This is a genomic window from Nocardioides sp. CF8 (genome assembly GCF_000389985.1).
GTDB classification, from domain to species: domain Bacteria; phylum Actinomycetota; class Actinomycetes; order Propionibacteriales; family Nocardioidaceae; genus Nocardioides; species Nocardioides allogilvus.
In genome coordinates, this window is record NZ_CM001852.1 from 2426507 (window position 1) to 2484177 (window position 57671).

The window sequence follows — 57671 nt, forward strand, 5'->3', positions numbered from 1 at the left end:
AGGCGGCCGTCACCGGCAGCTTGTGGCGGGTGCCCCAGGTGCGGGCGAGTCGGGCGACAGCCTGGTTGGCGAGGGGGTCCGACGAGCCGGCGGCGGCGAGCACGAGAGCGTCGAGCTCACGCACCCGGGCCTCCTTGAGCGCCTCACGCAGGCGGACGTCGAGCACCTCGAGGAACGCAGCCTCCATGCCCAGCACGCGGGTCGCGCGGATCTTGAGCCCCTCGTGGCGCGAGGTGGCGGCAGCGATCGCGCCCGGGACGTCGACCTTGGCGTGGAACGCCTCGGTCAGGAGCAGCGGCACCACGACGATCTCGTCGAACCCTGCTTTCACCAGTCGGTCGACCACCGTGTCGAAGGACGGCTTGGACAGGTCGAGAAACGCCGTCTCGATGCGCAGGTCGGGGCGCATCGTCTTGACCTCGGCCACGAGGGCCTTGATCGTTGCGGCGGAGCGAGGGTCGCGGCTTCCGTGAGCCAGGGCAACCAATGCAGGAGCGGCCATCAGCTGGGCCTCCCATCTCGGGTGGTGGTGTGCGAATCGACGCCTTTGTCGTTGGGGGTGGAGCTCATGAGTGGATCCCGCACTCGGTCTTGTTCGTGCCCGCCCAGCGCCCGCTGCGCGGATCGTCGCCGGGAGCGACGCGCCGGGTGCACGGCCAGCAACCGATGCTGGGGTAGTTGTCGTAGACCAGCGGGTTGACCAGCACGCCGTTGTCGGCGATGTAGGTCTCGATCTGCTCGTCGCTCCAGCGCGCGAGCGGGGAGACCTTGACCTTGCCCTTGCGGGCGTCCCAGCCGATCACCGGTGCGATGACGCGGTTGTGGGTCTCCGCGCGGCGCAGGCCGGTCGCCCACGCGTCGTAGCCGGCGAGCGAGTCCGCCAGCGGCTGGACCTTGCGCAGCTTGCAGCACAGGTCGGGATCGGTCTTGTAGAGGTCCTTGCCGTACGTCGCGTCCTGCTCGGCGACGCTCAGCTCGGGTCGGATGGTGATCAGGTTGACCGGCAGCGTGGCCTCGACGGCGTCGCGCGTGCCGATGGTCTCGACGAAGTGGTAGCCGGTGTCGAGGAAGACCACGTCCAGGCCGGGGGCGACCTTGGCCGCGAGGTGCGCGAGCACCGCGTCACCCATCGACGAGGTCACGCAGAAGCGGTCGCCGAAGGTCGCGACGGCCCACTCGATGATGTTCTCGGCGGGCGCGAGCTCGAGCTCGGCGCCGACGTGCGAGACGAGCTCGCGGAGCTCCTCCGGCGTGCGGCCGGCCGTGTGTGTGCCCTTGAAGTCGCGGGCAGCCTGGGTGGACAGACTCATCGTTCGCCACCTCCTCTGGGGATCATGCCGAGATACGTGACGGCAAAGGCACGCAGGCAGGAGCGGCACTCCCACCCGTCCTCGCGCGGCCACAACGTCGTCTCCCCGCAGTAGGGGCAGTGCTGGGCAGCCGCTCGCTCGCTCATGTCAGACGACTTCCACGACGGACTCGCCGCGCAGGTGCACTTCGTCGGCCCGTGCGACCCAGTCGGCGAACAGCTCGTCCGGGGTGCGATCGGCGAGGTAGGCCTGCACGACGTTGGTGATGTAGTCGTCGAGGCCGGCGCTGGTGATCTTGTGGGCACGCAGCTTGCGGCCGAAGGTGGAGCTGAGTCCGAGGGCGCCACCGAGGTGCACCTGGAAGCCTTCGACCTGGTTGCCGTCCTGGTCGAGCACCAGCATGCCCTTGAGGCCGATGTCGGCGACCTGGGTGCGGGCGCAGGCGTTGGGGCAGCCGTTGACGTTGACCGAGATCGGCGTGTCCAGCTCGGGGAACCGCTTCTCCAGCTCCGTGACCAGGGCGCGCGAACGCTCCTTGGTGTCCACGATGGCCAGCTTGCAGAACTCGATGCCGGTGCACGCCATCGTGCGGCGGCGCCAGTTGCTCGGGCGAGCGGTCAGACCGATCTTCTCCAGGCCCTCAGCGAAGGCCTCGGTGTCAGCACCGTCGACGCCGATCACGACGAGCTTCTGGTACGCCGTGAGGCGGGCGCCGCGGGCGCCGTACTGCTCGACCAGGTCGCCGAGAGCGGTGAGCGTGGTGCCGTCGATGCGGCCCACGACCGGGGTCGCGCCGATGAAGAACTTGCCGTCCTTCTGCTCGTGGATCCCGACGTGGTCGCCCTGGTGCACGGGCGCAGCCGGGGAGGTGCAGTCGATCAGCTTGCGGTGGAGGTACTCGTTCTCGAGCACCTCACGGAACTTCTCGACGCCCCAGTCGGCCAGCAGGAACTTCAGGCGGGCCTTCGAGCGCAGGCGGCGGTAGCCGTAGTCGCGGAAGATGCCGGCCACGCCCTCCCATGCGTCGGCGACCTCGTCCAGCGGGATCCAGACGCCGAGCTTGTGCGCGAGCATCGGGTTGGTCGAGAGACCACCGCCGGCCCAGAGGTCGAAACCGGGGCCGTGCTCGGGGTGGACGGTCGCGACGAACGACACGTCGTTGATCTCGGGCGCGACGTCGTGGCTGGGGTGCCCGGTCAGCGCGGTCTTGAACTTGCGCGGCAGGTTGGAGAACGCCGGGTTGTCCAGTGCACGCCGCTTGATCTCGGCGAGCGCCTCGGAGCCGTCGATGATCTCGTCCTTGGCGATCCCGGCCACCGGCGAGCCCAGGAAGGGGCGGGGGCCGTCGCCGCAGGCCTCGACCGTGGTGAGGCCGGCCGCCTCCAGGCGCTCCCAGATCGCGGGCACGTCGACGATGTCGATCCAGTGGTACTGGATGTTGTTGCGGTCGGTGATGTCCGCGGTGTTGCGGGCGTAGGCCGTCGAGGCCTCACCGAGTGCGCGCAGGGCCTCGGCATCGAGGATCTGCCCGTCGGTGCGCACGCGCATCATGAAGAAGCGGTCGTCGAGCTCCTCCTCCTCCAGCTGCGCGGTCTTGCCGCCGTCGAAGCCGGGGGCGCGCTGGGTGTAGAGCCCCATCCAGCGGAAGCGACCACGCAGGTCGGCCGGATCGATGGAGTCGAAGCCGCGCTTGGAATAGGTGTAGAGGATCCGGTTGCGAACGTTGAGCGGGTCGTCGTCCTTCTTGGACTGCTCGTTCTTGTTCAGCGGCTCGGTGTAGCCCAGCGCCCACTGACCCTCGGCGCGCTTGGGGCGCGGGATCTCGGTGTGCTGGGCAGGCTCTGGCTTGAAGCGGAGGTCAGGCATGAGGGGGGTGATCCTGTTCGCTGAGGGCCGCGCGCGACGGTGAGCGCGGTGACGTGCGGGTGACTGGGCGGCGAATCAGCGATGCCAACACATCGAGCTGCGAGTACGACCGAAGTCCACGTGGCGTCGAACCACGAGGAACTTGGAAGTCACAGCAAGAGTCATGTCAAGGAGTCTCAACGCTCGGACACTCTCCCGACAAGGCGAAATCTCATGATGAGAGACGTGGCGCCACATAGTGAGATGGGCATGTGGAGTTCATGCGGGTTTTGCCGTCCGTGTGCGGCGCACGTCACACCGACTGCCGAGCAGGCTCGATGTCCATCCTGCCCGTCCGGGCCTCTAGGCTGAGGGCATGACGGATGCCTCCATCTCCCAGCTCACTTCCGGTGCCTACGAGCAGGCCCTCAAGGTCATCGAGTCGGTCGAGCCGCGAATCGCGGCCGCCACGCGACAGGAGCTGGCCGACCAGCGAGGTTCGCTCAAGCTGATCGCCTCGGAGAACTACGCGTCCCCGGCCGTGCTGCTGACCATGGGCACCTGGTTCAGCGACAAGTACGCCGAGGGCACCGTCGGGCACCGCTTCTACGCCGCCTGCCAGAACGTCGACACCGTCGAGTCGCTGGCCGCCGAGCACGCCCGTGAGCTGTTCGGGGCGCCGTACGCCTATGTGCAGCCGCACTCGGGCATCGACGCCAACCTCGTCGCCTTCTGGTCGATCCTGGCCAACCGCATCGAGACGCCGGCCCTCAAGCGCCTGGGCGCCAAGAACGTCAACGAGCTGTCCGAGGCCGACTGGGAGTCGCTGCGCCACGAGTTCGGCAACCAGCGCCTGCTCGGCATGTCGCTCGACTCGGGCGGCCACCTGACCCACGGCTTCCGCCCCAACATCAGCGGCAAGATGTTCCACCAGCAGCAGTACGGCACCGATCCCGAGACCGGCCTGCTCGACTACGACGTGGTGCGCGCCAAGGCCAAGGAGTTCAAGCCGCTCGTGCTGGTGGCCGGCTACTCGGCGTACCCGCGACGCGTGAACTTCGCGAAGATGCGCGAGATCGCCGACGAGGTCGGCGCCGTGCTGATGGTCGACATGGCCCACTTCGCCGGTCTGGTCGCGGGCAAGGTCTTCACCGGTGACGAGAACCCGGTGCCCTTCGCCCACGTCACCACGACCACGACCCACAAGTCCCTGCGCGGCCCGCGCGGCGGCATGGTGCTGGCGCAGGAGGAGTTCGCGGCCGATGTCGACCGCGGCTGCCCGATGGTGCTCGGTGGCCCGCTGTCGCACGTGATGGCGGCCAAGGCCGTGGCGCTGGCCGAGGCACGCCAGCCCGAGTTCCAGACCTACGCCCAGAACATCGCCGACAACGCGAAGTCGCTGGCCGAGGGCTTCTTGACCCGTGACGCCAAGCTCGTCACCGGTGGCACCGACAACCACATCGTGCTGCTCGACGTCACGAAGTACGGCCTCACCGGTCGGCAGGCCGAGTCGGCGCTGCTCGACGCCGGCGTCGTCACCAACCGCAACTCGGTGCCCAGCGATCCCAACGGCGCCTGGTACACCTCCGGCATCCGCCTCGGCACCCCGGCGCTCACGACCCGCGGCTTCGGCCACGACGAGTTCGACCGGGTCGCCGAGCTGATCGTCGAGGTGCTCACCAACACCCAGCCCGGCACCACCAAGGCGGGCGACCCCAGCAAGGCGTCCTATGCCCTGGCCGACGGGGTCGCCGACCGCGTGCAGGCCGGTGCCGACGAGCTGCTCGAGAAGCACCCGCTCTACCCGGGTCTCGAGCTCAGCTGACCGCTCGCTCGGTCCGCGCGTAGACGCGCGGACATTGGTCGTGGGCTGGCGCGGTGTCAGGCGGCGAAGGGCCACGCCGTGCGGGCCAATGTCCGCGCGTCTGCGCCGACGGTGCGGACGAGCACGTCTCGAACCCACTCGGGGCGGAACATCACGTCCTCCCAGATGAACCGGAGGACCGTCCAGCCCTCCGCGACGAGCAGCGTGTAGCGCCGTACGTCCTTGCGGAAGCCCTCTCGCACTGCGTGCCACTCGAACGAGTCGCACTCGACGACGAGCCTGCGCTCCTGGTCGACCAGGTCCGGGCGGGCCCAGCACGTCGGGGTGGAGATCACCACCTGCGGCTCGACGTGCAACCCCGGCACCGTGTTGCAGATGGCGCGGGTCGCGGACTCGAAGGCATTGGCCGCTTCGCCACGCGCGCCCTCCCCGATGCGCTGGGCCTTCGCCTGCCCACGTCCGCGGACAGAGGCGACGGCTCGTCGAAGGGTGGCCACCTCACCGTGACGCAGCGCGGAGTCCGCGATCACCAGGGCCTCGTCGTCGGGCAGGAGGCGCAGGCACTGCGTCAGCGTGAGCTCGCGGCTGGTGGCGCCATCGGTGATGTCGTCGATCATCAGGTCGCCTCGGTGGATGGTCACCTTCTCCCGCCACTTCGCGGGGATGTTGCGATGGCGCGGGAAGGTGACGTGTGGCTTGTCGGGCGCCAGCTTGACCTCCCAACCGTGGTGGAGGGCGGCGCTGGTCAGGCTGAGCACACCGTTCGCGCCGTGCGCGATCCGGGCTGCCTCACCCACGCTCGGCAGTGCGTAGCGACCGTGGCCGGCGCGGAAGATCTTGCCGTCGCGGACCGCCCGGTCGACATCGAGCCGTGCGGTCGCCGCGATGAGAGCGGCCCGGGAGGAGAGACCTCCCGAGCGCTCGATCACGGAGACGACGTCCATGTGGCTGAGCATGCTCGAATCGCGTGTCCGGCGCAGGCGTCATCCACAGGCCCGCAGACGCGCGGACATTGGTCCCGACGCCAGCCGCGGGTCACGCTCGGTGGAGCCGACGCGGGCGCGCAATGTCCGCGCGTCTACGCGGCGGCTCAGAGCAACGAGCGGTAGAGCGCCAGGGTCCGCTCCGCGATGGCGTCCCAGCTGAACGACTCGATCGCGCGCTGGCGGCCGGCGACGCCGAACGCGCGGGCCCGGTCGGGGTCGGAGACGGCGTCGACGAGGGCGGCGCCCAGGTCCGCGACGTACTGCTCGGGGTCGAGCGGGGTGCCGGTGCCGTCGCTCGCCTGCTCGATGGGGACCAGCCACCCGGTCGACCCGTCGACCACGACCTCGGGGATGCCACCGGTCGCGGTGGCGACGACCGCCGTCTCGCAGGCCATCGCCTCGAGGTTGACGATGCCGAGCGGCTCGTAGATCGACGGGCAGGCGAAGACGGTCGCAGCGGTCAGCAGCGCGACGACGTCGGGGCGGGGGAGCATCTCCTCGATCCAGACGACACCGTCGCGGGTGGCCGCGAGCCCCTCGACGAGCCCACGCACCTCGGCGGCGATCTCCGGGGTGTCGGGGGCGCCGGCACACAGGATCAGCTGCACGTCGGGCGGCAGCGACTCCACCGCCCGCAGGAACAGCGGCAGCCCCTTCTGCCGGGTGATCCGGCCGACGAAGATGACGCTGCGACGGTCGGGATCCAGCCCGAGCGATCGCACCCGGTCGGGGTTGGGCGTGGGCGACCACTGCGAGGTGTCGATGCCGTTGTGGATCACGCTCACCTTCGCCGGATCGACGGCCGGATAGCTGCGCAGCACGTCGTCGCGCATGGCTGCGCTGACCGCGACGACCCCGGCGGCGCCTTCGTAGGCGGTCTTCTCCACCCAGCTCGAGAGGGCATAGCCGCCGCCCAGCTGCTCGGCCTTCCAGGGCCGCATCGGCTCCAGGGAGTGCGCGGAGAGCACGTGCGGGACGTCGTGCATCAGGCCCGCGAGGTGGCCGGCCATGTTGGCGTACCACGTGTGCGAGTGCACCAGGTCCGCCCCGGCGCAGTCGTCGACCATCGCGAGGTCCACGCCGAGGGTCCGCAGCGCCGGGTTGGCGCCGGAGAGCGAGTCGGGTTCGCCGTACGCCGTCGTGCCCTGCTCGGAGCGAGGCGCCCCGAAGCACCGCACGCGGGCGTCGACGCCGGACCGTGCGCGCAGGGCCCGGACGAGCTCGGCGACGTGCACGCCGGCGCCTCCGTAGACCTCGGGCGGGTATTCCTTGCTGAGGACGTCGACGCGCATGGTCGTGAACCTACTCGTGCGCAAGGGTGGTCGCCCGGAGCCTGCGCCACTAGTTTCGGGACATGAGCGCCCACGGTCGCAAGAAGATCCTCGCCATCGTCCTGGCCGGCGGTGAGGGCAAGCGGCTGATGCCGCTCACTGCGGACCGGGCCAAGCCGGCAGTGCCGTTCGGCGGGATCTACCGCCTCATCGACTTCGCACTGTCCAACGTCGTCAACTCGGGCTACCTCAAGGTCGTCGTGCTGACGCAGTACAAGTCGCACAGCCTCGACCGGCACGTCACCACGACCTGGCGGATGTCGACGCTGCTCGGCAACTACGTCACCCCGGTGCCGGCCCAGCAGCGCGTCGGCAAGCGGTGGTACCTCGGCAGCGCCGACGCGATCTTCCAGTCGCAGAACCTCCTCGTCGACGAGCAGCCCGACATCGTGGTCGTCGTGGGCGCCGACCACGTCTACCGGATGGACTTCGCGCAGATGGTGGAGGCGCACATCGAGTCCGGCGCCGGCTGCACCGTCGCCGCGATCCGCCAGCCGATCTCGCTGGCCGACCAGTTCGGCGTGATCGACGTCGACCCGGCGAGCCCGGAGCGGATCCGCGCCTTCCTGGAGAAGCCGACCGACCCGGTGGGCCTGCCCGACGCTCCCGACCAGGTGCTCGCCTCCATGGGCAACTACGTCTTCGACGCCGATGCGCTGGTCGATGCGGTCACGCGCGACGCCGAGCTCGAGCGCTCCAAGCACGACATGGGCGGCGACATCGTGCCGTGGTTCGTCGACCGCACCGAGTCGGCCGTCTACGACTACAAGGACAACGACGTGCCCGGCTCGACCGACCGCGACCGCGGCTACTGGCGCGACGTCGGGACGATGCGCTCCTACTACGACGCCCACATGGACCTCGTGTCGCCGCTGCCGGTCTTCAACCTCTACAACAAGGACTGGCCGATCTTCACCAGCCACGGTCCCCACCCGCCGGCCAAGCTCGTCGAGGGCCACGCCGGTGGCGCGGTCACGACGTTCAACTCGATCCTGTCGCCGGGCGTCGTGGTGAGCGGGGCGTCGGTGAGCCAGTCGGTGCTCTCACCGGGGGTCTATGTGCAGGAGGGTGCCGAGGTCTCCGACTCCGTGCTGATGGACGGGGTCCGCATCGGCGAGGGCGCCGTCGTGCGCAACTGCATCCTCGACAAGGGCGTCGTCGTCCCGGCCGGGGTACAGATCGGCGTCGACCCCGAGGCCGACCGCGCGCGCGGTTTCGCGATCGAGGACGGGCTCACCGTCCTGGCCAAGCAGCAGGACGTGCCTGCGAGCTGATCAGAGCGCGTCGCGCTGCGACTCCAGGTGTGCCCGCTCTACCTCGTTGCGGCAGGCGGCGATCGCCTGGTCGTAGGCCGCCCGTGCCGCGTCGACGTCACCGGCGCGGCTCAGGAGCTCGGCTCGTACGGCGGCGACCCGGTGCGACGTCGGGATGTCGATGCCCTCCAGCGCCGCCAGGCCGGCGGCCGGGCCACGTGCCTCGGCCACCGCCACGGACCGGGCCAGGCGCGCGCCCGGTGTCGGCGCGATGTCCAGCAGGACGTCGTACCACCCGACGATCCGCTCCCACCGGGTGTCCTGCGCCGACGCGGCCAGCGCGTGCTCGGACGCGATCCTCGCCTGCAGGGTGTACGCCGCTGCCTGCACCGTCATCGGAGCGAGGAGCGTGTCGGAGTCGAGCAGTCGTCGGGCCTCGGCGATGTCGTCGTGCTGCCACCGGGTGCGGTCCTGGTCGGCCAGCAGCACGAGCCGCCCGTCGTGGACCCGGGCGTGGCGGCGTGAGTGCTGGCAGAGCATCAGCGCGAGCAGCGCCACCAGCACCGGCTCGTCGGGTCGCAGCGCGAGCACGACCCGCACCAGGCCGATCGCCTGTCCCGCGAGCTCGGCCCGCAGCAGGTCGGCGCCGGTGCCGGGGGAGTAGCCGGCCGTGAACGCGAGGTAGGCCGTCTGGGCGACGGAGTCGAGCCGGTCGGGCAGCACGCTCGCGTCGGGGACGGCGAACGGGATCCCCGCGCCGACGATCTTCTTCTTGGCCCGGGTGATCCGCGCGGCCATCGTCGGCTCGGGCACGAGGAACAACCGGGCGATGTCGGGTGTCGGCACGCCCAGGACGAGCCGGAGGGCCAGGGCGCTCGCCGCCTCGGGCGCCAGCGCGGGGTGGGTGCACATCAGCACGAGGCGCAGCAGGTCGTCCTCGACGAGCGTGCCGGGATCGGCCATCACCCGGTCTCCTGCGAGGCGGGAGCCCTCGATGACGAGCAGCGGTTCGGCACGGTGCGCCGCGGCCTCGGTGCGCAGGCGGTCGATGACGCGGCGGCTGGCCGCGGTGTGCAGCCACGCCGCCGGCCGGTCGGGCACGCCGTCCGTCGGCCAGGTGCGAGCGGCTGCCTCGACGGCGTCGCCCAGGGCGTCCTCGACCAGGTCGAGGCGGCGGTAGCGCGCGAGGAGCAGGGCCGTCAGCCGGCCCCACTCCTCGCGCACGGTGGACGCCAGGGCGTCGGCCGGATCGCTCATCCGGTTCCTCTAGACAGCCATGCGACGGAACTCGATGTGCTCGCCCCGGGCAGCGAAGCGTTCGCACGCGGCGCGCAGGTCGTCCTCGTCCTCGCTGTCGAGGAGGTAGAAGCCGACGACCTGCTCGGTGGTCTCGCTGAACGGGCCTTCGGTCACCACCGCTCCGCCGTCGTCGCCGGGTCGCATCGACGTGGCCAGGACCGACGGCTCCAGCGGTCCGACGGCGACGACCTGGTGACCGCCCTGGCGCAGGTCCTGCTGGAACTGGCCGTGCGAGCGCATCCCCTTCTCGTGCTCGGAGGCGGGCAGGGCCGCCCACTCCGCCTCAGGGGCGGGCAGCAGGATCAGGTAGCGGCTCATCGAAGAACTCCTCGTGGCTGTCGTCCGGGGTCGCGGTTTGCGACCTCGACACTGTGACGGATGGCGTGGGGGGAAATCGACAGGCGGTCGCGAGTCCTTCTCGACGTGCGCACCCCCGCGACGACAGGATGGCGCCATGGCTCCGGACTCCCGCGCAGGAACACTCGCCCAACCGTCCGACCTCGTCGACGTCGCCCACCTCGTGACGGCCTACTACACGCAGCAGCCCGACCCCGAGGACGTCGACCAGCAGGTCGCCTTCGGCACCAGCGGGCACCGCGGCTCGAGCCTCAAGACGTCGTTCAACGACACCCACATCGCCGCCACCACGCAGGCGATCTGCGACTACCGGCGCGACCAGGGCTACGACGGCCCGCTCTTCATGGGTCGTGACACCCACGCGCTCTCGGAGCCGGCGTGGACAACGGCGCTCGAGGTGCTGGTCGCCAACGACGTCACGGTGCTCGTCGACGACCGCGACGGCTACACGCCCACCCCGGCGGTCTCGCACGCGATCATCCGAGCCAACGGCGGCCGCACGACCGGCCCCGGCCTCGCCGACGGCATCGTCGTCACGCCGTCGCACAACCCGCCCGCCGATGGCGGCTTCAAGTACAACCCGCCGCACGGCGGCCCGGCCGACACCGACGCCACCAGCGTGATCGCCGCGCGCGCCAACGAGCTGATCTCCGCCGGGCTCGACGGCGTGCGCCGCATCCCCTTCACCCGTGCCCGCGCGGCCGCCGGCGCCTACGACTTCCTCGGTTCGTACGTCGACGACCTCCCGTCCGTCGTCGACCTCGCCGCCATCAGGGCGGCCGGGGTGCGGATCGGCGCCGACCCGCTGGGCGGGGCGAGCGTCGCCTACTGGGGCGAGATCGCCGAGCGCCACGGCCTCGACCTGACCGTGGTCAACCCGCTGGTCGACCCGACCTGGCGCTTCATGACCCTCGACTGGGACGAGAAGATCCGGATGGACTGCTCCAGCCCGTCCGCGATGGCGTCGTTGATCGGCCGCAAGGACGACTACGACATCGCCACCGGCAACGACGCCGACGCCGACCGGCACGGGATCGTCACGCCCGACGGTGGCCTGATGAACCCCAACCACTTCCTCGCGGTCGCGATCGGACACCTCTTCGGCGGCGCCCGCCCCGACTGGCCCGCGACGGCGCGGATCGGCAAGACGCTGGTGTCGAGCTCGATGATCGACCGGGTCGCGGCCTCGCTCGGCAAGCCGATGGTGGAGGTGCCGGTCGGCTTCAAGTGGTTCGTGCCGGGGCTGATGGACGGGTCCTTCGGCTTCGGCGGCGAGGAGTCGGCCGGGGCCTCCTTCCTGCGGACGGACGGCTCGACCTGGACGACGGACAAGGACGGGCTGGTCCTGGCGCTGCTGGCCAGCGAGATCCTCGCGACCACGGGCTCGACCCCCAGCCAGCACTACGCCTCCCTCGTCGCCGAGCACGGCGAGCCCGCCTACGCCCGCGTGGACGCTCCCGCCGACCGGGCGCAGAAGGCCAAGCTGGCGGCGCTGTCACCCGACGACGTCACCGCGACCTCCCTGGCGGGGGAGGAGATCACCGGGCGCCTGACCGAGGCCCCGGGCAACGGCGCGAAGATCGGTGGCCTCAAGGTCACCACCGAGTCGGCGTGGTTCGCCGCCCGGCCCAGCGGCACCGAGGACGTCTACAAGATCTACGCCGAGTCCTTCCGGGGACCCGACCACCTCGCCCAGGTGCAGGCCGAGGCGCGCGAGGTCGTGTCCGCGGCCCTGGCCTGACATCAGCGCGTCCGCCAGCGGTACTCCACCTCGGGGCGGCCCGACCCGCCGTACCGCGGCGTCCGGGTCACGAGGTCGGAGTCGGCGAGGTGCTCGAGGTAGCGGCGAGCGGTCACCCGCGAGGACCCGACGGCGGCCGCGACCTCGGTGGCCGACAGGGCGACCGGGGAGTCGCGCAGGACCGCGGTCACCTGGCGCAGCGACTCCGCACTCATGCCCTTGGGCAGCGGCGCGGTCGCGGCGGACGGACGCAGGGCGCCGAGGAGCCGGTCCACCTCGTCCTGCACCACGTCGTCGGCGGCACCGGCGAGGCCGGTGCGGTAGTCGGCGTACTGCTCGAGCTTGGCGCGGAACGTCGCGAACGAGAACGGCTTGAGCAGGTAGAGCACCACCCCCTGCGCGACTGCGTGCCGGACGACGTCGGCATCGCGCGCGGACGTCACGGCGATCACGTCGCACAGGTGACCGGCGGCGCGCATCCGCTGCAGCAGGCCGAGGCCGTGCCCGTCCGGGAGGTGCATGTCGAGCAGGACCAGGTCGATGGTCGGGTCCGCGGTGAGGAGCCGCATCGCCGCGGCGGCCGAGCGCGCCACTCCCGCGACCTCGAAGCCGTCGATCCGGCCGACGTAGGCGCTGTGGGCCTCCGCGGCGATCGCCTCGTCCTCGACGACGAGCACCCGGACGCTCATGCGGGCTCTCCCACGGTGACCTCGACCTCGGCGCCGCCGAGGGGCGAGCGGCCGATGCGGACGGTTCCACCGTTGCGGCGGGCCGCCTGGCTGACCAGCGCCAGCCCGACGCCGCGACCCACGCCGTCGCCCGCCTTCGTCGACCAGCCGTGCTCGAGGACGTGCTCGTGGTCGTCCTCGGGGATCCCGGGTCCGTTGTCGCCCACGCGGAGGCAGAGGTGGGTCTCGTCCCAGGTGACGGTGACCTGGACGCGCGGACCCTCGGTGCCGGAGGCGGCGTCGAGCGCGTTGTCGACGAGGTTGCCGGCCAGGGTCACGACGTCACGGGGCTCGATGCGCAGGCGCGAGGTGCTGACCTGGCCGTCGATGGTGAGGGTGATGCCACGCTCGGATGCCTGGGCGGTCTTGCCGAGCAGCAGGGCGGCCAGGACCGGGTCCTCCACCGCGGCGACGACCCGGTCGGTCAGCAGCTGGGCGACCTGGAGCTCCTCGGTGGCGAACTCCACCGCCTCCTGCGACCGGCCCATCTCGATCAGCGACACCACCGTGTGGAGACGGTTCGCGGACTCGTGGTTGGCCGCGCGCAGGGCGTCGGTGAGACCGCGCACCACGTCGAGCTCGCCGGTGACGGCCTGCAGCTCCGTGCGGTCGCGCAGGGTGACGACGGCGCCGACCTCGCGGCCCTTCCAGAGCGCGGGCGCGGAGCTCACGACCAGCACGTGGTCCCCGGCGACGTAGACGTCGTCGGCCTCCGCGGTCTCGCCGACGGCCGCCTGCACGAGCGCCGGGGGAAGCCCGAGGTCGCCCACGTCGCGGCCGATGACGTCGGCAGGCAGGTCGAGCAGCCGGCGCGCCTCGTCGTTCACGAGCTGCACGCGGTCCTGGTCGTCGAGGAGCAGCAGGCCCTCGCGGACGGCGTGGAGCACGGCGCGGTGGTACTCGTACATCCGGCCGAGCTCCTGCTCCCCGAGACCGTGGGTCTGGCGGCGCAGCCGACGGCTGATCAGCCAGGCGCCCAGCAGGCCGCCGGCGAGCACGGCCAGGGCGGCGATCGCGACACGCAGGAGCGCCGCGGGCAGCGCCTTGTCGATCGTCTCGATCGTGATGCCGACCGAGACGAGGGCAACCACGGTGCCGTCGACCGTGACCGGCACGACCGAGCGCATCGAGGGCCCGAGCGTTCCGGCGTACTCCTGGGTGAAGACCCGCCCCGCTGGCGCGCCGCCGAGGTCGCCGATGAACTTCTTCCCGATCTGCTCGGGGTCCGGGTGCGTGTAGCGGGTCCGGTCGAGGGCCATCACCACGACGAAGTCGACGTCGGTGTCGGTGCGCACGTTCTCGGCGAAGGGCTGCAGGGGCGCCGACGGGTCGGCATCGTCGAGGGCGTCGTGGACGGCGGGGGAGTCGGCCACGGTCTGGGCCACCGAGACCGACCGGTCGACCGCGCTGTCCCGCGCGTCCTGGCGTGCGTCATAGACCGCCAGTGCGACGCCGACGACCACGACGAGCAGCACCACGAGCACCTGGAGCAGCAGCACCTGGCGGGCGACCGAGCCCTCGCGTGACCTGCCCATGCGCGCATTGTGCCTGCTGTGAACTCAACGAACACAACGGTGACCTGGATCACAGCCGGGCCCAGTCTGGTGGCCATGGCACTGGGCGCCCGCCCCGGCCGCTTCTGGAGGAATCATGAGCACCACGACTGACACGGCCCCAGGCGCCGTACGACGCAAGGACAGGACGCACTACCTCTACCTCGCGGTGATCGCCGCCGTCGCGCTGGGCATCGCCGTCGGCCTGGTGGCACCTGCGTTCGCCGTCGAGCTCAAGCCGATCGGCCAGGCCTTCGTGGCGCTGATCAAGATGATGATCCAGCCGGTCATCTTCTGCACCATCGTGCTCGGCGTCGGCTCGGTGCGCAGCGCCGCCAAGGTCGGCAAGGTCGGCGGCCTCGCACTCGGCTACTTCATCGCGATGTCGACCGTCGCCCTGGCCATCGGCCTGCTCGTCGGCAATGTGCTGCAGCCCGGTGCGGGCCTGCACCTCACGGACGAGACCGCGTCCGCCGGCGCCGAGCAGGCAGCGGGCGCGCACGCCAGCACGACCGACCTCCTCCTCGGGATCATCCCCGACTCGATGCTGTCCGCCCTGACCTCGGGCGAGGTGCTGCAGACCCTGCTCGTGGCGCTGCTGGTGGGCTTCGCCCTGCAGGCCATGGGCCGCTCCGGTGAGCCGATCCTGCGCGGCGTGGGCCACGCCCAACGGCTGGTCTTCAAGGTGCTGACCATGGTCATGTGGGTCGCTCCGGTGGGCGCGTTCGGTGCCATGGCCGGCGTCGTCGGCGAGACCGGCATCGACGCGCTCAAGAGCCTGGCCGTGCTGATGCTCGGGTTCTACGCCACCTGCGCGGTCTTCGTGTTCGTCGTCCTCGGGGTCCTCCTCAAGGTGACGACGGGCATCAGCATCTTCGCGCTGCTGAAGTACCTCGCCCGGGAGTTCCTGCTCATCGTCTCGACCTCGTCGTCGGAGTCGGCCCTGCCACGGCTGATCGCGAAGATGGAGCACGCCGGGGTCGACAAGTCCACCGTCGGCGTCGTCGTCCCGACGGGCTACTCCTTCAACCTCGACGGCACCGCGATCTACCTGACGATGGCGTCGCTGTTCATCGCCTCGGCCATGGGTGACCCGCTGTCGATCGGCGAGCAGCTCTCGCTGCTGGCCTTCATGATGATCGCCTCGAAGGGTGCGGCCGGTGTCACGGGCGCCGGCATGGCCACCCTCGCCGGCGGGCTCAGCTCGCACCGGCCCGACCTGCTCGACGGCGTCGGCCTGATCGTGGGGATCGACCGCTTCATGTCGGAGTGCCGCGCGGTCACCAACTTCGCCGGCAACGCCGTCGCGACCGTGCTGATCGGCACCTGGACCGGCGGCCTCGACCGCGAGCAGCTCGATCGCGTGCTGGCCGGTGGTGACCCGTTCGACGAGACGACGATGCTCGACGAGGACGAGGCTTACGGCGACCCGGTTGCGGAGCCGCGGAGCGAGGAGCGCGAGCCAGCACTGGTCTGAGCCATCGAGACGTCGGCGCCCGGGTCCTCCCGGGCGCCGATGGGCATGTCAGCGGCGTACGGCGTCGATCTCGAGTCGCACGTAGTCGATGACGGGCTCCGTCATCGCGAGTCGCACGCGGCGTACGAAGTCGCGCTGCTCGGCGATCGGCAGGTCGACGAGGTGGGAGCCGAGGTTGACCGTCGCCAGGTAGTTCTCCATCAGCTCGGGGTCCTCCAGGCGCAGCGGGTCGGGGCGCAGCCGGACGTCCTCGACGTCGAAGCCCGCGTGCGTCAGCGACGCACGGGTCTCGTCGATGCCCTTGAACGACGTGCCGAACTTCCCGTCGCCGGTGACCGCCACGAGCGCGGCGGTCATGATCGCGAGCTGGCCCTGTCCGCCGCAGTCGGACGTCAGCCGGGCCCCCGGGCGCATCACGGCCGCGAGGTTGGCGAAGAGCAGGTCGTGGTCCTCGATCCAGTGGAAGGCGGCCACGCTCATCACCGCGTCGACCGGCTCGTCGAGGGGGAGGGGCTGCGTCAGGTCGGCGACGTGCAGCTCGACCGCGTCCCCGAGCTTGCGGCGGGCCTGCTCGATCATCTTGGCCGAGCCGTCGATGCCGACGAGGCGCACGTCGGGCCAGCGCTCCAGCAGCGCGGCACCGTCGCGGCCGGTGCCGCAGCCGGCGTCGAGCACGCGCTCGTCACCGCCCAGCCGCATCCGGTCCAGCACCCGCGCGCCCCACGCGACGTGCGGCAGCGGCAGCGCGTCGTAGGCCGTGGCGTCCCACTCGCGGGTGGCCATCACAGCACCGGCGTGGTGCGCTCGACGATGGCGCGCAGGTCGCCGCCGGTCAGCGTGCCGAACGTGCCGTTGAACGACGTCCCGAGCCGCGAGGCGCAGAACGCGTCGGCCACCTCGGGTGGGCCGAACCGGACGAGCAGCGAGCCCTGCAGGCACGCGGCCATCTGGCCGGCGAGGCGCCGGGCCCCGACCTCGAGGGTGGCCGTGTCGCCGAGCAGGGCGAGGGTGTCCTCGACGGCCCGGTCGAGCCGGGGGTCCGCCCCGTGGGCGGCACCGACCTCGTTGAGCCAGGCCTCCAGGACCTCGGGCTCGCGGCTCAGCGCGCGCAGGACGTCGAGAGCGTTGACGTTGCCCGAGCCCTCCCAGATGGAGTTGAGCGGGGACTCGCGGAAGAGCAGGGGCAGGCCCGACTCCTCGACGTAGCCGTTGCCCCCGAGGCACTCGAGCGCCTCGGCGACCATGAAGGGCGTGCGCTTGCAGACCCAGAACTTCGCCAGCGGCAGCGCGATCCGCCGCAGTGCCGCCTCGTGGGCATCGCCGGGTCGGTCGACCGCGGCGGCGAGCCGGAGCGCGAGCGCGGTGGCGGCCTCGGACTCGACGGCGAGGTCGGCGATGACGTTCTGCATGAGCGGCTTGTCGACGAGCCGGCCGCCGAAGGCGGAACGGTGGGTCACGTGCCACGACGCCTCGGCCAGCGCGCGCCGCATCAGCGACGCGGAGCCGAGGACGCAGTCGAGCCGGGTCGCGGCCACCATCTCGATGATGGTGCGTACGCCGCGGCCCTCGTCGCCGAGGCGCTGCGCGACGGTCCCGTCGAACTCGAGCTCCGAGCTCGCGTTGGACCGGTTGCCGAGCTTGTCCTTGAGCCGCACCACGTCGAGCTGGTTGCGCGTGCCGTCGGCCAGCACGCGGGGGACCACGAAGCAGGTCACGCCGCCCTCGGTCTGGGCGAGCACGAGGAACAGGTCGTTCATCGGAGCGCTGGTGAACCACTTGTGCCCGTGCAGCGTGTAGAAGCCGTCCTCCGACGTGGTTCGGGCCTGCGTCACGTTGGCGCGGACGTCCGAGCCGCCCTGCTTCTCGGTCATCCCCATCCCCGCGAGTGCGCCGACCTTGTCGGTGCGGGCGCGCACGCCCGGGTCGTAGCGGCGCGACGCCAGCAGCGGCGTCCACTCCTTGGCGATCGCGTCATCGGCTCGCAGCGCCGGCACGGCGGCGTACGTCATCGAGATCGGGCAGCCGTGGCCGGGCTCGGTCTGCGACCAGGCGAAGAAGCCCGCGGCGCGGCGCAGGTGTGCGTCGGGCGCGTCGGACTCCCAGGGAGCGGCGGCGAGGCCGTGGCCGATGCCGCGCTCCATCAGCCAGTGCCAGGAGGGGTGGAAGGCGACCTCGTCGATGCGGTTGCCGTGACGGTCGTAGGGCGTCAGCTCGGGGTGGTGCCGGTTGGCGAGCATCCCGTGCTCACGGGCCTCGGCGGTGCCCGCCTCGACCCCCAGCAGCGTCAGGTCCTCGACCAGCTCCGCGGATCCGTGGCGAGTGATCGCCTCGGTCAGCGCGACGTCGGAGGTGACGACATTGTGACCAACAAGTGGGGGAGTCTGGTTGGCGGTTGCCCTGATCGACGCGTCCATGTGGCTACCGTAGGCCCATGGCCGAGGCGAGTTCGCAGCATTCCGTGCTGCGCTCCCTCCAGGCGAGGTGGGTCGTCGTCCGCGCCCAGGTGTGGCGGCTCGTCGTCGCGACCGTCGGCTCCTGCATGCGCTACCGCGTCACCGGCCTGGCTGCCGAGGCAGCCTTCTTCGCCGTCCTCTCCGTGCCACCGCTGATCTTCGCCCTCGCAGGTGCGGTGGGCTACGTCACCGAGCAGTTCTCCCCGGCCGACATCGCCGAGGTCCAGGGGGCGATCATCGACCTGGCGTCGCGAGGACTGACCGAGCAGGCCGTCGAGGACGTCATCACGCCGACGCTGGACTCCGTGCTGCGGGGTGGCCGCTTCGACGTGGTCTCCGTGGGTTTCGTGCTGGCGCTCTGGTCGGGCTCGCGGGCGCTCAACGTCTTCGTCGACACCATCACGATCATGCACGGACTCGGCGGGCACCGGGGGATCGTCAAGACGCGAGCGCTCTCCTTCGCCCTCTACATCCTGGCGATGCTGACGGGGATGATCTCGCTGCCGCTCGTCGTCGCCGGGCCGTCGCTGATCCGGGACTGGCTGCCACCCCGCTTCGACTTCGTGATGTCGTTCTACTGGCCGATCGTGATCGTGCTGTGCATCTGCTTCCTCGCGACGCTCTACCACGTGTCCGTGCCCGTGCGGACGAACTGGGCGTTCAACCTGCCCGGCGCGACGTTCTCGCTGATCGCGTGGATCGCCGGCTCCTATGCCCTGCGCTGGGTCCTCACCGTCACTGCCGCGGAGTCAAGGTCGATCTACGGGCCGCTGGCCGCGCCCATCGCCGTACTCCTGTGGCTCTATCTCCTGGCCATCGCCGTCCTGATCGGGGCAGCGGTCAACGCGGCCTTCGACACCGTCTTCCCGCAGGGCACCACGACCAAGGCGCGACAGGAAATCGTGCAGCGGCTGCGGCAGGCGATCACGTCCCGGGACGCGGCGTGAAAGACTCCGGCCGTGCATGACCAACCCGCGACGACGGCGGCCCCCCACGGCGCCCGCATCGCGTTGCCCGACCCGGTCCGCTCGCCGTGGTGGGAGCTCGGCCGAAGGCTCCTGACTGCGCTGGGGATCCTCGTCGGCACCGTGCTGCTGGTCTACCTCGACCGCGACGGCTACACCGACGGCAACGACCCGACCGGAAAGATCGACCTGATCGACTCGATCTACTACACCACCGTCACGCTCAGCACGACCGGCTACGGCGATATCGCGCCCGTGTCAGAGCGCGCTCGGCTGATCAACGCTTTCATCATCACCCCCGCCCGCATCGCCTTCCTGGTGCTGCTGATCGGGACCACCCTGGAGGTCCTTGCCTCCCAGGGCCGCGAGATGTTCCGGGTCGCCCGGTGGAGGAAGAACATGGGAGAGCACGTCGTCGTCGTCGGCTACGGCACCAAGGGGCGCAGCGCGATCGAGACGCTCGTCAACAACGGCCACGACCGTGAGGCGATCATCGTGGTCGACCCGAGCATCGTCGCCAAGGAGGAGGCGCACCGCGACGGCCTCGCCGTCATCACCGGTGACGCGACCCGGCGCGAGGTGCTCCGCAGCGCCCGCGTCGAGCTCGCCACCCACGTCATCATCACGACCGACAGCGACGCGTCCAACGTCTTGTCCACCCTCACCGTGCGCCAGCTCAACCCCGACGCGTGGATCGTGGCCGCGGTCCGCGAGCAGGAGAACGTCCCGCTCATGCGCCAGTCGGGCGCCGACTCCGTCATCACCTCCTCCGACGCCGTCGGCCGCCTCCTCGGCCTCTCCTCCATGTCGCCGATGCTCGGGTCCGTGATGGAGGACCTCCTGACCTACGGCGAGGGCCTCGAGGTCGCCGAGCGCGACCTGCTCGTGGGCGAGGTCGGCAAGCCCCCGCAGTCGTTGCCCGACCAGGTCATCGCCGTCGTGCGGGACGAGAAGGTCTACCGCTACTTCGACCCCGTCGTCACGCTGCTGGCCCGCGGCGACCGGCTCATCGTCGTACGCCCGGCCAAGGAGCTGCCGTGGGCGCCGCGCCCCGGCACGCACGGGGAAGACACGGCCGAGGGCTGATCGCGCGGCGTTACCCGGGCGAACCTACGAGCTCGCCTATCCGGTGCAGCCCACCTCCATGGTCGGCATCGTCCACTGCGGGCAGCCGTTCTCGCCCGGCGGCGGCGACGGCATGACCAGGGCGGGGTCGAGGCCGATCGTGGCCAGGTCGTCGGCGGGCACGACGAGGCGCTCGCGCGCCGTCGCCAGGTCCGGTGCCTGCACGACCTCGCTGACATAGGTCACGAACGTCTCGGACTTGACCACCTTCACCTGCTGGGAGAACCACAGCCGGTCGGGTCGGACCGTGTCGAGGTCGTCGGCGGTGACCGCCATGAAGTCGTCGGTCCACGCCTGCAGGCCTGATGCGCCGCGCATCGGCCGCATCGCCATGAGCTTGGTGATGACGACCTCACCGGTCTCGGTGCGCTCGACGGCGCACTCCAGGTCATAGCCGGCCTCGAGGCCCTCGGCGCAGTAGCGCTCCGGATCGCCCTCGGCCGAGCCGCGCGAGTGATTGACGGTGACGGTGATCCGGTGGGGGGAGTCGACGCCATAGCGCGTGACGAGGCCACTTGCCATCTCCCAGTAGTGCTCCGGCAGCTCCTGCATCTGGTCGTCGAAGGCCACGAAGTCCGCCGGCCCGAGGTCGGGCACGGCCCCGACCAGGATCGACCGCGCGTGGTCATCCATGGTGCGCGGCATCGTGGTGACGTCGTAGGCCTCGATCGAGGCGGCGATGGCCGGGTCGATGAAACGTTCGGGCCCGGCCTGGTCGCCCAGCAGCGGGGGAAGGCCCAGCGCCGCACCGACGGCCAGCACGGCGATCCCGGTGGAGGCCACTGCCACGCGTGTGCGGCGTACCTTGCGACGCCCTCCAGCAAGGACCTCGGCGGACCCGTGGGCGTACGGCGGTCCGTCGGCCACGTGGTCGCGGATCAGGGTGGCGAGGTCGTGCTCGGTCATCAGATCTCCTCGGTCAGGACGAGCTGGGGCAGGTGGGTGCGGAGGGTGGCCAGCGCCTTCGACGACTGGCTCTTGACGGTGCCCTCGGACACGGAGAGGGCGTGCGCGACGTCGAGCACCGAGAGGTCGTCGAGGAAGCGCAGGGCGACGATCGCCCGCTGCCGTGGTGCGAGCAGGTCGAGAGCTGCGCTGACGTCGAGGACGGACGCTTCCTGCGAGTGTGTGGCCCGGTCGGGCAAGCGTTCGACCGGGACGTCGCGGCGCCGGCGAAGATGGCTCAGGCACTCGTTGACCACGACCTTGCGGGCGTAGGCATCAGCGGTGTCGTCACGCACGCGCGGCCACGCGGCGTACAGCTTGATCATCGCCTGCTGGGTGAGATCCTCAGCCGTGTGCCAGTCGCGGACGATGACGTAGGCCGTCCGGCGCAGCGCCTCTCGCCGAGCGAGGTAGAACTCCGTGAAGTCCGCCTCGCGTTGCTGTCGCCGCATCGGGTGTGCTCCTCGTCGTCGGATGGCGTGTCACCAGTCCTACGCCACGAGCGGGCGGCGGAGTTGCCTGGCGTCGGCTAGACATCGATAGGCGGACGACAACGAAAGAGCCCCTGACCAGTGGTCAGGGGCTCGATCCGTGTGGTGGGCGATACTGGGTTTGAACCAGTGACCTCTTCCGTGTCAGGGAAGCGCGCTACCGCTGCGCCAATCGCCCGAGGTCGTGCTCTTCACTTGTGGAGCGTGGAGGTGGGTACGGGATTTGAACCCGTGTACACGGATTTGCAGTCCGTTGCCTCGCCTCTCGGCCAACCCACCACGGAGGCCTTCCCAGGAAGCAAGAAGGCACGGGGAGAGACCTCTCCGAGCGGACAACGAGACTCGAACTCGCGACCTCAACCTTGGCAAGGTTGCGCTCTACCAACTGAGCTATGTCCGCACGCATTTTCACCCGGCGAACCGGCTTCAAGTGCGAGCAGAACAGTAGCCGATGGGTAGACGGCTGCCAAAATCGGGTGGGTGATCGCGTGTCCCGGGGCCGGTTCCCGGGGGTTTGCATGCCTACAGTGGCGGCATGCGCGCCTGGCTCAACGGACAGCTCCTCGACGACCCGATGGGGGCAACTCTGAGCGTCACCGACCACGGCTTCACCGTCGGAGACGGGGTCTTCGAGTCGATCAAGACCCTCGACGGCGAACCCTTCGCCCTGACCCGCCACCTCACCCGGCTGGCCAGGTCCGCGACGGGCCTGGGGCTCGAGTCGCCCGACGAGACGGACGTACGCCGCGGTGTGGCCGCGGTCCTCGACGGCACCGACGACCCGCTCGGCCGGCTGCGCATCACCTACTCCGCCGGGCCGGCGCCCATGGGCTCCGGTCGGGGCGACGGGCCGGCCACCCTGGTCGTCGCCTACTCGGCCATCGAGCCGATGGGGGCCAGTACCGCGGTCAGCACCGTGCCCTGGCCCCGCAACGAGCGGGGGGCGACCGCCGGCCTGAAGACCACGTCGTACGCCGAGAACGTCATCGCCCTCGCGCACGCGGCCGAGCAGGGTGCGACGGAGGCGATCTTCGCCAACACCGTCGGCAACCTCTGCGAGGGCACCGGCTCCAACGTCTTCTACGTCGTGGACGGCGAGCTGCGCACCCCGACGCTCGCCAGCGGCTGCCTCGCCGGCGTGACCCGGGCGCTGGTGCTCGAGTGGTGCGGGGGAGTGGAGATCGACGAGCCCATGGCCGAGGTGGCCGAGCGGATGAGCGAGGCCTTCCTCGTGTCCACCACGCGCGACGTCCAGGCGATCAGTCGCTGGGACGACCGCGAGCTGCCCACACCGGGCCCGGTGACCGAGGAGTGCGTGCGCACGTGGGCGCGACGCGAGGCCGAGCACCTCGACCCCTGATACTGGACGGGTGACCGCTCTCGATCCCGCCATCGCCGCACGCCTCAAGCGCACCCCCGACGGGCTGGTGCCGGCGATCGCGCAGCAGTTCGACTCCGGTGAGGTGCTGATGCTCGGCTGGATGGACGACGAGGCGCTCGCGCGCACCCTGAGCACCGGCCGGGCGACGTACTGGAGCCGCTCGCGCCAGGAGTACTGGGTCAAGGGAGACACCAGCGGCCACGTCCAGCACGTCCACGAGGTCCGCCTCGACTGTGACGGCGACACGATCCTGGTCAAGGTCGACCAGGTCGGCGCGGCCTGCCACACCGGCGACCGCACCTGCTTCGACGCGGACCGGCTCGATGGCTGAGAGGACCGAGCAGCGCAGGACCTTCGGCCCCGTCGTCCTGCTCGGTCTCGCGACCGGAGCGCTCGCGGCGGTCGCCGGATCGAAGCCTTGGATCAGCGCCACGGGCTCGAGCTCCTTCCCCGGAGGTGCGCGGCTGGCCCTCGCCGACGTGACGTCCATGCCGCTCGCAGCGGCGCTGAGCCTCGTCGTGCTCGCCTGCTGGGGGGTCGTCCTCGTCACCCGTGGCTGGGTGCGCCGATCCGTGGCCGTCCTCGGCGCCGTCGCGGCCCTCGGGCTGCTCGTCACCACGGTGGTCGGCTTCTGGACCCTGCCCGACCAGCTGCGCGCTGCCATGGAGCAGTTCGTCGCCGACGGCGACCACGACATCACCTTCACCGGGTGGTACGCCGCAGCGCTGGTCGGCGCGGTCGGCAGCGTCGTCGCCACGGCGCTGGCGGTGGTGAAGATCCCGTCCTGGCCGGAGATGGGCACGCGCTACGACTCGCCCACGGGCGAGTCCGCGCCCGTCGAGCCGGAGGGCAACATCGAGATCTGGAAGGCTCTCGACGAGGGTCATGACCCGACCGCGCCGGAGCGCCCCCTAGACTGACCGCCGCACCAGGTAGCCACGATCAGGGAGCTCTTCACATGGCGGACAACCACGGCAACACCCCCGCAGCTTGGACTGCCGTCGGGGTCGCCATGCTCGGATTCCTCGTCGGCGGCATCGCGCTGATGCTGACGCCGGTGAACATGCCGATCTTCTGGGTCGGGATCGCACTCGGCGTCATCGCCCTCCCGCTCTTCCTGATCCTGGCGAAGCTCGGCTTCCACACCGACCACCACTGATCGTCGGCCCGGGCCGATGAGCGAGCGAGCCCGACAGCTCGCCTCGCCGCTCGCGATCGGCGGCATCGCCGCGGCCGCGACGCTTGCGCTGCGCCTGCGGGACCCGCACGTCCCGGGTGCCTGGGGGCTGTGCCCCACCAAGGCGCTGACCGACCTCGACTGCCCGCTGTGCGGGTCGCTGCGCGCGGTCAACGACCTGACGCACCTCGACGTGGGCGCAGCCTTGTCGAGCAACCTCGTCCTCGTGCTCGCGGTCCCGCTGATCGTGTTCCTGTGGGGACGCCGGCTCGTCGCCTGCTGGCGCGGCGGCGAGGCGATGCGACCACTCACCGCCCCCGCCTGGGTGTGGGGTGCGGGGCTCGTCGCCCTCGGCGTCTTCACCGTCGTGCGCAACCTGCCCGGGTCCTGGCTCGCTGCCTGAACCACCCGCTCATCGGTTGGCGCCGCAGTGAGAGGGTAGGGCCATGTCCGTGCTCGATGAGATCATCGCTGGCGTCCGCGAGGATCTCGCGACCCGTGAGGCCGCCGTGTCCCTCGCCGAGGTGCGTGCTGCCCTCGCCGACGCAGACCCGGCCCGCGACCCGATGCCACACTTCCGCGCCGCTGGCTCGAGCGTGATCGCCGAGGTGAAGCGCAAGAGCCCGAGCAAGGGCGCGCTGGCCGACATCCCCGACCCGGCGGTGCTGGCGGCGGCCTACGCCCGAGGCGGCGCGGCCGCGATCTCGGTGCTCACCGAGCAGCGCCGCTTCAACGGCACCCTCGACGACCTCCGCGCCGTGCGCGCGGCCGTCGAGACGCCGATCCTGCGCAAGGACTTCATCGTCTCCAGCTACCAGCTCGTCGAGGCGCGGGCAGCCGGGGCCGACCTTGCCCTGCTGATCGTCGCGGCGCTCGACGACGACGAGCTGCGCCGGCTGTACGCCGAGGCGCGCGAGCTCGGCCTGACGGTGCTCGTCGAGGTCCACGACGAGCCGGAGACCGAGCGCGCGGTCGAGCTCGGCGCCGAGCTGATCGGCGTCAACGCCCGCAACCTCAAGACGCTGGCCGTCGACAACGACACGTTCGGAAGGCTCGCGAAGCTGATCCCGGACGACCGGGTCAAGGTGGCCGAGTCGGGCATCAGCGGCCCAGAAGACGTGCAGCGATTCGTCGAGGAGGGCGCCCGCGCGGTGCTCGTCGGCGAGGCGCTGGTCAAGGACGGCGACCCCGAGTCGGCCGTGCGTGCGATGACAGGAGTGCGATGAGTTCGCAGTACGACGCAGATGAGCTCGGCTACTTCGGTGAGTCCTGGGGCGGCCGCTTCATGCCCGAGGCGCTCGTCGCGGCGCTGGACGAGCTGACCGAGGCCTGGCAGCAGGCCATGGCCGACCCGGAGTTCGTCGCGTCCTTCGAGAAGATCTGCAGCGAGTACGCCGGCACCCCGAGCCTGCTCTACCACGCAGAACGCCTCTCGAAGCAGGTCGGCGCCCGCGTGCTGCTCAAGCGCGAGGACCTCAACCACACCGGCGCCCACAAGGTCCGCAACGTGCTCGGCCAGGCGCTGCTGACCAAGCGGATGGGCAAGACCCGGGTCATCGCCGAGACCGGCGCCGGCCAGCACGGCGTCGCCTCCGCCACCGCCGCGGCCTACTTCGACCTCGACTGCACCGTCTACATGGGCGCCGTAGATACCCGCCGCCAGGCGCTCAACGTCGCTCGCATGCAGCTCCTCGGCGCCAAGGTCATCCCCGTCGACTCCGGCAGCGCGACGCTCAAGGACGCGATCAACGAGGCGCTGCGCGACTGGGTCGCCAGCGTCGACCACACGGCCTACCTCTTCGGCACCGCGGCCGGACCACACCCGTTCCCGAGCATGGTGCGCGACTTCACGCGCGGTATCGGCGACGAGGCGCGGGCCCAGTGCCTCGAGCAGTACGGCGCCCTGCCGGACGCCATCGCGGCGTGCGTCGGCGGCGGCTCCAACGCGATCGGTCTGTTCACCGCGTTCCTCGAGGACGAGTCGGTGCAGATCTACGGCTTCGAGCCCGGCGGCGACGGGGTCGAGACCGGTCGGCACGCGGCGACCATCCATGCGGGGGAGTCCGGCGTGCTCCACGGTGCGCGCACCTACGTCCTCCAGGACGAGGACGGGCAGACGATCGAGTCCCACTCGATCTCGGCGGGCCTCGACTACCCCGGCGTCGGGCCGCAGCACGCGCACCTCGCTGCGACCGGCCGGGCGACGTACCTCCCGGTCACGGACGCCGAGGCGATGGACGCGCTCGCGCTGCTCAGCCGCACCGAGGGCATCATCCCGGCCATCGAGTCGGCACACGCGCTCCACGGCGGCCTCGAGCTCGCCCGCCGGTTGGGCGAGGAGAAGGGACCGGACGCGACGGTGATCATCAACCTCTCGGGTCGCGGTGACAAGGACATGGGTACGGCGATCGAGTGGTTCGGTCTCGGAGAAGCGGAGATCGACCAGTGAGCGCCAGCACCGCCTTCGCGAAGGCCCGCGCCGAGGGCCGCGCCGCGCTGGTCGGCTACCTCCCAGCCGGCTTCCCGTCCGTCGAGGGCTCGATCGAGGCCATGCGCGTCATGGTCGAGGCCGGCTGCGACGTGATCGAGATCGGCCTGCCCTACAGCGACCCCGTGATGGACGGCCCGACGATCCAGGCCGCCGCCCAGCAGGCGCTCGAGGGCGGCATCCGGACCAAGGACGTGCTCCGCGTGGTGGAGGCCGTCGCGGCCACCGGCACACCGACACTGGTGATGACCTACTGGAACCCCGTCGAGCGCTATGGGGTGGAGCGGTTCGCCGCCGACCTCGCGAGTGCCGGGGGCGCCGGCCTGATCACGCCCGACCTGACGCCCGACTCGGCCGCCGGGTGGATCGCGGCAGCCGACCAGCACGACCTCGACAAGGTCTTCCTGGTCGCGCCCAGCTCCACCCCCGAACGGATCGCGATGACCACGGCCGCGTGCCGCGGGTTCGTCTACGCCACCGCCGTCATGGGCGTCACCGGGGCCAGGACCTCCACCAGCGACCTCGCCGGTCCGCTGGTCGAGCGCACCCGCGCAGCGACCGAGCTGCCCATCGGTGTCGGCCTGGGCGTCAGCAACGGCGACCAGGCGGCGGAGATCGCTGCGTACGCCGACGGCGTGATCGTCGGCTCCGCCTTCGTCCGCACCCTGCTCGACCACGAGGGCGACCTCGCGGCCGGACTGGCTGCCCTGCGGACCCTCACCGAGGACCTGGCCGGGGGAGTGCGCCGTGGCTGACCGCCGGCGCTGGTTCGCGGTCGTCCTCGCCTCGGCGCTGGCCGGTGGACTGCTGTCCGGTTGCGGCGCGACGAGCGACGCCGGCGGGGAGCACCAGATGACGGGGACGCTGCTCGACCCGCCGTTCGCCGTCGCCGGTGACGCCCTCGTCGACGGGTCGCGGGCGCCGTACAGCCTGGTCGAGGACACCGACAAGCAGCTGACGCTGGTCTTCTTCGGCTACACCCACTGTCCCGACATCTGCGGGATCGTGATGTCGACGATGGCCTCGGCCATGACCCGGCTCAGCGACGAGGAACGCGCGGAGGTGGATGTCGTGTTCGTCACGACCGACCCGACCCGCGACACCCCTGAGGTGACGGCCGACTACGCCACCAACTTCGACCCGGGCTTCATCGGCGTCACCGGTCCGATCAGGACCATCATCGACGTCGCCAAGCCCCTCGGCATCTCCGTCGACCGGGGCGAGAAGCTGCCGAGCGGCGGCTTCGACGTCGCCCACGGCACCCAGATCGTCGCGATCGACGCTGCAGACGACGGCATCGCCTACTGGAGCGAGGACGTCTCGTCCGCCCAGCTGGCCGCCGACCTCCAACACCTCCTGAGCGAGTGAGCCTGATGCTGCCCCTGATCACTGTCCTGAGCATCCCCAGCCCGAGCCAGGGCACCTGGGAGATCGGGCCGTTCCCGCTGCGCGCCTATGCCCTGTGCATCATCGCCGGGATCATGGTGGCGATCTGGATCGGTGAGCGCCGCTGGGTGGCTCGTGGAGGCACTGCCGGCGAGATCGCCGACCTCGCGGTGTGGGGTGTCCCGTTCGGGCTCGTCGGCGGTCGGATCTACCACGTCCTGACCGACTGGCAGCTCTACTTCGGCGAGGACCGCAATCCCGTCACGGCGCTCTACATCTGGCGCGGTGGCCTGGGCGTGTGGGGCGCGATCGCCCTCGGCGCGCTCGGTGTCGTCATCGGTGCGCGGCTGCGCGGCATCCGGCTGCTGCCGGTGCTCGACGCGATGGCGCCCGGGGTGCTGATCGCGCAGGCGCTGGGCCGCTGGGGCAACTGGTTCAACCAGGAGCTCTTCGGCCGCCCGACGGACCTGCCGTGGGCGCTGGAGATCGACGAGGCGCACCGCCCGCTCGGCTACCTCGACGCCACGACGTTCCACCCGACCTTCCTCTACGAGTTCCTCTGGTGCGTGGCGGCCTTCGTGGTCGTGGTCTGGGCGGACCGGCGCTTCCAGCTGGGACACGGCCGGGTGGTCGCGCTCTACGTGATGACCTACACACTCGGCCGCTTCTGGATCGAGGGCCTGCGGATCGACGACGTGCAGCTCTCGGACGTCTTCGGCCTCCGGTTCAACGAGTGGACCTCGATCGTGCTGTTCGCCCTGGCTGCTGCCTACTTCCTCTGGGCGGGGCGCAAGCACGCCGGCAGGGAGGCCACGGTCTACCTCCGGCCGCCTGTGACGCAGCCCGCAGCGGAGTCTGCGGACTGAGATCGCTGTCTCACGGCATGGGCCGGCCGGTGATAGATTTCCCCTCGCGCGGGCCAACGCCGTCCCCTGCCGATCGCCATCACCTCCGTTCACGCCCGTCCCAGACGACCGCGTGAGCGCACGACGACGGGAGAAGCCCCAGATGCACGCCTTCTCGCCGCCTGCAGACCGAACCAGTTCGGGACTACTTGCAGGCCCCCAGGCACAAGGGCTCTACGACCCTCGCCATGAGCACGATGCCTGCGGCGTGGCCTTTGTCGCCACGCTGACCGGCGTCGCCAGCCACGACATCGTGGCCAAGGCCCTGACTGCTCTGCGCAACCTCGACCACCGCGGCGCCGCCGGCGCCGAGACCAACTCGGGAGACGGCGCGGGCATCCTGATGCAGGTCCCCGACGCGTTCCTGCGCGACGTGGTCGACTTCGAGCTCCCCGGCGCCGGCAGCTATGCCGTCGGAACGGCGTTCATCGCCGACGCCGACTCGCTGGCCAAGACCCAGGCCCAGATCGAGCAGATCGCGACCGAGGAGGGCCTGTCCGTCCTCGGCTGGCGCGAGGTGCCGATCAACCCCGACGTGCTGGGTGCCACCGCCAAGAGCGTGATGCCGAGCTTCCTCCAGCTGTTCGTCGCCGGCGCCGGCAAGCGCGTGGCCGGCATGGCGCTCGAGCGCCTCGCCTTCTGCCTGCGCAAGCGCGCCGAGCACGAGGCCGACGTCTACTTCCCGTCGCTGTCCGGTCGCACGCTCGCCTACAAGGGCATGCTGACGACCGACCAGCTCGACAACTTCTTCCCCGACCTGCGCGACGAGCGGGTCGCCTCCGCGCTGGCCGTCGTGCACTCGCGGTTCTCGACCAACACGTTCCCGAGCTGGCCGCTGGCCCACCCGTTCCGGTTCATCGCCCACAACGGTGAGATCAACACCGTCATGGGCAACCGCAACTGGATGCGGGCGCGCGAGGCCCTGCTCGACAGCGTCGTCATCCCCGGTGACCTCAACCGGCTCTACCCGATCTGCACCCCCGGGCACTCCGACTCCGCGTCCTTCGACGAGGTGCTCGAGCTGCTGCACATGGGTGGTCGCTCGCTGCCGCACTCCGTGCTGATGATGATCCCCGAGGCGTGGGAGAACCACGCCGAGATGGACGCCAAGCGCCGCGCGTTCTACGAGTTCCACTCCTCGATGATGGAGCCGTGGGACGGCCCGGCCTGTGTCGTGTTCACCGACGGCAGCCAGATCGGCGCCGTGCTCGACCGCAACGGCCTCCGCCCCAGCCGCTACTGGGTCACCGACGACGGCCTCGTCGTGCTCGCGTCCGAGGTCGGCGTGCTCGACCTCGACCCCGCGACCGTCGTGCGCAAGGGCCGGCTCCAGCCGGGCCGGATGTTCCTGGTCGACACCGACGAGCACCGCATCGTCGAGGACGAGGAGATCAAGTCCGAGCTCGCCGGCGAGCACCCCTATGACGAGTGGCTGCACGCCGGCCTCATCCACCTCGACGACATCGTCGAGCGCGAGCACATCGTGCACACGCACGCCTCGGTCACCCGTCGCCAGCAGATCTTCGGCTACACCGAGGAGGAGCTGCGGGTCCTGCTCACCCCGATGGCCAACACCGGGGGAGAGGCGCTCGGCTCGATGGGCACCGACACGCCCATCGCCGCCCTGAGCGACAAGCCGCGCCTGCTGTTCGACTACTTCGCGCAGCTCTTCGCGCAGGTCACCAACCCGCCGCTCGACGCGATCCGCGAAGAGCTGGTCACCTCGCTCAACGGCACGATCGGCCCCGAGGCCAACCTGCTCGAGCCGGCGCCTGCGTCGTGCAGGCAGGTCGTGCTGCCGTTCCCGGTGATCTCCAACGACGACCTGGCCAAGATCCGCCACATCAACCGTGACGGCGACATGCCCGGCTTCATCACCCACGTCTCCCGTGGGCTCTACGAGGTCGACGGCGGCGGAGCCGCGCTGGCCAAGCGCATCGACGAGATCTGCGTCGAGGTCTCCGAGGCGATCGCCGACGGCGCGCGCGTCATCGTGCTCTCCGACCGGCACTCGACGGCCGACCTGGCCCCGATCCCGTCCCTGCTCCTCACCGGAGCGGTCCACCACCACCTCGTCCGCGAGAAGACCCGCACCCAGGTCGGTCTCCTCGTCGAGGCCGGCGACGTGCGCGAGGTGCACCACGTCGCGCTGCTCGTGGGGTACGGCGCAGCGGCGGTCAACCCCTATCTCGCGATGGAGTCCGTGGAGGACCTCGCGCGCGAGGGCTACTACGTCAAGGTCGACCCCGAGAAGGCCGTCGCCAACCTGATCAAGGGCCTCGGCAAGGGCGTCCTCAAGGTGATGTCGAAGATGGGCGTCTCCACGGTCGCCTCCTACACCGGCGCGCAGATCTTCGAGGCCGTCGGGCTCTCGCAGTCCGTCGTCGACAAGTACTTCACCGGCACCACGTCCAAGCTGGGCGGCATCGAGCTGGAGACGATCGCCGAGGAGGTGTCGCGGCGCCACGCCTCGGCCTACCCCCGCGGTGGCATCGCCCCTGCTCACCGCGAGCTGCAGATCGGTGGCGAGTACCAGTGGCGTCGCGAGGGCGAGCCGCACCTGTTCGACCCGGAGACGGTCTTCCGCCTCCAGCACTCGACCCGCACCGGCAGCTACGACATCTTCAAGCAGTACACCTCGCGCGTGGACGAGCAGTCCGAGCGCCTGATGACGCTGCGCGGCCTCTTCCGCTTCAAGGACGGCGAGGCGACCGGTCGCACCCCGATCAGCATCGACGAGGTCGAGCCGGTCAGCGAGATCGTCAAGCGCTTCTCGACCGGGGCCATGTCCTACGGCTCGATCAGCCAGGAGTCGCACGAGACCCTCGCCATCGCGATGAACCGCCTCGGCGGCAAGTCGAACACCGGTGAGGGTGGCGAGGACGCCGAGCGCCTCTACGACCCCGAGCGCCGCAGCTCGATCAAGCAGGTCGCGTCCGGCCGGTTCGGCGTCACGAGCGAATACCTCACCAACGCCGACGACATCCAGATCAAGATGGCGCAGGGCGCCAAGCCCGGTGAGGGCGGCCAGCTGCCCGGCCACAAGGTCTACCCGTGGGTGGCCAAGACCCGTCACTCGACGCCCGGTGTGGGCCTGATCAGCCCGCCGCCGCACCACGACATCTACTCGATCGAGGACCTGGCTCAGCTGATCCACGACCTCAAGAACGCCAACCCGTCGGCCCGCGTGCACGTCAAGCTGGTCTCCGAGGTCGGCGTCGGCACGGTCGCGGCGGGTGTCTCCAAGGCGCACGCCGACGTCGTGCTCATCTCCGGTCACGACGGTGGCACGGGCGCCTCGCCCCTGACGTCGCTCAAGCACGCCGGTGGTCCGTGGGAGCTCGGCCTGGCCGAGACCCAGCAGACACTGCTCCTCAACGGGCTGCGCGACCGGATCGTGGTGCAGGCCGACGGCCAGCTCAAGACCGGCCGTGACGTCGTCATCGCCGCGTTGCTCGGTGCCGAGGAGTTCGGCTTCGCGACGGCTCCGCTCGTCGTGTCGGGCTGCATCATGATGCGGGTCTGCCACCTCGACACCTGCCCGGTGGGCGTCGCGACGCAGAACCCCGTGCTGCGCGAGCGCTACAGCGGCAAGGCCGAGTACATCGTCAACTTCTTCACCTACATCGCCGAGGAGGTGCGTGAGCTCCTCGCCGAGCTCGGCTTCCGCACCCTCGACGAGGCCATCGGCCAGGTCGGTTCGCTCGACATCGAGCGAGCGGTCGGCCACTGGAAGGCGGCCGGGCTCGACCTGACGCCGATCCTGCACCAGGCCTCGGCACACGGTGAGTTCGGCCAGTTCGCCGACCAGGACCTGCGCAACACCAAGACGCAGGACCACGGCCTCGACAAGGCGCTCGACAACGAGCTGATCAAGCTCGCCGCCCCGGCGCTCGAGAACGGCGAGCCGGTCCGGGCACAGGTCGCCGTACGCAACGTCAACCGCACGGTCGGCACCATGCTCGGCCACGAGGTGACCAAGCGCTACCGCGGCGAGGGCCTGCCCGACGGCACCATCGACATCACCTTCACCGGCTCCGCGGGCCAGTCGTTCGGCGCCTTCGTGCCGCGCGGTGTCACGCTGCGCCTCGAGGGCGACGCCAACGACTACGTCGGCAAGGGCCTGTCGGGCGGACGCATCGTCGTACGCCCCGACCGCAGCGCGACCTTCGACGCCAGCGAGCAGGTCATCGCCGGCAACACGATCGCGTACGGCGCCACGTCGGGCCAGATCTTCCTGCGCGGCAAGGCCGGCGAGCGCTTCTGCGTCCGCAACTCCGGCGCCACCGCGGTCGTCGAGGGCGTGGGCGACCACGGCTGCGAATACATGACCGGGGGAGTGGTGGTCGTGCTCGGCCAGACCGGACGCAACTTCGCGGCCGGCATGTCGGGCGGCCACGCGTTCGTGCTCGACCTCGACGAGCGCCGGGTCAACCCCGAGCTCGTCGCCCTCGGACCCGTCACCGGCGACGCGGCCGAGCAGCTCAAGACCCTGGTCACCCAGCACGGCGAGGAGACCGGATCCACGGTTGCCGCCGCCCTGCTGGCCGACTGGGACACCGCGCTGGGCCGCTTCACCGAGGTGATGCCCCGCGACTACAAGCGAGTTCTCGACGCTCGGGCGGAGGCCCTCTCGGAGGGCCTCACCGAGGACGAGGCCAACGCGCGCATCATGGAGGTGCTGCATGGCTGACCCGAAGGGTTTTCTCAAGGAGGGCCGCCAGGTCGCCACGCGCCGGATGGTCGAGGAGCGGGTCAACGACTGGAACGAGGTCTACCCCGACGGGATCGGCCGCGCGCTGCTCCCGATCATCACGCCCCAGGCCGGACGCTGCATGGACTGCGGCATCCCGTTCTGCCACCAGGGCTGCCCGCTCGGCAACATCATCCCCGAGTGGAACGACCTGGTCTGGCGTGACGATTGGGAGGGTGCGATCGAGCGGTTGCACGCGACCAACAACTTCCCGGAGTTCACCGGTCGGTTGTGCCCGGCGCCCTGCGAGACCGCCTGCGTGCTGGGCATCAACCAGGACCCCGTCACGATCAAGAACGTCGAGGTCGCGATCATCGACAAGGCGTGGGAGTCCGGTCATGTCCGGCCCCAGCCGCCGGAGTGGCTCTCGGGCAAGACCGTCGCCGTCATCGGGTCGGGCCCCGCGGGCCTGGCCGCTGCCCAGCAGCTGACCCGCGCCGGCCACACGGTCGCCGTCTACGAGCGCGCCGACAAGATCGGCGGGCTGCTGCGCTACGGCATCCCCGAGTTCAAGATGGAGAAGAAGCACCTCGACCGTCGACTCGAGCAGATGAAGCGCGAGGGCACCGTCTTCCGCGCCGGCGTCAACGTGGGCGAGACGCTCACGGGTCCCCAGCTGACCGATCGCTACGACGCCGTGGTGCTCGCGATGGGCGCGACCGAGGCCCGCGACCTGCCGGCTCCGGGGCGTGAGCTCGCCGGCATCCACCAGGCCATGGAGTTCCTGCCGCAGGCCAACCGCGTCTCCACCGGCGAAGAGGTCGAGGACCAGATCCTGGCCACCGACAAGGACGTCGTCATCATCGGTGGCGGTGACACCGGTGCCGACTGCCTCGGCACCTCCATCCGCCAGGGCGCCCGCTCGATCACCCAGCTCGAGATCATGGCGCAGCCGCCCGAGGTCCGTCCCGGCAGCCAGCCGTGGCCGACCTACCCGATGACGTTCCGCGTCTCCTCCGCACACGAGGAGGGCGGCGACCGCGTCTACGCGGTCTCCACCCAGGAGTTCCTCGGTGACGAGTCCGGCCACGTGTCGGGCCTGCGCCTGGTCGAGGTGGACGAGAAGTTCCAGCCCGTCGAGGGCACCGAGCGGGTCATCCCGGCGCAGCTGGTGCTGTTCGCCATGGGCTTCACCGGCCCGGAGAAGCCGGGGATCATCGAGCAGCTGGGCGTGGAGCTCGACCAGCGTGGCAACGTGGTGCGCGACGCGACGTACGCCTCGAGCGTCGAGGGCGTCTTCGTGGCCGGCGACGTGGGTCGTGGCCAGTCGCTGATCGTGTGGGCGATCGCCGAGGGCCGCGCTGCCGCGGCTGCGGTGGACACCTACCTCACCGGAGCCTCGACGCTGCCCGTTCCGGTCAAGCCGACGGATCGTCCGCTCGTCGTCTGACGTTCGCGGGTCGGGCATTTGGATCGATCAAAGATCCGCTAGGGTCGAGTGGTGCGAAGAGCGAAGATTGTCTGCACCCTCGGCCCTGCGGTGTCCACCCCGGAGGCCATCCGTGAGCTCGTCGACGCGGGGATGGACGTCGCCCGGCTCAACATGAGCCACGGCGAGCACGCCGACCACGAGCGCAGCTATCACCTCGTGCGCCGGGCCAGCGACGAGTCCGGCCACGGGGTCGGCATCTTCGCGGACCTCCAGGGCCCCAAGATCCGGCTCGGCATGTTCGCCGACGGGCCGGTGCGGCTGGAGCCGGGCGCCACGTTCACGATCACCACCCGCGACGTCCTGGGCGACCAGCACCAGTGCGGCACCACCTACGCCGGGCTCCCGGGCGACGTGAAGACCGGCGACCCGCTGCTCATCGACGACGGCAAGGTGCGCCTGCGGGTGACGGCGGTGCAGGGCACCGACGTCGTGACCGAGGTGATCGTCGGCGGCAAGGTCTCCAACCACAAGGGCATCAACCTGCCCGGCGTCGCCGTGTCCGTGCCCGCACTGTCGGAGAAGGACACCGCCGACCTGCGCTGGGCGCTCAACCTCGGGGTCGACTTCATCGCGCTCAGCTTCGTGCGCAACGCGGCTGATGCGGAGGACGTGCGCGCGATCATGCGCGAGGAGGACATCTTCGTCCCGATCATCGCCAAGATCGAGAAGCCGCAGGCGATCGAGAACATCGACGAGATCGTGGACGCCTTCGACGGCATCATGGTCGCCCGCGGCGACCTGGGCGTCGAGTGCCCGCTCGAGGACGTGCCGATCCACCAGAAGCGGATCATCGACAAGGCCCGTCGCAACGCCAAGCCCGTCATCGTCGCCACGCAGATGCTCGAGTCCATGATCACGGCCCCTGCGCCGACGCGCGCGGAGGCCAGCGACGTCGCCAACGCCGTGCTCGACGGGGCTGACGCGGTGATGCTTTCCGGCGAGACCAGCGTGGGGGACTACCCCGTCATCGCCGTGCAGACGATGGCCCGGATCGTCACCTCCACCGAGCGGCACGGCCTCGGCCACATGGCTGCAGTGACCTGGCAACCCCACACGCGCGGCGGCATCATCGCCAAGGCGGCGGCCGAGGTCGCCGAGTCGGTGGGTGCGGCCTTCCTGGTGGCGTTCACAGTGAGCGGTGACTCCGCCAAGCGGCTCTCGCGCTACCGCGGACCGATCCCGATCCTGGCCTTCACCCCCGAGGCCCGCACCCGGTCCCAGCTCTCGCTGACCTGGGGGGTCGAGACCTTCCAGGGCGCCGAGGTCGAGCACACCGACGAGATGGTGCGCCAGGTCGACGAGGCCCTGATCCACATCGGGCGCGTCAAGGAGGGTGACCTCGTGGTCATCATCGCCGGCAGCCCGCCCGGGATCCCGGGCTCGACGAACGCCCTGCGCATCCACCGCATGGGTGATGCGATCAACGGAGCCGCGCCGGCCTATCGACGTACGTCGTGAGCTAGGTCTTCGGGCCGATCAGCGCGTCGAGGCGACCGACTGCCTCCCGGCGCGACACGGAGATGGTCCACGGACCTGACCTGCGCCAGGCGACGTCGACCAGGTCGAGCGCCCAGCAGCAGAGGTCGCGGATGTCGTCGGAGCGGTTGCTGAACTGCCAGCGGGGATAGTCGTAGCGACGCTTCTCCCCACCCACCATCCGCGTCGCCCAGTTGTGCACCCGTGCGCCGTCGGAGTGGAAGAGACCTCGCAGGAAGTCGGCCGGGAACGCTGTCACGATCTCCGCCTGCCACTCCTCGAGCACGATGGGTCGGTCGTGCTTGCGGCCGGGACCGTGCTGGGGGAAGAGGCAGGGCCAGTGCTTCCACGAAACGGTGGAGACGACGCATCCGGGCACAATCCTGGTGTGGGGTCGCGAGCCGGGCTTGACCGCGCGCATCAGCATCAAGATCTCTGCATTGAGACGCTCGTACGTCAGATCGTTGTAGACGTGCAGGTTGTAGACGTTGCGACGTCCCTTCGAGATGTAGCCATCGCCGAGATACCAACCGAGCAGTTCTGAGTATGCCGCCGGATCCAGCGGGCCCTCGTCGCACCGAGGACACGGCGGAGCGAGGTGCTGCTGTCCGCGCTCCTGCCCGCGACGTTGGTAGAGCCGGCGCCAACGTCGGATCGTCTTGACTGCCACGCCGTGGAGCTGTGCATTGTCGGCGTCGCGCATGCCAGCCGACGACGCAGCGAGGGCGCTGTCGACGACGGACTGAGGGCGGACGTGGGGCACAGCCTCATGTAAGAGGTCGCCACCGACATCAGGGTGCCGGGTGTGGGATTCGAACCCACACGCCCTTTCGGACAATGGTGTTTGAGACCATCGCGTCTGCCATTCCGCCAACCCGGCTGGGGAGCGAGGAAACCGTACCCGACTAGCCTTGGCGTCGTGACCGACCCCGCCGCCACGAGCATCCCGAGCCCCGCCGTACCCCGTCGCGTCGTCATCGCCGAGGACGAGGCGCTGATCCGGATGGATCTCGCCGAGATGCTGGGGGAGGAGGGCTACGACGTCGTCGGCCAGGCCGGCGACGGCCAGAAGGCGATCGAGCTCGCCCAGGAGCTCAGGCCCGACCTGGTCATCCTCGACGTGAAGATGCCGATCCTCGACGGCATCGCGGCCGCCGAGCAGATCGCCGGCGAGCGGATCGCGCCGGTCGTCATCCTCACCGCCTTCTCGCAGCGCGACCTGGTGGAGCGGGCGCGGGACGCGGGTGCCATGGCCTACCTCGTCAAGCCGTTCACCCGCACCGACCTGGTGCCGGCCATCGAGATGGCCGTGAGCCGCTTCGAGGAGGTCACGGTCCTCGAGCGCGAGGTCGCCGATCTCCAGGACTCCTTGGCGACCCGCAAGGCCGTCGAGCGGGCCAAGAGCATCCTGCAGGCGCAGCTCGGACTCAGCGAGCCCGAGGCATTCCGGTGGATCCAGAAGACCGCCATGGACCTCCGCCTGTCCATGCGCCAGGTGGCCGAGGGCGTCGTCGAACACGGCCCGGGACGGGATTGATCCCCGTTCTGCGGGACCTGGCCCCAAACTCTTCAGTCACAAATGCATCACGGCCGGAGGAAGTTGGTGCCTGAAGGGTGATTCAGGGCACATCGATGATGCTAGGTTTCGCTCCACCCGACCCGTGCAGGACCCCTGCATGGCCCCAAGTAAGACGGAGGACCAATGTTGCGAACCACGAGGCCCAAGCGCGCAGTGATCGCGCTCATCGCCACGGCGGGGCTGACTCTGAGTGCCTGTGGCACCACCGACTCGGGCGACGGTGGCGACAACGAGGCAAGCAGCGGCGGCGCGGCGTGTGACCTGACGCTGGCTTTCTTCGGCCCCCAGACCGGCCCCGCGGCCGGACTCGGCGAGCCCATCATCAACGGGGCCCAGCTGGCCATCGACCAGTACAACGAGGACGCCGAGTGCGAGGTGGCCTACGAGCAGATCGACTCGCAGGGCAGCCCCGACCAGGCGCCGTCGCTGGCCACCGAGGCCGCCGGCAACGAGGCCATCATCGGCATCGTCGGTCCCGCGTTCTCCGGTGAGTCTGCGGCCGCCGGTCCGATCTTCGCCGAGGCCGGTCTCCCGACCGTCAGCCCGTCGGCCACCAACCCGGCCCTGGCCGAGAACGGCTGGGACACCTTCCACCGGGCGCTCGGCAACGACGCCACGCAGGGTCCGGCCGCCGCGAAGTACATCCAGGACACCGTCGGTGCCAAGGCTGTCTTCGTCGTCGACGACGCCTCCGAGTACGGCGCCGGCCTGGCCGACATCGTCAAGGAGAACCTGGGCGACCTGGTCGTCGACGACGACACCATCCAGGCTGCGCAGACCGACTTCAGCGCCACCGTGACCAAGGTGCGCTCGTCCAAGGCCGACGCGGTCTTCTTCGGCGGCTACTACGCCGAGGCGGCGCTGATCGTGCGCCAGCTGCGTGACTCGGGCTACAAGGGCGAGTTCATCGTGGCCGACGGCGTCAAGGACCCGGGCTACCTCGACGGTGCCGGCGACTCCGCCGAGGGCACCATCATCACCTGCCCGTGCATCCCGGCCGAGGACCCGGCGGTCGCCGAGTTCGCGTCCGCCTACGAGGCCGAGTTCGGTGGTGCTCCGGGCACCTACGCCGCGGAGGCCTACGACGCCGCCCAGATCTTCCTGGACGGCATCGCCGAGGGCATCGACAACCGCGAGGACATGCTGGCGTTCGTCAACGACTACGACGCAGCCGGCGTGACCAAGCAGCTCTCCTTCGACGAGACCGGTGAGCCTGCCGACGTCCACGTCTACGCCTACACGGTCAAGGGCGGCGAGATCGTCTCCGACCAGGAGATCAAGTAGTCCGAGACGCATTGACATCGGTGTAAGAAACTGCGGCCGGGGGGTCCTCCTCCCGGCCGCAACCTTGCTCAACCTTGCTCAACCTGTGGCCGAGGAGGCCTGGTGAACTTCGACTTCCTGTTCAACAACTTTGCCGAGCTGACCGTGACCGGACTGGCGTTCGGCGCCATCTACGCCCTCATCGCCCTGGGCTACACGATGGTCTACGGCGTCCTACAGCTCATCAACTTCGCTCACTCCGAAGTCTTCATGTACGGCACCTTCGCGGCCCTGTGGACCACGATGCTGCTCGTCGGTGACAGCAGCGTCAGCACGATGAAGGGCATCGGCGTCCTGTTGCTCGCACTGGTGGCCGCGATGGCCATGTCGGCCACCATCGCCCTGGTGCTCGAGCGCGTCGCCTACCGTCGGCTGGTCAAGAACAACTCTCCCCGTCTCATCGCGCTGATCTCAGCGATCGGTGCCTCGTTCGTGCTGGCCGAGCTGATGGGCCTGCGTGATCGCATCGCCGGCTGGTTCGGGCTCGAGGACGACCTCCAGCGCTACGTCGCCGGCGCCCGGATCAACCGGAGCATGCCCAACGTCCTGGACAACAAGCAGCTCTTCCCGATCGGTGACTACCAGGTCACCTCGATCGACGTGCTGGTGATCGTGTCCGCCATCGTGATGATGGTGGTCCTCGACCAGTTCGTACGCCGCTCGCGGCTCGGCCGCGGCATCCGCGCCACCGCACAGGACCCCGAGACCGCGGCCCTGATGGGCGTCAACTCCACCCGCGCGGTGCAGATGACCTTCCTGCTCGGCGGGCTCATGGCCGGTGCGGCGGCCTTCCTGTACATGTTGAAGATCGAGACGACGAAGTTCGACGTCGGTTTCACCCTCGGCGTCAAGGCCTTCACCGCCGCCGTCCTCGGTGGCATCGGCAACCTGCGTGGCGCCCTGGTCGGCGGCCTGATCCTCGGTGTGGCCGAGAACTGGGGCTCCGCGCTGTTCGGGTCGGAGTGGCGAGACGTGGTGGCCTTCGTGATCCTGGTCGTCATCTTGTTGTTCCGCCCGACCGGAATCCTGGGTGAGTCGCTCGGAAAGGCACGCGCATGAGCAAGACACCTGCAGTGAAGAAGCTCACCGGCAGCCTCGGTGAGCGAGTGGCAAGCCTCCCCAAGCCGGTGAAGATCGGCCTGTGGGTCGCGTTCGCTGTCCTCGCCTACGCCCTGCCCCTCCTCGAGCCGCCGTTCATCTCGCCGCCCGGCACCGACTTCGGCGGCGTGCTGTTCACCGTCACCATCTACTGCCTGGTCGCGCTCGGGCTCAACATCGTGGTCGGCTATGCCGGCCTGCTCGACCTGGGCTATGTCGGCTTCTACGCCGTCGGCGCCTACACCGCCGCGATCCTGACCACGTTCCACGCCAACTGGCCGCTCCTGCTGGCGCTGCCGATGGCGGTCCTGGCCTCCACGATCTCCGGTGTGCTGCTCGGCTGGCCGACGCTGCGCGTGCGCGGCGACTACCTGGCGATCGTGACCCTGGGCTTCGGCGAGATCATCCGGCTGGTCGCGGTCAACACCGAGTGGCTGGGTGCCTCCAAGGGCATCAACGACATTGCCCGCCCGCCGGGCAAGGCGCTGTTCGAGATCCCGCACCTGAACTGGGAGAGCGGTGTCCCGCTGCTGGACTTCAACGACACCACGAAGTTCATCGAGTTCGGGGTGCTCGACCAGATCCCCTACTACTGGATGGGCCTGACGGTCGTCATCCTGGTGCTCTTCGCCGACCGGTTGATCAAGGACAGCCGGGTCGGCCGCGCCTGGGAGGCGACCCGCGAGGACGAGGACGCCGCCGAGCTGATGGGCGTCCCGACCTTCCGGTTCAAGCTGCTGGCGTTCGCGACCGGTGCCTTCATCGGTGGTCTCGCCGGAGCCCTCTACGCCAGCCGGCAGTCGTTCATCAACCCGCTGTCGTTCCTGCTGCTGTTCTCGATCATGTTCCTGGCCGCTGTCGTCATCGGTGGCCAGGGCAACCGCTGGGGTGTGCTCGTGGGCGCCGTGGTGGTGGCCTACCTGCCCGAACGGTTCCGCGAGTTCACCGACTTCCGGGTGCTGGTCTTCGGCGCCGCCCTGATGGCGCTGGCCATCTTCCGTCCCGAAGGCTTGTTGCCCCCGCGCCGCACGGTGCGGGCCAAGCAGTCCGAGGCTGAGATCGAGGCGCTCGAAGAGGGCGCCGAAGGAGAGGAGACGTCCCGTGTCTGACGACACCACGCAGAGCCCGGGCCGACGCGTCCTGGAGATCAAGGATCTGACCTTGAAGTTCGGTGGCCTGACGGCCCTCGACGAGGTGACGTTCCACATCAACGAGGGCGAGATCCTCGGCCTGATCGGTCCCAACGGCGCGGGCAAGACCACGTGCTTCAACGCGGTCACCGGCATCTACGCGCCCACGAGCGGCGACATCGTCTTCGAGGGCTCCTCGATCGCAGGCCGCAAGCGCTACCAGATCGCGCGCCTCGGCATCGCCCGGACCTTCCAGAACATCCGCCTCTTCAAGTCGATGACGGCGCTGGAGAACGTCCTGGTCGGCGCCGACGCCCAGCACTCCACCGGCATGGCGAGTGCGCTGTTCCGACTCCCCAAGCACCGTCGTGAGGAGCGGCACGGACACGACCGGGCGATGGAGGTGCTGAAGTTCATGGGTCTGCACCGCAACCCCGACGAGCTCGCGGCCAACCTGTCCTACGGCGACCAGCGGCGCCTGGAGATCGCCCGGGCCATGGCCACCGGTCCCAAGCTGATCTGCCTCGACGAGCCGGCCGCGGGGTTCAACCCGGCGGAGAAGGTCCAGCTGATGGAGCTGATCAAGCGGGTCCGCGACGAGGGCTACACCGTGCTGCTGATCGAGCACGACATGAAGCTCGTCATGGGCGTGACCGACCGGATCGTGGTGCTCGAGTTCGGGCGCAAGATCGCCGAGGGCAAGCCGTCGGAGATCCGTGACAACCCGGCGGTCATCGCCGCCTACCTGGGAGTGGATGAAGAAGATGCTTCTTGAGGTCGAGAACCTGTGCGTCAACTACGGGCACATCGAGGCCATCCGTGACATCTCGTTCGGGGTCAAGGAAGGCAGCATCACCAGCCTGATCGGCGCCAACGGCGCCGGCAAGACGACGACGCTGAAGACGATCTCGGGGCTGCGCAAGGTGCGGCAGGGCAAGGTCGTCTTCGACGGCAAGGACATCACCCACCTGCCTCCCTACGAGCGGGTCAAGCTCGGCATCTCGCAGTCGCCCGAAGGTCGCGGCTGCTTCCCGGGCATGACCGTGCGCGAGAACCTCGACATGGGGGCCTACGTCCGCAACGACCGACGCAGCGCCGCCTACCTGAGCGACCTGGACCGGGTCTTCGAGCTCTTCCCCCGGCTGAAGGAACGCATCAGCCAGACCGCCGGCACCATGTCCGGTGGGGAGCAGCAGATGCTGGCCATCGGTCGGGCCCTGATGGCCAAGCCGCGGCTGATCCTGCTGGACGAGCCGTCGATGGGCCTTGCGCCCAAGTTCATCCAGCAGATCTTCTCGATCATCACCGAGATCAACCACCAGGGCACCACGGTGCTGCTCGTCGAGCAGAACGCCGCCCAGGCGTTGAAGCGCTCGGACTCGGCTCACATCCTGGAGACGGGCGCGATCGTCCGCTCCGGCACCGGACGCGAGCTCGCGGGGGACGACTCCGTGCGGGCGGCCTACCTCGGTGGCGACGTCTGAGCCGGAGCTTCAGCACACTCCGGCGTGGGCGCCGAACACGGCGCTCGCGGCGGACACCTCACCTGACACGGGTCATCAGGTCAGCGTAAGGTCATCGCACATGGCCGAGAACCTTCTCGGCACGGGGGACGCAGTATCACGGGGCTGATCCTATGGAGTTGAGCATGAGCAGGACCTCGGTCCAGGTGCGGGCAGCCGCGACGGCTGACGCGCCGGCGCTGCGTGAGTTGTGGACGGACATCCTGCGTCGCGGCAGCGCGGCGGAGCAGGAGGCCGACGTCCTCAGCGTCATCGAGGGATGCGCCGACCGCGACGACCGCTGCATCGCCGTGGCCGAGCTCGACGGGCGGGTGGCGGGCGCGGTCTTCCTCGAGGCGACCACCCTCACGCCGCTCAACCTCGACTCCGCCGTGCTGGCCGTCTCGCCGCACGTGCTGCCCGAGTTCCGTCGCCGCGGTGTCGGTACGGCGCTGATGGATGCCGCAACCCGGTTCGCCGAGGCCCACGGCATCGCCACGGTGGCGACTGCCGCGATGGCCAACTCCCGCGACGCCAACCGCTTCATGGCCCGGCTCTCGCTGACGCCGCAGGCGACGCTGCGTGCCGCCAGCACCTCCGCCGTACGCTCCAAGCTGTCGGGGCGACGCTCCGCGACCCGCAACCGCGGATCACGCCAGATCGACAAGGTCCTGGCTGCTCGGCGACTGGGCCGCGAGCACGTCGCCTCCTGAGCGACCTCAGGGCTTGTCGAGGAGTGCGCAGGTGATGCGCGACGTGCAGACGCGCTTGCCCTCCTCGTTGGTGATGACGACCTCGAAGGCAGCCATGCTGCGACCGAGGTGGATCGGTGTGGCGGTGCCGGTGACCGTGCCCGACGTCGCCGCGCGGTGATGGGTGGCGTTGATGTCGACGCCCACGGCGATCTTGTCGGGAGCGGCATGGATCGCGGACCCGATGGAGCCGAGGGTCTCGGCCAGCACCACGGACGCGCCGCCGTGCAGGAGGCCGTAGGGCTGGGTGTTGCCCTCGACGGGCATCGTCGCCACGATGCGCTCGGCCGAGATCTCCGTGATCACCAGGCCCATCTTCTCGTTCAGGGCACCCATGCCCTGCGGCATCATCGCCACGAACTCGTCGATGGTGAGGCCCGTGGTCGGCAGCTTGAGGTCGCTCATGGAGGCATTGTGGCCGACCCCCGGTCGCTCGGCGTCGTCGGTGCCGGCGGATAGAGTCGCGTCGTGTCCGACACGAGCGCCGCCCCCACCACGACTCCAGCCCGCCTGCTCCTCCTCGACGGTCACTCGCTGGCCTACCGCGCGTTCTTCGCGCTGCCGGTGGAGAACTTCTCGACAGCCTCGGGCCAGCACACCAACGCCGTCTACGGCTTCACCTCGATGCTGGTCAACGTGCTGCGCGACGAGGTGCCGACCCACGTCGCCGTGGCGTTCGACAAGTCGCGCCAGACGTTCCGGCTCGAGGAATACCCGGAATACAAGGCAAAGCGCAACAAGACCCCCGGCGAGTTCAGCAGCCAGCTGCCGCTGATCCAGCGGGTCCTCGACTCGCTGCGCATCCAGCACCTCGAGCTCGAGGGCTACGAGGCCGACGACATCATCGCCACCCTCGCCACCCAGGCTCTCGCCGAGGGCATGGAGGTCCTGATCCTCACCGGTGACCGCGACTCCATCCAGCTCGTCACCGAGAACTCCACGGTGCTCTACCCCATGCGCGGGGTCAGCGACCTCGCCCGGCTCACCCCCAACTACGTCGAGGACAAGTACGGCGTCCCGCCCTACCGCTATCCCGAGCTCGCGGCCATCGTGGGGGAGACGTCCGACAACCTGCCGGGCGTGCCCGGCGTCGGCCAGGGCTATGCCGCGAAGTGGATCAACCAGTTCGACGGGCTCGACAACGTGATCGCCCGCGCCGACGAGATCACCGGCAAGAAGGGCGAGGCGCTGCGCGCCCACCTCGGCGACGTGATCCGCAACCGTCACCTCAACGCGCTGATCCGCGACCTGACCCTGCCGGTGCGCCCCGGCGAGACCGTCCGCCAGCCGTGGGACCGCACGGCTGCGCTCGAGCTGCTCGACGAGCTGGAGTTCCGCGGCGAGCTGCGCACGCGGCTGATGGACACCATCGACCCGGCCGCCGGCGACGAGATCGACGAGTCCGGCTTCGAGCTCGACGGTCAGCGGCTGGCGTCCGGTGGCGTTGCCGCGTGGCTGGCGGAGCACGCCAGCGACGGGAAGCGGGTCGGCGTCGCCGTACAAGGCAGCTGGCGGGCCGGCACGGGCGAGGTCGTCTCGGTCGCCCTGGCCGCCGGTGCCAGTGCCGGGGCCTGGATCGATGTCACCGAGATCTCGCCCGAGGACGACGCAGCGCTGGCCGGCTGGCTGGCCGACGCGGCCCTGCCCAAGGTCATGCACGACGCCAAGGGCCCCACGCTCGCCCTCGCGGCGCGCGGCTGGGAGCTGCGCGGGCTGGCCGTCGACACTGCGCTCGCGGCCTACCTCGTCCAGCCTGACCAGCGGTCCTACGACCTCGCGGACCTGACGCTGCGCTACCTCAAGCGCGAGCTGCGCCAGGACACCGGCGATGCCGACCAATTGAGCTTCGACACCCTGGACGACACCGGCGCCAGCGACGTCGCGATGCTGACGGCGCGCGCGATCCTCGACCTGGCCGATGCCCTCGACGACACGGTCGAGGAGCACGGCGGCACCACGCTGCTGGCCGACGTCGAGCTGCCGCTCGTCTCCACGCTGGTGCGGATGGAGCAGACCGGCATCGCGGTCGACACCGACTACCTCGAGGGGCTCGAGTCGGAATTCGGCGACCAGGTCAAGGCGGCCGCCGCCGACGCCTACGACGTCATCGGCAAGGAGATCAACCTCGGCTCGCCCAAGCAGCTGCAGGTGGTGCTCTTCGACGAGCTCGACATGCCGAAGACCAAGCGCACCAAGACCGGCTACACCACCGACGCCGACGCGCTGCAGTCGCTCTACGAGAAGACCGAGCACCCGTTCCTGCAACACCTGCTGCGCCACCGCGACGTCATCCGGCTGCGCCAGACCGTCGAGGGGCTGCTCAAGACAGTCGCCTCCGACGGGCGGATCCACACGACGTACAACCAGATCATCGCCGCCACCGGGCGCCTGTCGAGCACCGACCCCAACCTGCAGAACATCCCGATCCGCACCGAGGCCGGTCGTCGCATCCGCGAGGGGTTCGTGGTCGGCGACGGCTACGAGTCCCTGATGACGGCCGACTACAGCCAGGTCGAGATGCGGATCATGGCCCACCTCTCCGAGGACGCACTGCTGATCGAGGCGTTCCGCTCCGGTCACGACTTCCACTCGATCACGGCCGCGCGGGTGTTCGACATGGACGCCGACGCGGTCGGCACCGAGGAGCGCGCCAAGATCAAGGCGATGAACTACGGCCTGGCGTACGGCCTGTCGGCGTTCGGGCTCTCGCAGCAGCTGCGCATCGAGCCGTCCGAGGCCCGCGGGCTCATGGACGAGTACTTCGAGACCTTCGGCGGCATCCGCGACTACCTCGGCGGGATCGTCGACGAGGCGCGCCGATCCGGCTTCACCGAGACGATCCTGGGCCGGCGCCGCTATCTGCCCGACCTCACCAGCGACAACCGGATGCGGCGTGAGACGGCTGAGCGGATGGCGCTCAACGCGCCGATCCAGGGCTCGGCAGCCGACCTGATCAAGGTCGCCATGCTGAACGTGGAGAGGGCGATCCTCGAGCAGGGCCTGTCGTCACGGATGCTGTTGCAGGTCCACGACGAGCTCGTGTTCGAGGTGGCGCCGGGGGAGAGCGACGCGCTGGCCACGCTCGTGCGCGAGCAGATGGGCCAGGCGGCCGACCTCGCCGTGCCGCTCGACGTGTCCGTCGGGACCGGCCGCAGCTGGCACGACGCCGCGCACTAGGACTGGAGCGTCGTGGTGGCGGGTTCCGCGGGGGCGGGCGCGCCGTCGCGCAGGAACCACGCGCTGACTCCCATCAGGACGAGCAGCAGCGCGACGTCGACCAGCACGACGGTCGTCACCAGGCCGAGCACGGTCTCGGTCGTCAGGCCGACCGCGACCAGGGTCACCAGGGCCAGCCACACGACGTAGACCGAGCGCTTGCCCTGGCGGGCGAGCACCGAGTAGACGAGCAGCTGGATCATCGAGAGCAGCGTGCCGAGGATGGCGAAGATCCACAGGCGGGGCTCGACCTCGGCATACTTCACGCCGCCGGCGAAGCGGATGGCGATGCCCGAGAGCAGCCAGGCGGCGAGCGTGCCGACCGTGCCGAGCGCGGCGACGAGGGACAGGCTCACGACCAGGGCCTTGCGGCGCCCGCTGCCGGTGGCCATCGTCGGGAAGGCGACGATCACCACGAACTGCGGCAGGAACAGCATCGCCTTCGCGAGGATGAGCCCGCCGGCGTAGAGCCCGGACTCGTGGTTGGACAAGACGTTGCGTGCCACGACGATGTCGACGCTGCTGAGCGCGAAGAACGCGAACAGTGCCTGGCCGTTGCTGATGCTCTCCTTGAGCATGGCCATGCCGGTGTGCCCGGCGGCCTCGTCGCTCGGGTGGCGCCTGTTGCGCAGCGCCCACCAGCCGACCAGCACGGGTGCCCAGAAGCTGATGGCGATCCCGGCCAGGGCCCAGAGCTCCGTCGGACGCCAGGCGATGAAGGCGGTGCCGATCACCAGCCGGGGGACGCCGGAGGCTATGTAGAGCAGGCCGAGCGCCGCCCAGCGCCGCTCGCCCTGCAGGATCCCGGCGAAGCCGCCCACGATCGTCAGCGGCACGGTCGAGAGCGCGATGAGCAGGGCGACGCCGATGTGGTCGAGGTTGAGCAGGCGCTGGATGGCCGGGCTCAGCACGAGCATGATGACGCCGAGTGCGGCGGCGGCGCGGTAGGTGACGCGCAGGATCGAGTGCTCGATCTGGGCGACGTGCTGCGGGTCCGCGGAGATGCGTCGAGCGGCGGTCGCCTGCAGCCCGAGCGCGCCGACGCTGATGACGAGCAGCACGTTGAGCGAGGCCGCGACGGCGCCGTACGTCTCGGTGCCGAGCAGGTCGGAGCCGAGCAGCACGAAGCCGTAGGTCGCGACGTTCATGATCGCCATCGACACCGCGATGCCGGAGCTGCTGTTGGCGATGCGTTCGACCGCGACTCTCATTCCCACGCGGGCGAGCCTAGATGGTGCTTCGCTCCGAGTTGTCATGCGGCGTGCGCGGCCGGTCAAGGTCACTGACACAAACATTGCGTGCGCATAGCTACTGAAGGGTATATTCGTGCGATCGCCCGTCTGGGGTGATCACGTGGTCAGGGAGGCCACGGCACTGGGAGGACTGTTATTCGCATGCGCAAAACTTTGTTTGCCGGGGTGTTGCTGGCTGCATCAACCGGCCTCACGATCATCGTGGGGGAGACATTCGACCTCGAACTCGAGGCGGTCGCCCTGCTCGGGATGACGGCAGGCGCCATCGTCGCGCTGGTGCCGGACGCCACCCCGCCCCGGCGCCTGGGCGCTTACGCGCTCGGCTTCGTCGCGGGCCTAGTGTCATATCTGGTTCGCGCCGGCCTGATGCCGGACACCTCGACGGGGCGTGCTGGGGCGGCTTTCCTGGCTGTTCTCCTGTGTGTCGGCCTCGTCGCTCTGAGCGCTGGGCGGCTCCCATTGTGGGCAGCCCTTCTGGGCGCGGGCAGCTTTGCCGGTGCATACGAGTTCACGTACGCCGCAGCACCGCCACAGGTCCTCGACACGTCGATCAGCACCGGCACGGCTCTGGGGCTGTGCGTAGCTGTGGGATTCCTCGTGACTGCCTGGCTGTCGGACACAGCTGAGCCTTCGCCGCCGACCCGCGACGCAGAAGACGAGAGCCGGACCCGGATCGACGACACGATGGAGATCGCAAAGTGAGCGCGAACATGTACGGCGGAGCCGGGCCCCGACGAGCGGGCGCCGTGGTCGCAGGACTGACGACCCTCGCGTTGATGACGCTCTCATCCGCACCTGCTGCCTTCGCGGCCGATGGTGACGTCGAAGTGGTCAACACCGAGACCGTGCAGGTCTACCTCGACTCACATGGTCAGATCCAGAGCCAGCGCGTCTATGAGCAGCTCACGTTGACTGGCCAAGGCAGCGTCGATGTTCTGAACCCGATCGAGGAATCCGGTCTCCGTAACCTCGATGGATTCTCGGGCTACGACGTCGAGGATGGGCTCCAGCAGGTCAGCGTCGATGTCGACGGAGTCGAGCGCCTTCGCTCCGTCAGTGACTACGACGGTGACCTTCCCCTTCAAGTGTCGGTGGAGTATCGCCTCGACGGCGAACGGATCGACCCTGACAACCTCGTGGGCGCTGACGGTGCACTGGAGGTCGAGTACACGGTCCGCAACGTGACGTCCAGCCCACAGGAGATCAGCTACCCGGACGGCAAGGGTGGCACCGTCACCGAGACCGCCGAAGTGCCGATTCCGATGGTGGGTTCGTTGAGCACCGTCGCTCCCGCGAACTTCACCGAGGTGACCTCGGGGCAAGCCAACATGGCTGGCGACGGCAAGGGCGGCACTCGCCTCTCGTTCACGATGACTCTGTTCCCGCCCCTCGGCTCCGACGAGGTGTCGTTCGGCTACACAGCCAACGTCACTGATGGTGTCGTGCCGGGCGCCTCCATCTCCGCGCTCCCGGTGAACCCGCTCGAGAGCCCCACGTTCCGGACGGCGGGTGACAGCTACAAGTCGGGATCTGACACCGGCGTCAAGCTCGCCGATGGCGCGACGGAGATCGACACCAACCTGCTGCGTCTGCGCGATGGTGCTGGAGAGCTCCTGGCCGGGTTGATCCAGCTCAGCGACGGCGCGGACCAGCTCAATGCCGGTCTCGCCGGCGAGGCCGCGCCGGGCGCGGCGCGGTTGGCGTCCGGTGCGCTGGAGCTTGACGGCGGCCTCGGCAAGATTGACGAGGGCGCCGGGAAGCTGGCTGACGGTGCACAGCGACTGCGCGTCGGTGCGGGCAAGCTGGACGACGGTGCGGGCAAGCTGTCCGCGGGAGCGGGCGAGCTGAACGCCGGTGCCAGGAAGCTCAACACCGGCGCAGGCCAGCTTGCCACGGGCACGGGCGCGGCGCTCACGGGAAGCGAGAAGCTCGAGGACGGGCTGAAGCAGATCAGCGGTGGGCTGGGAACTCTCGCCGACAACAGCACCGGTCTGCCGACGGCCGTCGCCGGAGTCGACACACTGCGCACAGGCGTGAACCAGATGCTCGCCGGATTCGGGTCCACGACGCAGGACGGCACTCTGCTCTTCGGGCTGAACAGCCTGGAGGCCGGTCTCACGGTGCTGGAGGGCGGCGCCACCCAGCTCGCGGGTGGGCTCGGTCAGCTGCGCGGCGATGCCGGCGTGCTCGCCGACCCGACCGACGGGAGCGGTCTCGCCAAGGCGCAGAACGCCACGGACGCGATCAAGGCAGGACTCGACTTGGCCCTGGCGCCCGCCAACGGGCCGATGCAGCCGGGCGGCGGATTGGAGGAACTGCGCATGGGGCTGGAAAGCGTGCGCACGACCTTCTGCGCCACGCATCCGACCCTCGCACCACAGTGCACTGGCACCGTCAATGCGTTGATCGATGGAGTAGCTGCCAGTCGGACCGACCTCGGGCAGGCTTCGGGAGGGCTCGGGCAGGTCTCGGTCGGTCTTGGCGATGCGCTGGCCGGACTCGACACGAAGCTGATCCCCGGCGCCCGGCAGATCGCGGGTGGATTGACGGCGGCCAAGGCTGGTGCCACGAAGACGAAGGCTGGCGCGATCGCCCTCCGGGACGGCACGGCGAAGGTCGGCGGTGGACTCGATCAGCTCAAGATCGGCCTGACCAAGGCCGTGGCGGGTGTCCTGCAGCTTTCGTCCGGGGCGACAACGGCCTACACCGGTTCGGGTGCGCTGACCGACGGCCTCGTCAAGATCGACGGTGGAGCCGGTCAGCTCGCTGATGGCAGTGGCCTCCTGGCTACAGGCGCGGGCAAGCTCGCTACTGGTGCGGGCAAGCTGGCGGACGGCACCGGCCAGCTGCGCGCGGGCTCGGGCGAGCTCGCCGCCGGTGCAGGTCAGCTCGCCGACGGCACGGGCAAGGCCAAGGACGGCTCGGGTCAGCTCGCCGCTGGAGCCGGCCAGCTGTCTGAGGGGCTGGGCGACGCGGCCGATGGGTCGGGTCGACTGTCGGACGGTCTGCACCGGGCGGCCAGCGGTGCCCCTGCCCTCCGGGACGGTGCGACACGCCTTTCCACGGAAGGGATGTCGCAGCTGATCGAGGCGGGTCGGGCGACAGCTCAGGACTACGGCAAGCTCTACGCCGTGATCGGGGCCGGTGCCGAGCGTGCCGACACCGAGCGAATGGCCTACGGCGCACCCGAAGAGGCTTCGGGCATGACGGCCTACTCGTTCGAGCTGCTGGGTGACGACGGTGAGGGTGGACGCAACATCCAGCGAGGCGCGGCGGGTCTGCTGCTCCTCGGTTTGGGGCTGGGGGCGCTCGGCCTGCGCCGCCGCTTCGCCTGACGGATCAACCGACGGCGGTGTCGCTCTGTGAGCGGCACCGCCGTTCGGTGTGCTCAGACCAGGTCAGCCACGAAGATCGCGGTGCCCGGGGTGAGCAGCCCTCGCGTCCGTGACCAGCCGCCCCAGACACGGTCGTGGTCGGCAGGCCACTCGGGCTCCACCAGGTTGGTGAGCACGAACCCGCGGGCGGCCAGGAGCCGCACCCAGTCACCGAGGGTGCGGTGGTGCTCGACGTACGACACGACGCCGGACGCGTCGTCGATCTCGACGTAGGGGGTGCGGTCCCAGTAGGACTGCGAGGCGGTCAGGCCGCCGACCCCCGGGTCGTCAGGGAACATCCACCGCGTCGGGTGGGTGATGGAGAAGGCGAACCGGCCGCCTGGGCGCAGCACGCGGGCGGTCTCGTCGAGCGCCTGCTCGATGTCGGCGACGAACTGCAGGGCTCCGAACGAGCAGAAGACGATGTCGAAGGAGTCGTCCGCGAAGGGGAGGTGGGTGGCGGTCGCCAGGACGGAGGGCACCGGGACACCGGTGTTCTCGTCGAGGCGACGACTGTGCTGGAGCTGGCGGTGCGAGAGGTCGAGGCCGATGGCTCGCCCGCCGTGGGTGCGGACCCAGCGCGAGCACTGTCCGGCACCCGATCCGACCTCGAGCACGTCTCGGTCGGCCACCGGGCCGAGGACCTGCAGGTCGGCCTCGGTCTGGCCCTCGGGCCCCCACACGAACCCGGCGTCGCCGAGGAAGCCCCCGTGGGTGGCTTGGTACTCGTCGGCGTAGCGGTCCCAGTCGGGGCCGTTGGCCCTGCGCGACTCGTCCTCGTCCACGGACCGGCGCTCGACCCGGACGGACTGCGGCAGATGATCCACGGGCTGACGGTATCCCTTGCTCGGCAGCGAAGTGCGAGGACCGCCCATCGGCGTTCGATGGGCGGTCCGTCGGCACACGTGCAGTTCGGCTGTCAGCCGCGGGTGTCGTCAGGCCCGGACTTGATGCGGGTCGGGTCGGACCCGAAGCGCACCTCGCGGCCGTCGCTGGTCCCACCGGTGTCGGTGTCGCACAGCATCGGGCTGGTCTTGCGACGCTTCCACTTCTTGTTGCGACGGCCCGTGCGCTCGTCACCGTCGGTGAGCTTGTCGCGGTCGGTGTCGGCCTTGGCCGGGTTGCTGCGGACACGGCCGATGTTGACCGTCTTGCCGTTGCGCTTGACGACGACGCGCTGCTTGATCCGATAGCCCTTGGCCTCGACGCGGTCGTTGATCTTGTCGCCGTCGGTGTCCTTGGAGAGCGGGTTGGTCTTCACGAAGATCGACCCCCGCGTGCGCGTGCGGCAGGCCTTGAAGGGGCCCTTGATCCGGATGCCGCTGACCTCCTGGCCGTCGGTGAGCCCGTCGCCATCGGTGTCGGGGTTGTTGGGCTTCGTGCCCAGGTCCTTCTCGGTCTCGTTGGACACGCCGTCACCGTCGTCGTCGGGGTCGCACTCCACGCCCCCGGCAGGAGCAGTGGCACGCACCGACATGGGGGCGAGCGAGATCTGCAGGTCGGCGATCGGCGTCGTCGCGGCCATCAGGTCGACGTCGACGCGCAGGAGGGCCTGCGAGCTACCGGCTGCGAGCGCACCAGCGCTCTGGTCGGTGAAGTTGAAACCCGTCACGGTGACGCTCGTGTTGAGGCCCGGGACCACGATCGGGATCGACACCGGCGTCCCGTTGAGGGGTACGGCGATGGCCTGCCCCGAAGCCGGCACCACCTGGATCGTGGGCGGCGAGTCGTAGGCGACCTTGCCCTTCGTGCCGTCGCTGTGGGCACGCAGCACCACGGGACTGGTCACCTTGACGACCGCCTGGCCACCGAACAGGGAGACGTCACCCACTGAGGTGGTCGTCACGGACTCGACGTCCGACCCACCGATCTTGTCGTCGACGAGCTGGGTGGTCGCGCGAGTGCGCGAGGCGCCGATGGAGGCGATGTGGGCGGGCGCACCGGGCACCGCGGAGAGGTCGCCGACCACGGCCGACGCGAGGGTCGTCAGCGCGTCCGAGTAGGTGCGGATCCCCTTGACCGCGGCGGGGCAGCTCGATCCGGTGCCGTAGTCGGCCGACACGGTGCCGACGAGGAGGCCGGGGGTGATGAGCGGGTTGGCCGGCACCGGGAGGAGGTTGCGACTCGTGGGCCCCGAGCGCGGGGCGGCGGTGGCCGTCACCCGGTCGATCGGCAGCGGGACCCGGCCGAGCAGCAGCTCGGCGTCCAGGTTGGCCGAGGTGGCGCGGACGTTGTCGCGCGGCAGGGTCGGGTCGACGGCGCCGCTCGAGCGGCCGACAGCGAGCTTGGCCGGCGAGCCTGCGGTCCCCAGCTCGCTGCCGACGGCCACCACGTCGGAGAAGGCCGAGGCGGTGAACGCGGGTGGCTTGGCGTCCGGTGGGGCGGCGGTGCTCGGTGCGGTGCTGACGACGGCACCGAGAGCCGGGACCAGCAACAGGCTGGAACAGATGGCGAGGCTGGAACGACGCGTGCGCATGAGATGTCCTTTCGTCCGGAGACGGCACCGCCTCGTCGACCCTGGTCGGTCGCGGTGGGTCCCCGGGCTTGATGCAAACGACCCCGATGATCGTCCGACACCGGTCCAACGACGGAGCTCGATCGGTGTCACGCCTGCACGAGCAGGGGCCGAGGGATGGGCGGAAACTGAGCGCTGGGCGCCGGACCAAGGTCCGACGCCCAGCGTTGGTGCGGAGAGGAGCCGGTGATCAGCCGCCCAGGGGGAAGCCCCTGCTGGCCATCCGCGATTTCAGGTCGTTCGGGCCCGACGTGATGTTGGTCGGGTCCGATCCGAGCTTGATCTCACGGCCGTCACTGACACCGCCGCGGTCGGTGTCGCACTTGGTCGGGTCGGTCTTGCGGCGCTTGAACTTCTTGTTCGCCGACCCCTTCTTCTCGACCTTGTCCTTGATCCGGTCGCGGTCGGTGTCGGCCTTGGTCGGGTTGGAGCGGGTCTTGCCGATCGTGATCTTGTCGCCCGAGCGGGTGACGACGACGACCTGCTTGATCCGGTAGCCCTTGACCTCGCGGCCGTCGGTCAGCCCGTCCTTGTCGGTGTCCTTGACCAACGGGTTGGTCGTGACCCGGATCTTGTTCTTGACCCGCTTGCCACAGACCTCGAAGCGCTCCTTGATGGTCATGCCGAGGACCTCGGGACCGTCCTTGAGCCCGTCGTTGTCGGTGTCGGGATCCAGCGGGTCGGTCTTGGTCGTGTTCACTTCCTGACCGTCCTTGAGCCCGTCACCATCGGTGTCCGCCTTCAGCGGGTCGGTGCCCGTGCCCTTGTCCGGACCGGCGCCGTCGTGGTCGACCTCCTGGCCGTCGGTCAGGCCGTCGTTGTCGGTGTCGGGGTCGTCGGGGTTGGTGCCGGCCGGAGTCTCGTTGCCGTTGGGCAGACCGTCGCCGTCACGGTCCGGGTTGCCCGGGTTGACGGTGAACGTCACCGTGTCGGCAGGCGAGGTGTTGCCTGCGGCATCGGTGGCGGTGGCGCCCAGGGTGTGCGGGCCGTTCGAGAGCGGCGTGGTCGGGGTGCAGCTCCAGTTGCCGGCCGCGTCGGCCACGGCGGTGCAGATGACCGTCGAGCCCTCGGTCACGGTGACGGTCGAGCCGGGCTCGGCCGTGCCGCTGACGGTGGGCGTGGTGTCCTCGGTCGAGCTGCCGTCAGCAGGCGAGGTGATCACCGGGGCCGCCGGAGCGGTCGTGTCGCCGGGGTCGGGCGCGGCCACCGTGAAGGTGACCGTGTCGGTGGCGGTGTTGCCGGCCGCGTCGGTGGCGGTGGCGGTGAGGGTCTGCTCCCCCTCGGGCAGTGCGGTGGTCGGGGTGCAGGACCAGTCGCCGTTGATGTCGGCGGTGGCGGTGCAGACCACGTCACCATTGGCGTCGGTCACGACGACTTCGGCGCCGGGCTCGGTGGTGCCGGTGATCGCCGGGGTGGCCGTGTCGACGGTGGAGCCTTCGACGGGTCCGGTGATGTCGATGCCGCCGTCGACGAGTGAGTCGACGGTGAAGGTGACCGTGTCGGTGGCGGTGTTGCCGGCCGCGTCGGTGGCGGTGGCGGTGAGGGTCTGCTCCCCCTCGGGCAGTGCGGTGGTCGGGGTGCAGGACCAGTCGCCGTTGATGTCGGCGGTGGCGGTGCAGACCACGTCACCATTGGCGTCGGTCACGACGACTTCGGCGCCGGGCTCGGTGGTGCCGGTGATCGCCGGGGTGGACGTGTCGACGGTGGAGCCTTCAACCGGGGAGTCGATCGTCACGTTGGTCGAGGTGTCGGCGACGAGGCACTCGATCCCACCGAGCGGGGCGACCGCCGTGGTGTGGAGAGGGAGTACGCCGATGTCCGCCGCGGCGAGGCTCGCGCCCGTGACCCCATCTGTGAGCGAAACCTGGATGGACAGCACAGAAGCAACCACGCCTTCGGCGGTCGCGTCGCTGTCCAGGTCGTTCATGGTGTGGGCAGTGAGGGTGATCGTCGCATTCGCGAGCGTCAGCGGAATCTCGATCGTCTCGCTGCCGCCGGGTACGTCATTGAGGTTGATGGTCTCGTCGACGACCCCGTCGACGTCGTTGTCGATGGCGAGCTCGACCAGCGGGTCGTTGTAGACGGACGTGCCAGTGGTCCCGTCGGAGGTCGACGTGAGCAGGGCGTCGTTCACGGTCGCGGTGATGGCCGGGAATCCGTTGACCTGGAGCACCTCCACAGGGGCGGTGGAGCCGGTGGCGGTCGAGACCAGAGTGGTCCCCACACGCTCGGTGGTGCCGGTGGTCAAGGACGCCCCCAGCTCGACGAGATTGACTCCTGTTCCGCTCAGGTCCAGGGCGCCGATCGTCGCACCCTCGGTGAGGTCGACCGAGGAGTGCGTGTAGACCGTGCCGTCGGGCAGACATGAGGCGTCGCCCGCCCAGTGGGCCTCTGCCTCGGCGTTCATCACGCTTGCGTCCAGCAGAGGCGCGAGCGGTACGGCAGCGAGCGTCCCGGTCTGGACGTCATCGCCTGCGTCGGGACCGGCGACCTGAGCCACGACAGACTCGGGGGTTGCACCCGGGGTGCCGGCGATCGCACCCTGGAGGTTGGACGCCTCCGCATACACACGCGGTGACGCCATGCTGTCAAGGGCTGTCCTCGAGTGGCCGAGCTCGCCGGCCAACAGGGACGACGTAGCCACAGACACCTCCCTGATGGCAGCGATGTCGCTGTGGGTGGAGCCGGAGTACGAGGCGGGCAGCTGTTCGGCGGCGGCCGGCGCGGCCAGCGAAACCGCTGCGAGCCCCGGCACCAGCGCCAGGGTCGTGAGCGAGGCCAAGACACTTCTGAAGCGAGGTTTCGCCACGATGGTTCCTCTCGGTTGTGCAGCCGTCCCGATGAGAGCTGCTTATTGAACGAACGGCTTCTCGGTGGTCCCGTGAGTCGTCCACTGCAAATATCTGGGCAAACGTCCAAGAACGGGGGCAGATCTCGCGTGTTGGCGAATATCGGACGAACTGGTCTAGACCGATCTGGCCTGCGGCCCACCCAGCGAGGTGGACCGCTGGCCATCCCGGGGTGAGAGTTGTGGGCAGGAGCCGGGACCCAGAGGCCTCCCAGTTGGACGTGCCCTTCGGCACCCGCGTAGTCTCGGGCGTGCGCCAGAGGTCTGCCTGCGTCCCATACGGAGCGGACTCTCGCTCGTCATCTCTCATCGGTGGTGAAACCGGCTTCTGCGCGTGTCCGAACGACTTCTATCCATCCAAGGAATCACTTCCCTTATGACGAGTACCATCTCCGCTCT

At 69.9% G+C, this 57671-nt stretch carries 50 protein-coding genes and 4 tRNA genes (1 of these 54 cut by a window edge); 30 read left to right on the forward strand and 24 right to left on the reverse strand.

Going from position 1 to position 57671, the window contains the following annotated elements:
• The 3 genes from CF8_RS23165 to CF8_RS11830 all read right to left on the reverse strand — a co-directional run.
• Positions 1–502, reverse strand: a 502-nt coding sequence (locus CF8_RS23165; RefSeq protein WP_036490851.1) for a sirohydrochlorin chelatase, incomplete at its 3' end; no start/stop codon positions are given.
• Between the two features lie 64 nt (positions 503–566).
• Complete coding sequence (locus CF8_RS11825) at positions 567–1310, reverse strand: phosphoadenylyl-sulfate reductase (protein ID WP_010833352.1); 744 nt, start codon at positions 1308–1310, stop codon at positions 567–569.
• 147 nt (positions 1311–1457) lie between these two features.
• The gene (locus CF8_RS11830) at positions 1458–3176 is read right to left on the reverse strand and encodes a nitrite/sulfite reductase (RefSeq protein ID WP_010833353.1); all 1719 of its coding nucleotides are present in this window, start codon (positions 3174–3176) and stop codon (positions 1458–1460) included.
• Positions 3177–3531: 355 nt separating this feature from the next.
• Between CF8_RS11830 and CF8_RS11835 the strand changes: the two genes are divergently transcribed.
• Positions 3532–4980 carry a glycine hydroxymethyltransferase gene (locus CF8_RS11835; RefSeq protein ID WP_010833354.1) on the forward strand — a complete coding sequence of 483 codons (1449 nt, stop codon included), beginning with the start codon at positions 3532–3534 and terminating at the stop codon, positions 4978–4980.
• Between the two features lie 56 nt (positions 4981–5036).
• Here CF8_RS11835 and CF8_RS11840 read toward each other — a convergent pair whose 3' ends face one another.
• Together CF8_RS11840 and glgA are read right to left on the reverse strand one after the other, a co-directional pair.
• The gene (locus CF8_RS11840; protein WP_036492982.1) at positions 5037–5924 is read right to left on the reverse strand and encodes a DUF559 domain-containing protein; all 888 of its coding nucleotides are present in this window, start codon (positions 5922–5924) and stop codon (positions 5037–5039) included.
• Positions 5925–6070: 146 nt separating this feature from the next.
• Positions 6071–7258 (reverse strand): glycogen synthase, encoded by a 1188-nt coding sequence (glgA, locus tag CF8_RS11845; protein ID WP_010833356.1) that lies wholly within the window; start codon positions 7256–7258, stop codon positions 6071–6073.
• Positions 7259–7320: 62 nt separating this feature from the next.
• On the opposite strand from glgA, the gene glgC reads away from it, so the two are divergent.
• Positions 7321–8571 carry a glucose-1-phosphate adenylyltransferase gene (gene glgC, locus CF8_RS11850; RefSeq protein ID WP_010833357.1) on the forward strand — a complete coding sequence of 417 codons (1251 nt, stop codon included), beginning with the start codon at positions 7321–7323 and terminating at the stop codon, positions 8569–8571.
• Here the strand turns inward: glgC and CF8_RS11855 are convergent, their stop codons facing one another.
• The gene (locus tag CF8_RS11855; protein WP_010833358.1) at positions 8572–9807 is read right to left on the reverse strand and encodes an RNA polymerase sigma factor; all 1236 of its coding nucleotides are present in this window, start codon (positions 9805–9807) and stop codon (positions 8572–8574) included.
• A gap of 9 nt (positions 9808–9816) precedes the next feature.
• A complete protein-coding gene (locus tag CF8_RS11860) occupies positions 9817–10167 on the reverse strand; it encodes a YciI family protein (protein WP_010833359.1) in 351 nt (116 codons plus the stop codon).
• 136 nt (positions 10168–10303) lie between these two features.
• On the opposite strand from CF8_RS11860, the gene pgm reads away from it, so the two are divergent.
• Entirely contained in the window at positions 10304–11947 is a 1644-nt protein-coding gene (gene pgm, locus CF8_RS11865) for a phosphoglucomutase (alpha-D-glucose-1,6-bisphosphate-dependent) (protein WP_010833360.1), read from the forward strand.
• Between the two features lie 2 nt (positions 11948–11949).
• Here the strand turns inward: pgm and CF8_RS11870 are convergent, their stop codons facing one another.
• Together CF8_RS11870 and CF8_RS11875 are read right to left on the reverse strand one after the other, a co-directional pair.
• The gene (locus CF8_RS11870; RefSeq protein WP_010833361.1) at positions 11950–12636 is read right to left on the reverse strand and encodes a response regulator; all 687 of its coding nucleotides are present in this window, start codon (positions 12634–12636) and stop codon (positions 11950–11952) included.
• Positions 12633–14210, reverse strand: coding sequence for a sensor histidine kinase (locus CF8_RS11875; RefSeq protein ID WP_010833362.1), 1578 nt, complete (start codon positions 14208–14210; stop codon positions 12633–12635). The genes CF8_RS11870 and CF8_RS11875 overlap by 4 nt, the downstream gene beginning before the upstream one ends.
• 115 nt (positions 14211–14325) lie before the next feature.
• Between CF8_RS11875 and CF8_RS11880 the strand changes: the two genes are divergently transcribed.
• A complete protein-coding gene (locus tag CF8_RS11880) occupies positions 14326–15705 on the forward strand; it encodes a cation:dicarboxylate symporter family transporter (protein ID WP_010833363.1) in 1380 nt (459 codons plus the stop codon).
• Between the two features lie 48 nt (positions 15706–15753).
• Here the strand turns inward: CF8_RS11880 and CF8_RS11885 are convergent, their stop codons facing one another.
• Together CF8_RS11885 and CF8_RS11890 are read right to left on the reverse strand one after the other, a co-directional pair.
• A complete protein-coding gene (locus CF8_RS11885; RefSeq protein ID WP_036490855.1) occupies positions 15754–16488 on the reverse strand; it encodes a class I SAM-dependent methyltransferase in 735 nt (244 codons plus the stop codon).
• On the reverse strand, positions 16488–18119 hold the full coding sequence (locus CF8_RS11890; RefSeq protein WP_010833365.1) for an acyl-CoA dehydrogenase family protein: 1632 nt from the start codon (positions 18117–18119) through the stop codon (positions 16488–16490). The genes CF8_RS11885 and CF8_RS11890 overlap by 1 nt, the downstream gene beginning before the upstream one ends.
• Before the next feature lie 17 nt (positions 18120–18136).
• Between CF8_RS11890 and CF8_RS11895 the strand changes: the two genes are divergently transcribed.
• Both CF8_RS11895 and CF8_RS11900 read left to right on the forward strand, forming a co-directional pair.
• Positions 18137–19105 (forward strand): YihY/virulence factor BrkB family protein, encoded by a 969-nt coding sequence (locus tag CF8_RS11895; protein ID WP_036490858.1) that lies wholly within the window; start codon positions 18137–18139, stop codon positions 19103–19105.
• Positions 19106–19117: 12 nt separating this feature from the next.
• The gene (locus CF8_RS11900; protein WP_036490860.1) at positions 19118–20209 is read left to right on the forward strand and encodes a potassium channel family protein; all 1092 of its coding nucleotides are present in this window, start codon (positions 19118–19120) and stop codon (positions 20207–20209) included.
• Positions 20210–20245: 36 nt separating this feature from the next.
• Here the strand turns inward: CF8_RS11900 and CF8_RS11905 are convergent, their stop codons facing one another.
• The 5 genes from CF8_RS11905 to CF8_RS11925 all read right to left on the reverse strand — a co-directional run bounded on the left by CF8_RS11905 (position 20246) and on the right by CF8_RS11925 (position 22084).
• Positions 20246–21154: a hypothetical protein gene (locus tag CF8_RS11905; RefSeq protein WP_010833368.1), complete on the reverse strand. Its 909-nt coding sequence runs from the start codon at positions 21152–21154 to the stop codon at positions 20246–20248.
• Positions 21154–21645, reverse strand: a complete 492-nt coding sequence (locus tag CF8_RS11910; protein ID WP_010833369.1) for a SigE family RNA polymerase sigma factor — start codon at positions 21643–21645, stop codon at positions 21154–21156. Before CF8_RS11910 ends, CF8_RS11905 begins: the two co-directional genes overlap by 1 nt.
• Positions 21646–21787: 142 nt before the next feature.
• A tRNA-Val gene (locus CF8_RS11915) sits at positions 21788–21862 on the reverse strand.
• A gap of 27 nt (positions 21863–21889) precedes the next feature.
• Positions 21890–21963, reverse strand: a tRNA-Cys gene (locus tag CF8_RS11920).
• Positions 21964–22011: 48 nt separating this feature from the next.
• Positions 22012–22084 (reverse strand) — tRNA-Gly (locus tag CF8_RS11925).
• 135 nt (positions 22085–22219) lie between these two features.
• Between CF8_RS11925 and CF8_RS11930 the strand changes: the two genes are divergently transcribed.
• The 13 genes from CF8_RS11930 to pyk all read left to right on the forward strand — a co-directional run bounded on the left by CF8_RS11930 (position 22220) and on the right by pyk (position 36664).
• Entirely contained in the window at positions 22220–23044 is an 825-nt protein-coding gene (locus tag CF8_RS11930; RefSeq protein WP_010833370.1) for an aminotransferase class IV, read from the forward strand.
• A 10-nt stretch (positions 23045–23054) separates the two neighbouring features.
• Complete coding sequence (hisI, locus tag CF8_RS11935) at positions 23055–23396, forward strand: phosphoribosyl-AMP cyclohydrolase (RefSeq protein WP_010833371.1); 342 nt, start codon at positions 23055–23057, stop codon at positions 23394–23396.
• On the forward strand, positions 23389–23985 hold the full coding sequence (locus CF8_RS11940; protein ID WP_010833372.1) for a Trp biosynthesis-associated membrane protein: 597 nt from the start codon (positions 23389–23391) through the stop codon (positions 23983–23985). Before hisI ends, CF8_RS11940 begins: the two co-directional genes overlap by 8 nt.
• Positions 23986–24023: 38 nt before the next feature.
• Positions 24024–24224 carry an HGxxPAAW family protein gene (locus CF8_RS11945; RefSeq protein ID WP_036490862.1) on the forward strand — a complete coding sequence of 67 codons (201 nt, stop codon included), beginning with the start codon at positions 24024–24026 and terminating at the stop codon, positions 24222–24224.
• A gap of 16 nt (positions 24225–24240) precedes the next feature.
• A complete protein-coding gene (locus tag CF8_RS11950; protein ID WP_010833373.1) occupies positions 24241–24645 on the forward strand; it encodes a DUF2752 domain-containing protein in 405 nt (134 codons plus the stop codon).
• A gap of 43 nt (positions 24646–24688) precedes the next feature.
• Positions 24689–25468, forward strand: a complete 780-nt coding sequence (gene trpC, locus CF8_RS11955) for an indole-3-glycerol phosphate synthase TrpC (RefSeq protein ID WP_010833374.1) — start codon at positions 24689–24691, stop codon at positions 25466–25468.
• The gene (gene trpB, locus CF8_RS11960) at positions 25465–26691 is read left to right on the forward strand and encodes a tryptophan synthase subunit beta (RefSeq protein WP_010833375.1); all 1227 of its coding nucleotides are present in this window, start codon (positions 25465–25467) and stop codon (positions 26689–26691) included. Before trpC ends, trpB begins: the two co-directional genes overlap by 4 nt.
• Positions 26688–27485 (forward strand): tryptophan synthase subunit alpha, encoded by a 798-nt coding sequence (gene trpA / locus CF8_RS11965; protein WP_010833376.1) that lies wholly within the window; start codon positions 26688–26690, stop codon positions 27483–27485. Before trpB ends, trpA begins: the two co-directional genes overlap by 4 nt.
• Entirely contained in the window at positions 27478–28098 is a 621-nt protein-coding gene (locus CF8_RS11970; protein ID WP_010833377.1) for an SCO family protein, read from the forward strand. Before trpA ends, CF8_RS11970 begins: the two co-directional genes overlap by 8 nt.
• A gap of 5 nt (positions 28099–28103) precedes the next feature.
• Positions 28104–28982: a prolipoprotein diacylglyceryl transferase gene (lgt, locus tag CF8_RS11975; protein ID WP_036492984.1), complete on the forward strand. Its 879-nt coding sequence runs from the start codon at positions 28104–28106 to the stop codon at positions 28980–28982.
• Between the two features lie 142 nt (positions 28983–29124).
• Positions 29125–33714 carry a glutamate synthase large subunit gene (gene gltB, locus CF8_RS11980; RefSeq protein ID WP_036490864.1) on the forward strand — a complete coding sequence of 1530 codons (4590 nt, stop codon included), beginning with the start codon at positions 29125–29127 and terminating at the stop codon, positions 33712–33714.
• A complete protein-coding gene (locus CF8_RS11985) occupies positions 33707–35164 on the forward strand; it encodes a glutamate synthase subunit beta (protein WP_010833380.1) in 1458 nt (485 codons plus the stop codon). The genes gltB and CF8_RS11985 overlap by 8 nt, the downstream gene beginning before the upstream one ends.
• Positions 35165–35215: 51 nt before the next feature.
• Complete coding sequence (gene pyk, locus CF8_RS11990) at positions 35216–36664, forward strand: pyruvate kinase (protein ID WP_036492986.1); 1449 nt, start codon at positions 35216–35218, stop codon at positions 36662–36664.
• A gap of 1 nt (position 36665) precedes the next feature.
• Here pyk and CF8_RS11995 read toward each other — a convergent pair whose 3' ends face one another.
• Together CF8_RS11995 and CF8_RS12000 are read right to left on the reverse strand one after the other, a co-directional pair.
• Positions 36666–37445, reverse strand: coding sequence for a hypothetical protein (locus CF8_RS11995; protein ID WP_036490866.1), 780 nt, complete (start codon positions 37443–37445; stop codon positions 36666–36668).
• Between the two features lie 34 nt (positions 37446–37479).
• Positions 37480–37562: transfer RNA gene (locus tag CF8_RS12000), tRNA-Leu, on the reverse strand.
• 39 nt (positions 37563–37601) lie between these two features.
• Between CF8_RS12000 and CF8_RS12005 the strand changes: the two genes are divergently transcribed.
• The 7 genes from CF8_RS12005 to CF8_RS12035 all read left to right on the forward strand — a co-directional run bounded on the left by CF8_RS12005 (position 37602) and on the right by CF8_RS12035 (position 44027).
• Positions 37602–38219, forward strand: a complete 618-nt coding sequence (locus CF8_RS12005) for an ANTAR domain-containing response regulator (protein ID WP_010833383.1) — start codon at positions 37602–37604, stop codon at positions 38217–38219.
• A 165-nt stretch (positions 38220–38384) separates the two neighbouring features.
• A complete protein-coding gene (locus CF8_RS12010) occupies positions 38385–39545 on the forward strand; it encodes a branched-chain amino acid ABC transporter substrate-binding protein (protein WP_051204205.1) in 1161 nt (386 codons plus the stop codon).
• Between the two features lie 102 nt (positions 39546–39647).
• Entirely contained in the window at positions 39648–40643 is a 996-nt protein-coding gene (locus CF8_RS12015; protein WP_010833385.1) for a branched-chain amino acid ABC transporter permease, read from the forward strand.
• On the forward strand, positions 40640–41791 hold the full coding sequence (locus tag CF8_RS12020; RefSeq protein ID WP_051204206.1) for a branched-chain amino acid ABC transporter permease: 1152 nt from the start codon (positions 40640–40642) through the stop codon (positions 41789–41791). Before CF8_RS12015 ends, CF8_RS12020 begins: the two co-directional genes overlap by 4 nt.
• Positions 41784–42587: an ABC transporter ATP-binding protein gene (locus CF8_RS12025; protein WP_010833387.1), complete on the forward strand. Its 804-nt coding sequence runs from the start codon at positions 41784–41786 to the stop codon at positions 42585–42587. The genes CF8_RS12020 and CF8_RS12025 overlap by 8 nt, the downstream gene beginning before the upstream one ends.
• Entirely contained in the window at positions 42577–43296 is a 720-nt protein-coding gene (locus CF8_RS12030; protein WP_010833388.1) for an ABC transporter ATP-binding protein, read from the forward strand. Before CF8_RS12025 ends, CF8_RS12030 begins: the two co-directional genes overlap by 11 nt.
• A 164-nt stretch (positions 43297–43460) precedes the next feature.
• Positions 43461–44027: a GNAT family N-acetyltransferase gene (locus CF8_RS12035; protein WP_036490869.1), complete on the forward strand. Its 567-nt coding sequence runs from the start codon at positions 43461–43463 to the stop codon at positions 44025–44027.
• 6 nt (positions 44028–44033) lie between these two features.
• On the opposite strand, the gene CF8_RS12040 is transcribed toward CF8_RS12035, so the two are convergent.
• The gene (locus tag CF8_RS12040; RefSeq protein ID WP_010833390.1) at positions 44034–44471 is read right to left on the reverse strand and encodes a hotdog fold thioesterase; all 438 of its coding nucleotides are present in this window, start codon (positions 44469–44471) and stop codon (positions 44034–44036) included.
• Positions 44472–44534: 63 nt separating this feature from the next.
• Between CF8_RS12040 and polA the strand changes: the two genes are divergently transcribed.
• On the forward strand, positions 44535–47243 hold the full coding sequence (gene polA / locus CF8_RS12045; protein ID WP_010833391.1) for a DNA polymerase I: 2709 nt from the start codon (positions 44535–44537) through the stop codon (positions 47241–47243).
• Here the strand turns inward: polA and CF8_RS12050 are convergent.
• Positions 47240–48493, reverse strand: a complete 1254-nt coding sequence (locus tag CF8_RS12050) for a polysaccharide biosynthesis protein (RefSeq protein WP_051204207.1) — start codon at positions 48491–48493, stop codon at positions 47240–47242. The two genes, polA and CF8_RS12050, sit on opposite strands and share 4 nt — an antisense overlap.
• A 183-nt stretch (positions 48494–48676) precedes the next feature.
• Between CF8_RS12050 and CF8_RS12055 the strand changes: the two genes are divergently transcribed.
• Positions 48677–49237 carry a hypothetical protein gene (locus CF8_RS12055; RefSeq protein ID WP_051204208.1) on the forward strand — a complete coding sequence of 187 codons (561 nt, stop codon included), beginning with the start codon at positions 48677–48679 and terminating at the stop codon, positions 49235–49237.
• Between the two features lie 161 nt (positions 49238–49398).
• On the opposite strand, the gene CF8_RS22570 is transcribed toward CF8_RS12055, so the two are convergent.
• Positions 49399–49857, reverse strand: a complete 459-nt coding sequence (locus CF8_RS22570; RefSeq protein ID WP_198016832.1) for a hypothetical protein — start codon at positions 49855–49857, stop codon at positions 49399–49401.
• 150 nt (positions 49858–50007) lie between these two features.
• Between CF8_RS22570 and CF8_RS12060 the strand changes: the two genes are divergently transcribed.
• On the forward strand, positions 50008–51870 hold the full coding sequence (locus CF8_RS12060; protein ID WP_198016833.1) for a hypothetical protein: 1863 nt from the start codon (positions 50008–50010) through the stop codon (positions 51868–51870).
• 53 nt (positions 51871–51923) lie between these two features.
• On the opposite strand, the gene CF8_RS12065 is transcribed toward CF8_RS12060, so the two are convergent.
• The 3 genes from CF8_RS12065 to CF8_RS23490 form a co-directional block, all read right to left on the reverse strand.
• Complete coding sequence (locus tag CF8_RS12065) at positions 51924–52736, reverse strand: class I SAM-dependent methyltransferase (protein WP_036490873.1); 813 nt, start codon at positions 52734–52736, stop codon at positions 51924–51926.
• A gap of 92 nt (positions 52737–52828) precedes the next feature.
• Positions 52829–54385, reverse strand: a complete 1557-nt coding sequence (locus CF8_RS12070) for a binary toxin-like calcium binding domain-containing protein (protein WP_010833396.1) — start codon at positions 54383–54385, stop codon at positions 52829–52831.
• A gap of 229 nt (positions 54386–54614) precedes the next feature.
• A complete protein-coding gene (locus CF8_RS23490) occupies positions 54615–57206 on the reverse strand; it encodes an Ig-like domain-containing protein (RefSeq protein WP_010833397.1) in 2592 nt (863 codons plus the stop codon).
• A 442-nt stretch (positions 57207–57648) separates the two neighbouring features.
• Here CF8_RS23490 and rpsA point away from each other — a divergent pair, with 442 nt between their 5' ends.
• Positions 57649–57671, forward strand: the 5' end (the start) of a protein-coding gene (gene rpsA / locus CF8_RS12080) for a 30S ribosomal protein S1 (protein WP_010833398.1). Its footprint extends 1468 nt past the window's final position; 23 of the gene's 1491 nt are visible here — the first part of the coding sequence; its start codon is at positions 57649–57651; its stop codon lies off the right edge, out of view.

Bases quoted from the DNA above. Each gene is read 5' to 3' on its own strand.
- CF8_RS11825 (WP_010833352.1), bottom strand. From the start codon at position 1,310: ATGAGTCTGTCCACCCAGGCTGCCCGCGACTTCAAGGGCACACACACG.
- CF8_RS11830 (WP_010833353.1), bottom strand. From the start codon at position 3,176: ATGCCTGACCTCCGCTTCAAGCCAGAGCCTGCCCAGCACACCGAGATC.
- CF8_RS11835 (WP_010833354.1), top strand. From the start codon at position 3,532: ATGACGGATGCCTCCATCTCCCAGCTCACTTCCGGTGCCTACGAGCAG.
- CF8_RS11840 (WP_036492982.1), bottom strand. From the start codon at position 5,924: ATGGACGTCGTCTCCGTGATCGAGCGCTCGGGAGGTCTCTCCTCCCGG.
- glgA (WP_010833356.1), bottom strand. From the start codon at position 7,258: ATGCGCGTCGACGTCCTCAGCAAGGAATACCCGCCCGAGGTCTACGGA.
- glgC (WP_010833357.1), top strand. From the start codon at position 7,321: ATGAGCGCCCACGGTCGCAAGAAGATCCTCGCCATCGTCCTGGCCGGC.
- CF8_RS11855 (WP_010833358.1), bottom strand. From the start codon at position 9,807: ATGAGCGATCCGGCCGACGCCCTGGCGTCCACCGTGCGCGAGGAGTGG.
- CF8_RS11860 (WP_010833359.1), bottom strand. From the start codon at position 10,167: ATGAGCCGCTACCTGATCCTGCTGCCCGCCCCTGAGGCGGAGTGGGCG.
- pgm (WP_010833360.1), top strand. From the start codon at position 10,304: ATGGCTCCGGACTCCCGCGCAGGAACACTCGCCCAACCGTCCGACCTC.
- CF8_RS11870 (WP_010833361.1), bottom strand. From the start codon at position 12,636: ATGAGCGTCCGGGTGCTCGTCGTCGAGGACGAGGCGATCGCCGCGGAG.
- CF8_RS11875 (WP_010833362.1), bottom strand. From the start codon at position 14,210: ATGGGCAGGTCACGCGAGGGCTCGGTCGCCCGCCAGGTGCTGCTGCTC.
- CF8_RS11880 (WP_010833363.1), top strand. From the start codon at position 14,326: ATGAGCACCACGACTGACACGGCCCCAGGCGCCGTACGACGCAAGGAC.
- CF8_RS11885 (WP_036490855.1), bottom strand. From the start codon at position 16,488: ATGGCCACCCGCGAGTGGGACGCCACGGCCTACGACGCGCTGCCGCTG.
- CF8_RS11890 (WP_010833365.1), bottom strand. From the start codon at position 18,119: ATGGACGCGTCGATCAGGGCAACCGCCAACCAGACTCCCCCACTTGTT.
- CF8_RS11895 (WP_036490858.1), top strand. From the start codon at position 18,137: ATGGCCGAGGCGAGTTCGCAGCATTCCGTGCTGCGCTCCCTCCAGGCG.
- CF8_RS11905 (WP_010833368.1), bottom strand. From the start codon at position 21,154: ATGACCGAGCACGACCTCGCCACCCTGATCCGCGACCACGTGGCCGAC.
- CF8_RS11910 (WP_010833369.1), bottom strand. From the start codon at position 21,645: ATGCGGCGACAGCAACGCGAGGCGGACTTCACGGAGTTCTACCTCGCT.
- CF8_RS11930 (WP_010833370.1), top strand. From the start codon at position 22,220: ATGCGCGCCTGGCTCAACGGACAGCTCCTCGACGACCCGATGGGGGCA.
- CF8_RS11940 (WP_010833372.1), top strand. From the start codon at position 23,389: ATGGCTGAGAGGACCGAGCAGCGCAGGACCTTCGGCCCCGTCGTCCTG.
- CF8_RS11945 (WP_036490862.1), top strand. From the start codon at position 24,024: ATGGCGGACAACCACGGCAACACCCCCGCAGCTTGGACTGCCGTCGGG.
- CF8_RS11950 (WP_010833373.1), top strand. From the start codon at position 24,241: ATGAGCGAGCGAGCCCGACAGCTCGCCTCGCCGCTCGCGATCGGCGGC.
- trpC (WP_010833374.1), top strand. From the start codon at position 24,689: ATGTCCGTGCTCGATGAGATCATCGCTGGCGTCCGCGAGGATCTCGCG.
- trpB (WP_010833375.1), top strand. From the start codon at position 25,465: ATGAGTTCGCAGTACGACGCAGATGAGCTCGGCTACTTCGGTGAGTCC.
- lgt (WP_036492984.1), top strand. From the start codon at position 28,104: ATGCTGCCCCTGATCACTGTCCTGAGCATCCCCAGCCCGAGCCAGGGC.
- gltB (WP_036490864.1), top strand. From the start codon at position 29,125: ATGCACGCCTTCTCGCCGCCTGCAGACCGAACCAGTTCGGGACTACTT.
- CF8_RS11985 (WP_010833380.1), top strand. From the start codon at position 33,707: ATGGCTGACCCGAAGGGTTTTCTCAAGGAGGGCCGCCAGGTCGCCACG.
- CF8_RS12010 (WP_051204205.1), top strand. From the start codon at position 38,385: ATGTTGCGAACCACGAGGCCCAAGCGCGCAGTGATCGCGCTCATCGCC.
- CF8_RS12020 (WP_051204206.1), top strand. From the start codon at position 40,640: ATGAGCAAGACACCTGCAGTGAAGAAGCTCACCGGCAGCCTCGGTGAG.
- CF8_RS12030 (WP_010833388.1), top strand. From the start codon at position 42,577: ATGCTTCTTGAGGTCGAGAACCTGTGCGTCAACTACGGGCACATCGAG.
- CF8_RS12035 (WP_036490869.1), top strand. From the start codon at position 43,461: ATGAGCAGGACCTCGGTCCAGGTGCGGGCAGCCGCGACGGCTGACGCG.
- CF8_RS12040 (WP_010833390.1), bottom strand. From the start codon at position 44,471: ATGAGCGACCTCAAGCTGCCGACCACGGGCCTCACCATCGACGAGTTC.
- CF8_RS12050 (WP_051204207.1), bottom strand. From the start codon at position 48,493: ATGAGAGTCGCGGTCGAACGCATCGCCAACAGCAGCTCCGGCATCGCG.
- CF8_RS12055 (WP_051204208.1), top strand. From the start codon at position 48,677: ATGCGCAAAACTTTGTTTGCCGGGGTGTTGCTGGCTGCATCAACCGGC.
- CF8_RS12070 (WP_010833396.1), bottom strand. From the start codon at position 54,385: ATGCGCACGCGTCGTTCCAGCCTCGCCATCTGTTCCAGCCTGTTGCTG.